This window comes from Myxococcus sp. SDU36 (assembly GCF_030168875.1).
Classification (GTDB): Bacteria; Myxococcota; Myxococcia; order Myxococcales; family Myxococcaceae; genus Myxococcus; species Myxococcus vastator.
The window spans coordinates 1,828,398-1,886,068 of sequence record NZ_CP077414.1 but is presented as its reverse complement, the minus strand read 5'-3'; the positions used below and the strand labels follow the sequence as shown (position 1 = coordinate 1,886,068).

46 protein-coding genes, 2 pseudogenes and 1 riboswitch (2 of these 49 cut by a window edge) are annotated in these 57,671 nt (G+C 68.5%); of the genes and pseudogenes, 31 read left to right on the top strand and 17 right to left on the bottom strand.

Annotation, left to right across the window (positions count from 1 at the left end; genetic code table 11):
* Together KGD87_RS07595 and glgB are read left to right on the top strand one after the other, a co-directional pair.
* Window positions 1-602 carry the end of a phosphotransferase gene (locus KGD87_RS07595; RefSeq protein ID WP_284666808.1) on the top strand. Its footprint begins 733 nt before the window's first position, so the window shows 602 of its 1,335 coding nt (coding positions 734-1,335); the start codon falls outside the window, past its left edge; the stop codon is at window positions 600-602.
* The gene (gene glgB, locus KGD87_RS07590; protein ID WP_284666807.1) at window positions 599-2,803 is read left to right on the top strand and encodes a 1,4-alpha-glucan branching protein GlgB; all 2,205 of its coding nucleotides are present in this window, start codon (window positions 599-601) and stop codon (window positions 2,801-2,803) included. The genes KGD87_RS07595 and glgB overlap by 4 nt, the downstream gene beginning before the upstream one ends.
* Window positions 2,804-2,827: 24 nt before the next feature.
* On the opposite strand, the gene KGD87_RS07585 is transcribed toward glgB, so the two are convergent.
* A complete protein-coding gene (locus tag KGD87_RS07585) occupies window positions 2,828-3,994 on the bottom strand; it encodes a M12 family metallopeptidase (protein ID WP_284666806.1) in 1,167 nt (388 codons plus the stop codon).
* 718 nt (window positions 3,995-4,712) lie between these two features.
* Here KGD87_RS07585 and KGD87_RS07580 point away from each other — a divergent pair.
* Window positions 4,713-4,922 (top strand): hypothetical protein, encoded by a 210-nt coding sequence (locus KGD87_RS07580; protein WP_163782062.1) that lies wholly within the window; start codon window positions 4,713-4,715, stop codon window positions 4,920-4,922.
* A 204-nt stretch (window positions 4,923-5,126) separates the two neighbouring features.
* Here the strand turns inward: KGD87_RS07580 and KGD87_RS07575 are convergent, their stop codons facing one another.
* From KGD87_RS07575 to KGD87_RS07565, 3 genes are read right to left on the bottom strand one after another with little or no spacing between them, the layout of a single operon-like run.
* Window positions 5,127-5,648 carry a gamma-glutamylcyclotransferase gene (locus KGD87_RS07575; protein ID WP_284666805.1) on the bottom strand — a complete coding sequence of 174 codons (522 nt, stop codon included), beginning with the start codon at window positions 5,646-5,648 and terminating at the stop codon, window positions 5,127-5,129.
* 18 nt (window positions 5,649-5,666) lie between these two features.
* Window positions 5,667-6,263: a GbsR/MarR family transcriptional regulator gene (locus tag KGD87_RS07570; protein WP_284666804.1), complete on the bottom strand. Its 597-nt coding sequence runs from the start codon at window positions 6,261-6,263 to the stop codon at window positions 5,667-5,669.
* Window positions 6,260-7,258 carry a polyprenyl synthetase family protein gene (locus KGD87_RS07565; protein WP_284666803.1) on the bottom strand — a complete coding sequence of 333 codons (999 nt, stop codon included), beginning with the start codon at window positions 7,256-7,258 and terminating at the stop codon, window positions 6,260-6,262. The genes KGD87_RS07570 and KGD87_RS07565 overlap by 4 nt, the downstream gene beginning before the upstream one ends.
* 206 nt (window positions 7,259-7,464) lie before the next feature.
* Here KGD87_RS07565 and KGD87_RS07560 point away from each other — a divergent pair, with 206 nt between their 5' ends.
* The 4 genes from KGD87_RS07560 (at window position 7,465) to KGD87_RS07545 (ending at window position 12,251) form a co-directional block, all read left to right on the top strand.
* A complete protein-coding gene (locus KGD87_RS07560) occupies window positions 7,465-8,955 on the top strand; it encodes an MFS transporter (RefSeq protein ID WP_284666802.1) in 1,491 nt (496 codons plus the stop codon).
* Window positions 8,956-9,212: 257 nt separating this feature from the next.
* Window positions 9,213-11,213 (top strand): M36 family metallopeptidase, encoded by a 2,001-nt coding sequence (locus tag KGD87_RS07555; protein WP_284666801.1) that lies wholly within the window; start codon window positions 9,213-9,215, stop codon window positions 11,211-11,213.
* A gap of 72 nt (window positions 11,214-11,285) precedes the next feature.
* Window positions 11,286-11,555 carry a DUF2277 domain-containing protein gene (locus KGD87_RS07550; RefSeq protein ID WP_284666800.1) on the top strand — a complete coding sequence of 90 codons (270 nt, stop codon included), beginning with the start codon at window positions 11,286-11,288 and terminating at the stop codon, window positions 11,553-11,555.
* A gap of 108 nt (window positions 11,556-11,663) precedes the next feature.
* A complete protein-coding gene (locus KGD87_RS07545) occupies window positions 11,664-12,251 on the top strand; it encodes a cysteine hydrolase family protein (protein WP_284666799.1) in 588 nt (195 codons plus the stop codon).
* On the opposite strand, the gene KGD87_RS07540 is transcribed toward KGD87_RS07545, so the two are convergent.
* Window positions 12,239-13,771: a methyl-accepting chemotaxis protein gene (locus tag KGD87_RS07540; protein ID WP_284666798.1), complete on the bottom strand. Its 1,533-nt coding sequence runs from the start codon at window positions 13,769-13,771 to the stop codon at window positions 12,239-12,241. The two genes, KGD87_RS07545 and KGD87_RS07540, sit on opposite strands and share 13 nt — an antisense overlap.
* A 125-nt stretch (window positions 13,772-13,896) precedes the next feature.
* Here KGD87_RS07540 and KGD87_RS07535 point away from each other — a divergent pair, with 125 nt between their 5' ends.
* Both KGD87_RS07535 and KGD87_RS07530 read left to right on the top strand, forming a co-directional pair.
* Complete coding sequence (locus KGD87_RS07535; protein ID WP_284666797.1) at window positions 13,897-14,475, top strand: GNAT family N-acetyltransferase; 579 nt, start codon at window positions 13,897-13,899, stop codon at window positions 14,473-14,475.
* A 933-nt stretch (window positions 14,476-15,408) separates the two neighbouring features.
* Window positions 15,409-17,751, top strand: a complete 2,343-nt coding sequence (locus tag KGD87_RS07530; protein WP_284666796.1) for a tetratricopeptide repeat protein — start codon at window positions 15,409-15,411, stop codon at window positions 17,749-17,751.
* A 6-nt stretch (window positions 17,752-17,757) separates the two neighbouring features.
* Here KGD87_RS07530 and KGD87_RS07525 read toward each other — a convergent pair whose 3' ends face one another.
* Both KGD87_RS07525 and sugE read right to left on the bottom strand, forming a co-directional pair.
* Window positions 17,758-18,957: an MBL fold metallo-hydrolase gene (locus KGD87_RS07525; RefSeq protein WP_284666795.1), complete on the bottom strand. Its 1,200-nt coding sequence runs from the start codon at window positions 18,955-18,957 to the stop codon at window positions 17,758-17,760.
* A 64-nt stretch (window positions 18,958-19,021) separates the two neighbouring features.
* Window positions 19,022-19,342: a quaternary ammonium compound efflux SMR transporter SugE gene (sugE, locus tag KGD87_RS07520; protein ID WP_163782000.1), complete on the bottom strand. Its 321-nt coding sequence runs from the start codon at window positions 19,340-19,342 to the stop codon at window positions 19,022-19,024.
* A gap of 17 nt (window positions 19,343-19,359) precedes the next feature.
* Window positions 19,360-19,423, bottom strand: a riboswitch (guanidine-III (ykkC-III) riboswitch).
* 296 nt (window positions 19,424-19,719) lie between these two features.
* Between sugE and KGD87_RS07515 the strand changes: the two genes are divergently transcribed.
* The gene (locus tag KGD87_RS07515; protein ID WP_284666794.1) at window positions 19,720-20,076 is read left to right on the top strand and encodes a hypothetical protein; all 357 of its coding nucleotides are present in this window, start codon (window positions 19,720-19,722) and stop codon (window positions 20,074-20,076) included.
* Window positions 20,077-20,223: 147 nt separating this feature from the next.
* Window positions 20,224-20,844: a hypothetical protein gene (locus KGD87_RS07510; RefSeq protein ID WP_284666793.1), complete on the top strand. Its 621-nt coding sequence runs from the start codon at window positions 20,224-20,226 to the stop codon at window positions 20,842-20,844.
* Window positions 20,845-20,888: 44 nt separating this feature from the next.
* Here KGD87_RS07510 and KGD87_RS07505 read toward each other — a convergent pair whose 3' ends face one another.
* The gene (locus KGD87_RS07505; protein ID WP_284666792.1) at window positions 20,889-22,031 is read right to left on the bottom strand and encodes a hypothetical protein; all 1,143 of its coding nucleotides are present in this window, start codon (window positions 22,029-22,031) and stop codon (window positions 20,889-20,891) included.
* A 181-nt stretch (window positions 22,032-22,212) separates the two neighbouring features.
* Here KGD87_RS07505 and KGD87_RS07500 point away from each other — a divergent pair, with 181 nt between their 5' ends.
* Window positions 22,213-23,217: a formylglycine-generating enzyme family protein gene (locus tag KGD87_RS07500; protein WP_284666791.1), complete on the top strand. Its 1,005-nt coding sequence runs from the start codon at window positions 22,213-22,215 to the stop codon at window positions 23,215-23,217.
* Between the two features lie 5 nt (window positions 23,218-23,222).
* Here KGD87_RS07500 and KGD87_RS07495 read toward each other — a convergent pair whose 3' ends face one another.
* Genes KGD87_RS07495 through KGD87_RS07480 form a run of 4 tightly spaced genes read right to left on the bottom strand, consistent with a single transcriptional unit; the run spans window position 23,223 to window position 26,858 of the window.
* Window positions 23,223-24,224 (bottom strand): NAD(P)H-quinone oxidoreductase, encoded by a 1,002-nt coding sequence (locus KGD87_RS07495; protein WP_284666790.1) that lies wholly within the window; start codon window positions 24,222-24,224, stop codon window positions 23,223-23,225.
* Complete coding sequence (locus tag KGD87_RS07490; RefSeq protein WP_284666789.1) at window positions 24,211-24,738, bottom strand: MaoC/PaaZ C-terminal domain-containing protein; 528 nt, start codon at window positions 24,736-24,738, stop codon at window positions 24,211-24,213. The genes KGD87_RS07495 and KGD87_RS07490 overlap by 14 nt, the downstream gene beginning before the upstream one ends.
* Entirely contained in the window at window positions 24,735-25,625 is an 891-nt protein-coding gene (locus KGD87_RS07485) for an aldolase/citrate lyase family protein (RefSeq protein WP_284666788.1), read from the bottom strand. Before KGD87_RS07485 ends, KGD87_RS07490 begins: the two co-directional genes overlap by 4 nt.
* Window positions 25,626-25,643: 18 nt before the next feature.
* Window positions 25,644-26,858: an aminotransferase class I/II-fold pyridoxal phosphate-dependent enzyme gene (locus KGD87_RS07480; protein ID WP_284666787.1), complete on the bottom strand. Its 1,215-nt coding sequence runs from the start codon at window positions 26,856-26,858 to the stop codon at window positions 25,644-25,646.
* 338 nt (window positions 26,859-27,196) lie between these two features.
* On the opposite strand from KGD87_RS07480, the gene KGD87_RS07475 reads away from it, so the two are divergent.
* On the top strand, window positions 27,197-28,009 hold the full coding sequence (locus tag KGD87_RS07475) for a GNAT family N-acetyltransferase (RefSeq protein ID WP_284666786.1): 813 nt from the start codon (window positions 27,197-27,199) through the stop codon (window positions 28,007-28,009).
* A gap of 78 nt (window positions 28,010-28,087) precedes the next feature.
* Window positions 28,088-28,798 (top strand): iron-containing redox enzyme family protein, encoded by a 711-nt coding sequence (locus tag KGD87_RS07470; RefSeq protein WP_284666785.1) that lies wholly within the window; start codon window positions 28,088-28,090, stop codon window positions 28,796-28,798.
* Window positions 28,799-28,914: 116 nt separating this feature from the next.
* Here the strand turns inward: KGD87_RS07470 and KGD87_RS07465 are convergent, their stop codons facing one another.
* Window positions 28,915-30,012: a helix-turn-helix transcriptional regulator gene (locus KGD87_RS07465; RefSeq protein WP_284666784.1), complete on the bottom strand. Its 1,098-nt coding sequence runs from the start codon at window positions 30,010-30,012 to the stop codon at window positions 28,915-28,917.
* 213 nt (window positions 30,013-30,225) lie between these two features.
* On the bottom strand, window positions 30,226-30,660 hold the full coding sequence (locus tag KGD87_RS07460; RefSeq protein WP_284666783.1) for an AgmX/PglI C-terminal domain-containing protein: 435 nt from the start codon (window positions 30,658-30,660) through the stop codon (window positions 30,226-30,228).
* 204 nt (window positions 30,661-30,864) lie between these two features.
* Here KGD87_RS07460 and KGD87_RS07455 point away from each other — a divergent pair.
* From KGD87_RS07455 to KGD87_RS07440, 5 genes and pseudogenes are all read left to right on the top strand, one after another.
* Window positions 30,865-31,035, top strand: a pseudogene (locus tag KGD87_RS07455) (DUF3565 domain-containing protein); the annotation flags it as partial.
* 57 nt (window positions 31,036-31,092) lie between these two features.
* Window positions 31,093-31,758: a GNAT family N-acetyltransferase gene (locus tag KGD87_RS07450; RefSeq protein WP_284668596.1), complete on the top strand. Its 666-nt coding sequence runs from the start codon at window positions 31,093-31,095 to the stop codon at window positions 31,756-31,758.
* Window positions 31,759-32,902: 1,144 nt separating this feature from the next.
* The gene (locus KGD87_RS07445; protein WP_350101691.1) at window positions 32,903-33,292 is read left to right on the top strand and encodes a hypothetical protein; all 390 of its coding nucleotides are present in this window, start codon (window positions 32,903-32,905) and stop codon (window positions 33,290-33,292) included.
* A 432-nt stretch (window positions 33,293-33,724) separates the two neighbouring features.
* Window positions 33,725-34,162: pseudogene (locus tag KGD87_RS36870) on the top strand (discoidin domain-containing protein); the annotation flags it as partial.
* Window positions 34,163-34,338: 176 nt separating this feature from the next.
* Window positions 34,339-34,713, top strand: coding sequence for a hypothetical protein (locus KGD87_RS07440; protein WP_284666782.1), 375 nt, complete (start codon window positions 34,339-34,341; stop codon window positions 34,711-34,713).
* 206 nt (window positions 34,714-34,919) lie between these two features.
* On the opposite strand, the gene KGD87_RS07435 is transcribed toward KGD87_RS07440, so the two are convergent.
* The gene (locus KGD87_RS07435; RefSeq protein ID WP_284666781.1) at window positions 34,920-35,573 is read right to left on the bottom strand and encodes a glutathione S-transferase family protein; all 654 of its coding nucleotides are present in this window, start codon (window positions 35,571-35,573) and stop codon (window positions 34,920-34,922) included.
* A gap of 244 nt (window positions 35,574-35,817) precedes the next feature.
* Between KGD87_RS07435 and KGD87_RS07430 the strand changes: the two genes are divergently transcribed.
* Window positions 35,818-36,750, top strand: a complete 933-nt coding sequence (locus KGD87_RS07430; protein ID WP_284666780.1) for a DUF4082 domain-containing protein — start codon at window positions 35,818-35,820, stop codon at window positions 36,748-36,750.
* Window positions 36,751-37,292: 542 nt separating this feature from the next.
* Here the strand turns inward: KGD87_RS07430 and KGD87_RS07425 are convergent.
* A complete protein-coding gene (locus KGD87_RS07425) occupies window positions 37,293-38,471 on the bottom strand; it encodes an IS256 family transposase (RefSeq protein WP_284666779.1) in 1,179 nt (392 codons plus the stop codon).
* Window positions 38,472-38,999: 528 nt separating this feature from the next.
* On the opposite strand from KGD87_RS07425, the gene KGD87_RS07420 reads away from it, so the two are divergent.
* Window positions 39,000-39,329, top strand: a complete 330-nt coding sequence (locus tag KGD87_RS07420; protein ID WP_284666778.1) for a hypothetical protein — start codon at window positions 39,000-39,002, stop codon at window positions 39,327-39,329.
* A gap of 468 nt (window positions 39,330-39,797) precedes the next feature.
* Here KGD87_RS07420 and KGD87_RS07415 read toward each other — a convergent pair whose 3' ends face one another.
* Window positions 39,798-42,185: an ABC transporter permease gene (locus tag KGD87_RS07415; RefSeq protein WP_284666777.1), complete on the bottom strand. Its 2,388-nt coding sequence runs from the start codon at window positions 42,183-42,185 to the stop codon at window positions 39,798-39,800.
* 514 nt (window positions 42,186-42,699) lie between these two features.
* On the opposite strand from KGD87_RS07415, the gene KGD87_RS07410 reads away from it, so the two are divergent.
* The 10 genes from KGD87_RS07410 to mxcL all read left to right on the top strand — a co-directional run.
* Window positions 42,700-44,124 carry a TolC family protein gene (locus KGD87_RS07410; protein WP_284666776.1) on the top strand — a complete coding sequence of 475 codons (1,425 nt, stop codon included), beginning with the start codon at window positions 42,700-42,702 and terminating at the stop codon, window positions 44,122-44,124.
* Window positions 44,121-45,602, top strand: coding sequence for a multicopper oxidase family protein (locus tag KGD87_RS07405; protein WP_284666775.1), 1,482 nt, complete (start codon window positions 44,121-44,123; stop codon window positions 45,600-45,602). Before KGD87_RS07410 ends, KGD87_RS07405 begins: the two co-directional genes overlap by 4 nt.
* Window positions 45,603-45,784: 182 nt before the next feature.
* Window positions 45,785-46,558, top strand: a complete 774-nt coding sequence (locus tag KGD87_RS07400; RefSeq protein WP_284666774.1) for a 2,3-dihydro-2,3-dihydroxybenzoate dehydrogenase — start codon at window positions 45,785-45,787, stop codon at window positions 46,556-46,558.
* 148 nt (window positions 46,559-46,706) lie between these two features.
* Window positions 46,707-47,915 (top strand): isochorismate synthase DhbC, encoded by a 1,209-nt coding sequence (gene dhbC, locus KGD87_RS07395; RefSeq protein ID WP_284666773.1) that lies wholly within the window; start codon window positions 46,707-46,709, stop codon window positions 47,913-47,915.
* Window positions 47,912-49,558 carry a (2,3-dihydroxybenzoyl)adenylate synthase gene (locus tag KGD87_RS07390; RefSeq protein ID WP_284666772.1) on the top strand — a complete coding sequence of 549 codons (1,647 nt, stop codon included), beginning with the start codon at window positions 47,912-47,914 and terminating at the stop codon, window positions 49,556-49,558. The genes dhbC and KGD87_RS07390 overlap by 4 nt, the downstream gene beginning before the upstream one ends.
* A gap of 13 nt (window positions 49,559-49,571) precedes the next feature.
* On the top strand, window positions 49,572-50,471 hold the full coding sequence (locus KGD87_RS07385) for an isochorismatase family protein (protein ID WP_284666771.1): 900 nt from the start codon (window positions 49,572-49,574) through the stop codon (window positions 50,469-50,471).
* 60 nt (window positions 50,472-50,531) lie between these two features.
* On the top strand, window positions 50,532-54,872 hold the full coding sequence (gene mxcG, locus KGD87_RS07380; RefSeq protein WP_284666770.1) for a myxochelin non-ribosomal peptide synthetase MxcG: 4,341 nt from the start codon (window positions 50,532-50,534) through the stop codon (window positions 54,870-54,872).
* The gene (locus KGD87_RS07375; RefSeq protein ID WP_284666769.1) at window positions 54,869-56,221 is read left to right on the top strand and encodes a class II 3-deoxy-7-phosphoheptulonate synthase; all 1,353 of its coding nucleotides are present in this window, start codon (window positions 54,869-54,871) and stop codon (window positions 56,219-56,221) included. The genes mxcG and KGD87_RS07375 overlap by 4 nt, the downstream gene beginning before the upstream one ends.
* A gap of 16 nt (window positions 56,222-56,237) precedes the next feature.
* Window positions 56,238-57,467 carry a myxochelin export MFS transporter MxcK gene (mxcK, locus tag KGD87_RS07370; protein ID WP_284666768.1) on the top strand — a complete coding sequence of 410 codons (1,230 nt, stop codon included), beginning with the start codon at window positions 56,238-56,240 and terminating at the stop codon, window positions 57,465-57,467.
* 12 nt (window positions 57,468-57,479) lie between these two features.
* Window positions 57,480-57,671, top strand: partial view of a myxochelin B biosynthesis transaminase MxcL gene (mxcL, locus tag KGD87_RS07365; RefSeq protein ID WP_284666767.1) — the 5' end (the start) only. It continues 1,083 nt past the right edge of the window; the window shows 192 of its 1,275 coding nt (coding positions 1-192); its start codon is at window positions 57,480-57,482; its stop codon lies beyond the right edge, outside the window.

Below are 57,671 nucleotides of genomic sequence, written 5' to 3'. Positions count from 1 at the left end.
CGGCCTTCACGCCGGAGCCGCTGCTGCAAGAGGACCTCCAGCGCTGGAGCGCCTCCATCGTCGGGGAGCTGGGCGTGACGCTGGCGGACGCCAGCCGGCAGAACCCAGAGCTGGAGAACCGGCGCGAGGACCTCATCGAGTACGCCAGGCGCCTGGCGCAGGTGTCGCCCTCCGGCCAGAAGATTCGCATCCACGGCGACCTCCACCTGGGGCAGGTGCTGCGCGCCAAGGACCAGTGGCTCCTCTTCGACTTCGAGGGCGAGCCCGCGCGCTCCTTCACCGCCCGCCGGGAGAAGTACAGCGCGCTGCGCGACGTGGCGGGGATGATCCGCTCGTTCGACTACGCGGAGGCGACGGTGGCGCTGGAGGGTGGCACGCCCCACGAGCGAATCAACACCATCCGCGACGCCTTCGTGGAGGGCTACCGGCAGGTGACGCGCGGCGCGGCCTTCCTGCCCACGGACGAGGGCGCCTTCGACGTCATGCTGCGCGCGTTCGAGTTGGAGAAGCTCCTCTACGAAGTGCGATACGAAATGCAGAACCGGCCCGACTGGGTGCGCATCCCCGTCCAGGCCCTCTTGCGCATGGAGGCATCCAAGTGAGGAAGCCAGCCGACAAGGCCCAGGTCGACGCGGAGCTTCAGCGCGTCGTGGAGTTGCGGCATCCGGAGCCCCACTCCGTCCTTGGCATCCACCCGGATGGGGATGGCGTGGTGATTCGCGCCTTCCGCCCGGACGCTGTGGCCATCCACGTGCTGCCGGAGTCCGGCGGTCGCGTCGCGATGACGCACCGCCTGGGCGGCGTCCACGAGGCCCGCCTCAACGGCAAGGACCAGACGTTCAACTACCTGCTGGAGGTGGAGTACCCCGGCAAGCGCGTCTTCACGCTCCGAGATCCATACAGCTTCCTCCCCACCCTGGGGGAGATGGACCTGTACTACGCCGGTGAAGGCCGCCACGAGCGCCTCTGGGAGCGCATGGGCGCGCACCTGCTGCACCACAACGGCGTGCGCGGCACCTCGTTCGCGGTGTGGGCCCCCACGGCGGCGGGCGTGTCCGTCGTCGGTGACTTCAACGGCTGGGACGGCCGGCTGCACGCCATGCGCCGCATGGGCTCCTCCGGCATCTGGGAGCTCTTCGTTCCCGAGGTGGGCGAAGGCACCCGGTACAAGTTCGAGATCCGCCCCGGCCAGGGCGGCCCCAACGTCCTCAAGGCGGACCCGTTCGCCTTCCGCACCGAGGTCCCCCCCGCCACGGCCTCCGTGGTGCACGACCTGGCGCGCTACACCTGGGGCGACGCGGCGTGGCTGGAGCAACGCGCGCGGCGGCGGGACGTCCATCACCAGCCGTGGAGCGTGTACGAGGTCCACCTGGGCAGTTGGCGCCGGGTGGTGGAGGACGGCGACCGGCCCATGACGTACCGGGAGCTGGCCCCCGCGCTGGCCGAGTACATCAAGTTCACCGGCTTCACCCACATCGAGCTGCTCCCCGTGGCCGAGCACCCCTACGGGGGCTCCTGGGGCTACCAGGTCGGTGGCTACTACGCCCCCACGGCGCGCTTCGGCCACCCGGATGACTTGCGCTTCTTCATCGACCACATGCACCAGGAAGGCATTGGTGTGCTCGTGGACTGGGTGCCCGGACACTTCCCGCGCGACCTGCACGCGCTGGGACAGTTCGACGGCACGGCGCTGTATGAGCATGCCGACCCGCGCAAGGGCGCGCAGCCGGACTGGGGCACGCTGGTCTTCAACTTCGGCCGCAACGAGGTGCGCAACTTCCTCATCGCCAACGCGCTGTTCTGGATTGAGGAGTACCACATCGACGGACTGCGCGTGGACGCGGTGGCGTCGATGCTCTACCTCGACTACAGCCGCAAGCAGGGCGAATGGATTCCCAACCGCTGGGGCGGCCGGGAGAACGAAGAGGCCATCCAGTTCCTGCGCGAGCTGAACGAAACGGTCCACCGCAAGCACCCGGGCGTCGTCGTCATCGCCGAGGAGTCCACGGCCTGGCCCAAGGTGTCCGCGCCGGTGTCCGAAGGCGGCCTGGGGTTCGACTACAAGTGGAACATGGGGTGGATGCACGACACGCTGTCGTACTTCTCCAAGGACCCCATCTACCGGCAGTACCACCACAACCAGCTCACCTTCGGCCTGCTGTACGCGTTCAGCGAGCAGTTCATGCTGCCGCTGAGCCATGACGAGGTGGTGCACGGCAAGGGCAGCCTGTACGGGCGCATGCCGGGCGACCCGTGGCAGAAGCGCGCCAACCTGCGCTCCCTGTTCGCGTGGATGTGGGCGCACCCGGGCAAGAAGCTCGTCTTCATGGGCGGCGAGTTCGGCCAGCCCGCGGAGTGGAACCACGACAAGAGCCTGGACTGGCACCTGACGCACGACCCGGGACACCACGGCATCCTCCAGCTCGTCTCCGACCTGAACCGCATCTACCGGGACATGCCCGCGCTTCACGACGCGGACGGAGAGCCCGTGGGCTTCCAGTGGCTCCAGCCAGACTCGGCCGCGTACAACGTGTTCGCCTTCGTCCGGCGCGCGCGTCAGCCAGGACGGCACGTGGTATGTATCGCCAACCTGTCTCCGACGGTGCGGGAGGACTACCGCGTGGGCTTCCCGCTGGAAGGCCGCTACGTGGAGCTCATCAACACGGACGCCGAGCAGTACGGCGGCTCCAACCTGGGCAACATGGGGCAGATTCACACCGAGCCCACGGGCTGGGATGGCCAGCCGGCTTCGGCCACCCTCACCCTGCCCCCGTTGTCCGTGTTGTGGTTCACGCCGGGCTGAGCCAGGGCCTTGCCGCGGGGGCGCTCACCACAGCATCACCGCGGACTCCCCTGCCCGCTCCTCGTAGAACATCCGGACGCGAACCACGTACTCGCGTCCCTGAAAGAGCTTGAGCTTCAGGGACGCGTTGACGTCCTGGCCGCTGTCGTCGGCGCCCGTCAGGAACTGGTAGGCGCCTCGGGTGTTGTCGAAGAGCACCATCACCGTGTCCGACGTGCCGAAGGTCCGCAGCTCGAACTCGCGCGTCTCCGGCGCGGTGAAGGTGAAGTTGCGCTGCTGGCCCGGCTTGAGCGCCAGGGCCACGGACTGGAAGGGCTGGAGCGGCGTGAGGTCCTTCTCCGCGATGGGCGGATAGAGGCGCTTCACCCACTCCCCATCCCGGTCGGAGATGCCGCCCTTCGGATGCAGGCCCTTGTCGAAGTAGGGCCTGGGCTCCTTGATGAGGCCGGGGCCGAAGGGATAGTGCATCACGGAGTCTGGATCCCAGGTGGAGCCCTCCACCGAGGTGGGGTCCAACTGCCGGATGATGTTGAAGAAGGTCGTCTGCCGGCTCCAGCGGTTGGGCGGCTTCGCGAGCGCCGCATAGACGGCCTCCTCGTCCCACACGATGCCGGCGTTGGGATTCTGGTGCTCGTGCGGGAAGCCCAGCGAGTGACCTATCTCATGGATGGCGGTGTCGAGCTCCCGGCTGCTCTCGGTCAAGTCCCAACCGAAGTTCATGGTCCGCTCGTCCGGGCCATGCCGGAGGACGTCGCGCCCGACAAAGGACCAGGCACCGTCATCGCGCATGAAGCCGATGCGAAGCTCCGCCTCGCTCCGGGACTTCACCTCTTCGAATTCCAGGCCGATGCCCACCTGTTTCCATCGGCGGAAGGCCTCGCGCACGACGTCCTTCTCCGCATCCGTCGTGGTCCACGGTATCCATTGCGTGCCGCCATCCTGGAGCCGAACGTTCTCCCCATCCGTGGACCGGTCGAAGAAGTAGTAGTGCAGCACGGTGCCGTTGGCCCACTTCTTCTCGTTCACCCGGATCAGATGCACCCGGTGCGGATTGAGGTCCGCGGGCAGCACGCGTTCGGGTTCCTGCTTCAAGGCGCAGTGCGCGAACTCGGGGGCGACGGCGACGGCCGTGCCCCGCCGTCCCGAGGCCGCGGCGCGCCCCACGGACTTGCGGCCCTGCTTGCGATCCACCTCCTGGCTCCGTTGAGGCTCCGCTTCCGTGCGTGCCGTCCGCCCCCTGCTCCGCCCGCCTCGTCGCCTGGTGTCGTTCGTCTTCGCCATGGTTGCCCTCCCAGTGGCATGGGTTCACCCGACAATGTGATTTCCCCCCGCTCCGCGAAGCGACGTTCGGCCGGAGCAGCCACCGCCCCACGCGTGAATCAGCATGCGCTCCAGCGAGCCCCTCAATGCCTTTCAGCATCGAGCAACAACAAACAATGGCGCGCAAAGACAAGCATCAATGACAGACAATAAAATACACATGCACCGCCATTGAGGACAGTGAAAATCACTGAACATCCAGACAGCCCCAGGGTGGCGACGACACTGAACATTATATCATGTAGGCACGAGCGTTTCAGGCAGTGCTCGAACCACTAAACATGAAATCAGTCACAGGCGGAGATCGGCACGAGGTGCGGCAATGAGCGCACAGATGCGGACGAAAACGCCTGATAATTCGTTCATGTAGGCATGGTCCGACCAAGTGCCGCGCGCCAAGCTGAACATCCGGACAGGTGGCCGACTCCGATCAGCAGCGCCGGAGTGCCTGTACATTTGAACATGTAGGCATTGCCCATCAAATCCCGACACGCCGCCCGCACACCAGGCGAGCAGGCAACGCCGCTTGCTCCCTCCTTCATTCGACCCCAGCCTACTCCTGGGCGATCGACGCACCAGGAGGACGGGGATGACGAAGAAGAAGATCAGCGAGGGGTACGGCGGGACCAGTGAGCAGCGTCAGCGCCACCTCCAGAACGACAGCTTCTCGGAGCGGGCGCCTCGAACGCCGGACGAGACGGAGGCGGTGCGCAGCACGCCCGACAAGGACGGGCGCGAGATCACCATCCATCCACTGGACGCCGAGGACTCGGACGACCTGTGGCACGGCAAGCCGTGAGCCGAGCCCAGGGGACCGGCCTCAGCGCATGAACAGGAAGTAGAGCACCGCGCTCAGGGCGACGGACACCAGGATGCTGCCGATACAGCCGAGCCGGTTCGAAAAGAAGAAGAACATACGCGCGGCCCAAGCTGCGCACTCCCGGCGCGGAGGGAAGGCACCCCGCCGCGTTCTGTCCGGGGGCTTACGGAATGCCCGCGTCGGCTACTCGCCGCGCTTCAGCCGCTCCACGTAGTCCGCCGGCAGGCCCGCGGACTGGGCCCCACGCACCAGTGCGTCCACGAAGCGGGGGCTGATGGTGCCCTCCGCCGACGCACGCCTTGGATTCGTGACGAAGGCCGTGGCCGCCAGCTCCTGACCGTCCACCCGCACGCGCACCGGCCGCTCCACGCACATGCTCGTCACGAAGCCTTCCTTGTGCTGGATGATGGGCCAGTCCTGGCCGCGAATCTCGAACAGGCGGCCGTACACCTTCTGGCCCGCGGAGTCCGTCAGCCCCGCGACACGCCCGCCCCACCAGCGCGACGGGAAGTCATAGACCAGGTCCACATCCAGGGCCTCGGCCAGCCGCCCTTCGGGCAGCTCGAAGAAGTCGTAGCTGTGCTGTGAGCGCCACTCCTCGAACGCGGCGCGGTCCAGGATGGTCGAGTACGCGAAGTACAGGCGCGTGGCCGACGGGTCCGCGCCCGCACGCGCCTTCATCACCTGATCGTAGTGCGAATCCATGTCCGAGCCTCCTCCTGGCTACTTCGAGCCCCGGCGCGACCCGGTGGCCTCGTCCCGGAACACGGACAGCACACCGGACACGTCCAGCCGGGACGTCTTGATGAACAGCCGCAGCGCGCGCTCCACGTGCTCGGCCAGCGTGGCCATCTTCTCCAGCCGCTGGAGCCGGTCCGGGGACAGCCCATCCTGCGTCTCGGCCAGCCGCCGGGCCTCCGCCAGGTCGGCGCGGATGCGCGCGACGAAGCCCGCCTCGCGCTCCTCGATGACGTGCGTCACCATCCGGACCAGGTCGTTCTCCGCCCCGTAGCGCCAGACGGTGTCCTGGGGCAGGCGCACGCGCTGGATGACGCCCCAGCGCTCCAGATCGCGCAGCAGCATGGAGACCCCGCCCTTGGACAGGTCCAGCTCCCGCTCGATTTCACCCGCGGTCAGGGGCTCGCCGCGCAGGTACAGCAGGGCCCAGACCCGGCCCTGGTTGCGCTTGAACCCCCAGAACTCAATGACGTTGCCCACCGCGTCCACCGCGATGGCTTCCCAGGGCGCCAGCCGGCCTTCCACTTGCGGCGCCTCCGAGGCAGAGCTACCGGGTCCCCCCGTCCACAGGTAGCCTTTCATGCAGCGCGCCCCTGGACTTGCTCCGCGATGCCGGCCGACAGCCGCCGCGCCCAGCTCACCAGCTCCGCGCCCGCGGGCTCCTTGGCGAAGTGGCCCAGCTTGTCGAGCGCCGCCTCGATTTCGACGTTCATCCGCGCCATGGAGGCGTCCACCGCGCCCGTGGCTTCAATGGCCGCGCCAATCTCCTTCGTGCGCTCCGGCGTGATGGCCGAGAACGCCCACGCGTCCTTCAGCTTGCGCCGCAGCGACTCATCCTTGGACACCGCCAGGAGGATGGGCATGGACGGCGTGCGCGAGTGCACGTCCGCGTAACGCGGCTTGCCCACGTCCGTGCCCAGGATGTCGCGGATGTCGTCGGCGATCTGGAACGCCACGCCCAGGTGACGCCCGAAGCCGTCGAAGCGCTCCACCGCCTCGGGGTGCTCCGCCAGCGTCGCCGCCGCGTTGCCACACCAGCCAAACAGCGAGCCCGTCTTGCCCTCGGCGATGAAGCGCAGCCGGTTGAGCGGCAGGTCCAGGTCGCCGCGGGCCTCCACCTCGGCGATGGCCGCGCGGGTCATCTCGGAGACGATCGACAGCGCGCTGCGCGTCAGCCGCGCGTCCAGCAGGGACAACTGGTGCAGGCCCGTGGACAGGATGAGGTCGCCGCTCATCACCGCGACGATGTTGCCCCAGCGCGCGTTCACCGTGGGCCGGCCTCGGCGGAACATGCCCGCGTCCACCACGTCGTCGTGCAGCAAGCTGGCGGAATGGATCAGCTCCGCGGCCACGGCCACGTCCACCAGCCGCTCCGCCGCGACCCCCACCGCGCCGCCGAACAGCCGCGTCAGCATGGGGCGCGCGCGCTTGCTGCCGCTGCCCAGACAGAGGTGGCGGGCCGCCTCCATCAGCGTGTCGCCCTTCACGTCCGGACCGGCATCGCCATCCACCAGGGTGCTGCCAAGCCGCTGCTCCACCGCCCCCAGAAAGTCCGTCAGCTCCCGAGCCAGATCCATAGTGCGCCGTCTCCTCCTCCGTTCATATAGTTCAAGACCGCTTGAACTGCACCTGATTCCAGCGCCGCTCAGCAGCCGGACGCGAACGGGTGCCGGAGCATGTGGGACAGCCTCGCCGCTCCCGCCTGGAGGGCGGCCGGGCACCCTGGGACTCACCCGGAGTGGATTGAGAGGGCCCGGCGGAGCGTGCGACAGAGAGCGGACCTGTGACTCGCGCAGCCCTCCGCCGGAAGTTCCTCCGCAGCTTCAGCTTCGCCTCCCTTGCCTCCGCGGTTCCGCTGTTCCGGCCCGGTGCGTCCCTGCCCGGCTCGACGGCGCCGCTCCTGGGGGCACCGCCCGCGGACGGGCCCGGGCCACGGGTCCGCCCCCAGCAGGGCCGGCTGCGCCGGACGCTGGGTGTCTCCGTGGTGGAGGGCATGTTCTCGGAGGTCTTCACCGCGTGCGCGGGCGCGACGGTGCTCACCGCGTGGGCCATCGCGCTGAAGCTGGGGCCCTTCCTCGTCGGGGTGATGACGGCCCTGCCCTTCTTCGCGCAGTTCGTGCAGTTCCCCGCGGCCTGGCTGACGGGCCTCTTCGGCCACCGGCGCGTGGCCCTCACCGCCGTGTGCCTGTCCCGCGTGGTGATGTTCCCCCTGGCGGTGCTGCCGTGGCTGGACCTGCCCTTCGAATCCCAGCAGCGCCTGCTGCTGACGGTGGCCGGCGTCTCCGCCGCGCTGAGCGTGGTGGGCAACAACGCCTGGGTGGCGTGGATGGGAGAGCTGGTGCCCCGCGCCGTCCGGGGCCGCTTCTTCGGACGCCGCACCGCGCTCACCACGCTGGCGGGCACGCTGGCTTCCCTGGGCGCGGGACTGCTGATGGACCGGCTGCGCCCCACGGGCGGCGTGGGCGTGGCCCTGCCCCTGCTCGCGTTGGGCGCGTGCGTCATGGGCATCGTCACCACCCTGTTCATGGCCTCGCAGCACGACCCGGCGCCCCCCGGCACCACCCCACCCCTGGAGCTCAAGGGCGCGCTGGTCCCTTTCAAGGATGACAACGCGCGCCGGGTGCTCACCTACCAGGTGACCTGGAACGCGGCGGTGGGGGTGTCCGCGCCCTTCTTCGCGCTGCACAGCCTCCAGAACCTCCAGATGACCTTCGTCGTCATGGCGCTGCACGCCGCGGCGGTGGCGGGCGTGCGCATCCTGGCGGCGCCACTCTGGGGCCGCGCGATTGACCGCTGCGGCGCCCAGCCCGTGTTGATGGCGTGCTCACTGGGCATCGCCGCCATCCCCGTCCTGTGGCTGCTACCCTCCGCGGGGACGCTGTGGCCCTTGCTCTTCGACGTCCTCCTCGCCGGGGCGCTGTGGAGCGGCCACGGCCTGGCCATCTTCGAGCTGCCCCTGGCGGTGGCGCCCCGGAAGAACCGCCCCTTCTACCTGGCCGCCTTCGCCACCGCCGGCGGCCTGGCCTATGCCGCCGCGGCCGCCCTGGGAGGCGCCATCGCCGCCGCGCTGCCCACCCACTTCACCTTGGGCGGCCAGGTCTGGGTGAACCTGCACGTGCTCTTCGTGCTGTCCTCGGTGGCCCGCCTGGGCGCGGCCCTGCTCACGGCGCGCATCCCCGAACCCGGCGCCCACCCCGTGCGCTCCGTGAGCGCGATGCTGTCGCGCCTGCTTCCGCGGCCAATCGCTGCTCATCGCACCGCGTCAGACGACTGACACTCAAAAGACATGACAGCACCATTGCTTGTCATACTGCGGGACTGTGCAAATCCGTTGCGCAAAACCGGAGAATTCCAGACTAGCTGGTGATTTGCTATTTTCACTCAAAGTATGCTTTCTGCCGTGCCAGCACCGCAGCTCCTAGAGAGCGCGGTCAACCCGCAGTGCAGGAGCACGACATGTCCTCAGGTCCTTACCGAAGGCGCCTTTTTCATGCGGTGTTTCTCGTGGGAACCCTCTCGGGTTCTGCCGCAATGGCAGTCCATTCGGAGGAAGGCGTTCGTAATTACGATGCGCGTGATGCCTACAACGCGCAGGCACGGTTTGGCGTCTCGTCTGCCCAGAAGTCCAGCCAGGCCGCGCTGCGGCAGACCGTGCCGGAGCTGATGGTGGAGTTCGACGAGTCCAACGGCCTGGTGCGCTCGCTCACCAATCCAGTGGGTGCGCTCTCCAGTCCGCGCAGCGGCGACCCGATGGCCATTGGCCTGGACTTCGTCCAGAAGCACCGGGACGCGCTTGGGCTGGGGCTCAACGACCTGGCGAACCTCGAGGTGACGGACCGCGTCTATTCGAAGGTGAGCGGCATCACCAACCTGTACCTGCGCCAGACGTACCGGGGCCTGCCCGTCTACAACGGCCAGCTCCAGATCAACGTGGACCGCGATGGCCGCGTGCTCAGCGTGCACAGCGACTTCCTCCCGGCCCTGGAGTCCTCGCTCGCCGGCACCACGCCCCGCCTGAGCGCCGCGGACGCGGTGGTGGGGCTGGCGAAGCACCTGGGCGTCCGCATCTCCGCGGCGCCGGAGTCCCTGAAGGCCGAGCCCGGCGCGCGCCAGCGCACGCGCGTGGCGGTGGAGGGCCTGTCCACCGAGCCCATCGACGCGGAGCTGGCGGTGCTGCCGGTCCGCCGGGGTGAAGCCCGGCTGGTGTGGCGCTTCCAGGTCCACACCCTGGACAGCGACCACGCCTACGACGTCACCGTGGACGCGGCCACGGGCGAGGTCTGGACGCGCTTCGACTGGGTGGCCGCCGATACCTACCGCGTCTACCCCATGCCGGTGGAGAGCCCCAACCACACCACGCCGCTGCCGCCGGCGGACGGGCGCGTGCTGGTCACCAACCCCGCCAACGCCACGGCGTCACCCTACGGCTGGCACGACACCAACGGCGTGGCCGGCGCCGAGTTCACCATCCCCCGCGGCAACAACGTCCACGCCTACGCGGACACCAGCAACACCGGCCAGCCGCCCGCCTCGCAGCCCAACTGCACCGCGGCCCTCGCCTGCGACTTCCCCATCAACCTCACGGGCGCGCCGTCCACGTACATCCCCGCGGCCGTCACCAACCTGTTCTACTGGAACAACATCATCCACGACGTCCAGTACCAGTACGGCTTCGACGAGCGCTCCGGTAACTTCCAGGTCAACAACTACGGCCGGGGTGGCGTGGGCAACGACGACGTGCGCGCGGAGGCCCAGGACGGCGGCGGCATGAACAACGCCAACTTCCTGACCCCGCCGGACGGCCAGCGTCCGCGCATGCAGATGTACCGCTGGAACACGGTGACGCCGAACAAGGACGGAGACCTGGACGCCGGCATCATCGTCCACGAGTTCGGCCACGGCATCTCCAACCGCCTCGTGGGTGGCCCCAGCAACGTGTCCTGCTTGTCGAACCGCCAGCAGCCGGGCGAGGGCATCAGCGACTTCCTGGCGCTCTTCTACACCGCGAAGGCGACGGACACCGGCGCGCAGGGCCGCGGCGTGGGCACCTACGCCCTGAACCAGCCCACCACGGGCGTGGGCATCCGCCCCCAGCGCTACAGCACCAGCCCCTCCGTCAACACCTGGACCTACGCCAGCATCAACGGCATGGCGGTTCCGCACGGCGTGGGCGCGGTGTTCGCCCAGGGCATGTGGGAGGCCTACTGGGCCCTGGTCAACCACCACGGCTTCAGCTCCAACCTGTACAACGCCACGGGCACCGCGGGGAACCAGCGCATGATGCTGTACTTCACCCAGGGCCTGAAGAACACGCCGTGCAGCCCCACCTTCACCCAGGTGCGTGACGGCATCATCACCGCGGCCACCACCCTGCACGGTGGCGAGGACGTCTGCCGCCTGTGGACGGCCTTCGCCGCCTTCGGCCTGGGCAGCAACGCCGTGTCCGGCAGCTCCGGCACCACGGCGCCCACCAACGGCTTCGCGGTGCCCGCCGCCTGCGCTTCCTTCAGCGCGACGGCTGCCACGCTCTAATCGCCGTCTCCCGGGGCAAGGCGCTTCCTCCGGCGCCTTGCCCCGCTTCCGGCACGCTCCTAGCCTGTGGGCATGTGCCGGAACATCAAGCCCCTGTTCAACTTCGCGCCGCCCGCCACGGACGCAGACATCCGCGCGGCGGCGCTTCAATTCGTCCGGAAGATCGCCGGGACGCGGACGCCGTCGAAGCAGAACACCGACGCCTTCGAGGTCGCCGTCGAGGAGATCTTCCAGAGCTCGAAGCGCATGCTCGACGGCCTGGTGGCCACCACGCCGCCCAAGGACAGGGCCCGCTTCGAGGCCATGAAGCGCCTGCGCTACAAGAAGGCCCAGCCTCGCTGACGGAGGAGGCTCGCCGTCCACTGGAGCCGTGCTTACCCTTCCGCTCGGCAGCCTCCTGAAGACGGGGTGGATGTGACGCGGAAGTCCAGAAGCTCGAAGCCACAACGGTTGACGTCAGCGGGGAAACGCTCCGACACGGCCCTGCTCATCATCGACGTCATCAACGACCTGGACTTCCCCGGCGGGGAGAACGTCCTCCCGTGGGCCCTGCGCATGGTGGAGCGCCTGGGCCCCTTCGCGGAGAGGATGCGGCGGGCCGGCGTCCCCGTCATCTACGTCAACGACAACTTCGGGTACTGGCGCAGCAACTTCCGCGACACCTACGCCCACTGCACCCGCAGAGGGAGCCGGGGCCGGAGCGTCGCCCGGGCCCTCAAGCCGGAGCCGGATGACTACTTCATCCTCAAGCCCAAGCACTCGGCGTTCTTCGCCACCTCCCTGGTGCCCTTGCTGGAGCACCTGGGCACCCGGGAGCTCATCCTCGCGGGGCTGGCCACCAACCTGTGCGTCTTCTTCAGCGCCCATGACGCGCACATGCACGAATACCCGCTCACGGTGCTGAGCGACTGCTGCGCGGCGGAGAGCGACAACGACCATGACCTGGCGCTCTCCCAGCTCCAGCGCTTCCTCCACGTGCGCGTCTGCCGGAGCGATGAGGTGCAGCTGCCCACGAAGCGGCGCCGTCAGACGTCGTAGGCGCGGACGACCTGGGAGACGCGCTCGGAGAGCATTTTCAAGGACAGGGCGGAGTCGCTGGTCGTGGAGATGCGGGACACGGTGTCCGTCATCAGGGTGTTCAGCTCGTTGACCGCGGTGAAGATCTGCTCGATGCCCGTGGCCTGTTGGCTGACCGTCCGGGCGATCTGCCGCGCCGCCGCGGTGCTGTCCTCGACGATGGCGGTGAGCTGCTTCAGCGTCTCCCCGGACGTGCGGACCTGCGTCAGCCCCGCCTCCATGAGCTCGGTGCCTTCGACGGTGATCTCCACCGTGCCGATGATGGCCTGATTGATGTCCTGGAGGATGCGTCGGACCTGGTTGGTGGCGCGGATGGACTGGTCCGCCAGCGCGCGAATCTCCTTCGCCACCACGACGAAGCCCTTGCCATGCTCGCCGGAGCGCGCCGCTTCGATGGCGGCGTTGACGGCCAGCAGGTGGGACTGGTCCGCCAGGTCCTTCACCGTCTCGGTGATGCCGCTGATCTGCCGGGTCCGCTCACCCAGGGACGTGACGCGCGCGGCGATCTCCGCCACCTGGTTGCGCACCTCCTCCATGCCGTCGATGCTCGCCGAGACGGCCACTTCGCCGGTGCGGCTCAGCTGCTCGGCGCGCTCGGCCACCTGGATGACGGACTCCGCGGAGCCCGACGCCAGCATCGCCGTCTGGCGAATCTCCTGCGCCGTCACCTGCGTCTCCTGCAGCGCGGCCGCGTGGCGCGTCACCATCTCATTCTGCTGGTCCGCCGACTCCGTCAGCCCCGACACCGAGTCACTGAGCAGCTCCGTGGAGGACTGGAGCTGGTGAAGCAGCTCCTTCAGCTTGCCCACCAGCAAGCCCACGGCCCGCGCGAGCTGCCCCACCTCGTCATCCGAGTCGATGCGAATGGTCTGCCGCAGGTCGCCGCGCTCCGCGATATGGCGGACCGCGGAGGAGAGCTGGACCAGGGGCGACACAATGGCGCGGCTGACCAGGAAGGCCGCCGCGGTGAAGACGAGCAGCGCGACCAGCACGGTGATGCCCACGTTCGCCAGCGCCCCCTCCACGAGCCCCCGCGCATGGGTGCGGTCGAAGCCCACGTGGACCCAGCCGACGTCACCTGGAACCGGCGCCACCAGGTCCTGCAGCTCCGTGTCTCCATCCCGCAGGACGCGCCCACCCTCGGAGGACTTCAACTGCTCGCGAGCATCCCGCAGCACCTGGGCCTTCACACCGGCCACGCCCACCAGCGTCCCGCTCGCGTCGAAAGCGGCGACGTAGGCCAGCCCCCCATGCCGCGCCACGGCCTCCAGCGTCTGCTGGACCTCGTCGTGCGCGCCCCGCTTCATGCCGTCCGCCAGCGCGGAGGCGAGCACCGTGGGCAGCGCACCGCTCAGCTCCCGCCCCTGCGCCTCGAAGGCTTCCTGGAGCCGAGGCACGGTGTAGCCCTGGGAGAGGAGGACGAACAGGAGCGCCACGACGATGGGCGCCAGGGTGATTTTATGGGTGAGTGAGAGTCGCATCCGGCCGTGCCCGCGCAGGGCTCAAAACGGGGAATGATGCTCCATCCGACAATTCAGACGCGTCGCATTGTGTGCGCCTGCGTACGGGGGTGCAATCCCTCGGGAAACCACTACTTCGCGGAGACGTGAGACTGCTTTCTCAGCGTAAATTCACGCCGAGCATGGACTTCGCCTGGCACAGCTCGGCGTTGAAACCCGCTACATCCGTCCGTGCGCTTGATCGCGGCGACACGGAGAACATCATGGAAGCAGTGAGCTATCGGGTGCATCGAATCGGCGATACGGATCTGGCGCTCATGCGGGAGCTGAACGGTGTCTTCGCCGAGGCCTTCGAGGACGCGGCATCGTACTCTAGCCCGCCCGAAGACGACTACCTACGCGCCGTCCTTCGCCGCGAGGAGACAGTGGTCCTGGTGGCGCAAATCGACGGGCGCGTGGTGGGCGGCATTGTCGCCTATGAGCTTCCCAAGCTGGAGGCACGTCGCAGCGAGCTCTACCTGTACGACTTGGCGGTCGCGACGCCGCATCGCCGCAAAGGCATTGCCCGCGCCCTGCTCGCGGAGTTATGCGCCCTCGCCACAGCGCGCGGCATCTCCGCGGTGTTCGTCCAGGCCGTCCCCAGTGACGGGCCGGCCGTCGCGCTCTACGAGAGCCTGGCCACGCGCGAGGTCGTGCTGCACTTCGAACTCACCGAATCCAACTGACGCGTGGTGATGGCAGGGCCTCTGCGAGTCCTCAGGGCGCGTCGTCAGCGATAGCCGCCGTTCGCACCGTGCGCCACCACGTGGTGGCCGGCTGCTCCCGCGCCGGTTCCTGTTGCTGAGCACGGTGGTTGATGGATGGGCTCCCAAAGGGAGGCTCCGAAAATGCCATCAAGGATCCGGACCACTGGAAGTCACGCCCATGATGCGACTCAACTCCTTGGCGCGCCAGCAGTTTCCGCGACCAGCGGGACTGACTGCTCCCATCCTACGGCTCTCCGGTCGGGTCAAGGCTGCCCGAAAGGCACCGCCGAAGGCGGCCAAGGCCTTGACCCGACTGGGAAACCGTAGTCCCGAGGCCATTAATCAGTCGGCTCACTCGGCCATCAACAAACGTGCGCGGAAACATTGGGCCAGACTGGCTCGGCTTGCGCCGGAAAGGGTGCTCACCATGCCGAAGTACGCGCTTGGCGGCACGCTCGCCGACGGGACACGAAAGCCCCCGAAAGATTGGCCGCGACTGATTGCGTTCCGGGAGGGGCAGAGTAAAGGGCCGCGCTCCGGACACACGCACGTGGCGTCAGAGCGGGGCCTCGCATGAGGTTGCTCGACTGATTGCTGACAGCAAGAAAATGAGTGCGCACTTGCCCTTTAAAGGCCAAAGCGACTGACAATGCGCGCTGGTCACGTCATTGGGGTGATTAACATCTCACAACAAGCACCAAACACCAACAAACATCTCACGGAAGCCACGCCATCACAGAACACAGGACCAACCCAACTGGAACTACAGACAACGCCAACAAACCAAAATAACCCGGATTAATAATGAAGCGGCCAAAGCTCTCATGCACACCCCTGAGCACTCTGCACCAACGATTTCCTCGTCTAGCCTCACTGCTCTGGCCGTACATCCCTTGTTTTATTGCTTTCATCATGTTCTGGGGCGCCCTGATCGCATTAGTCGCTGTCGGGACGGCAACATTACTGACGCGATACGAGTCACTGTGGTCAGCCGTCTTCGATGGACATTCGAACAGTCGACTAGCGGGCGGCGCGCTTTTCTGGCTTCTTCTCGCTGGCCTCTTTACATCATTGGTGCTCATTGCTGGGCGACTCCTATCGAGACGCTGGTTTCACTTCGCACTTATCTGCCTCGCACTCTCCATCATCGTCGGCGTCGCTCTATATGAAGAATCGTCTTTGGCGGCGAAAGAAGAATTTCCATGCTCACCAGCAGATGAAGCGTGTGTTCGATCGTTCCTTGAAGCGCGACTGAGTGTTGCACCACATCTCGCGAATGGTAACTCCCCATCAACACATGATGACCTGAACCACGAGGTGGGAGACCAGCCATCGACTTCACTTGGCGCGTCAAGCTCATTGTTGCATGGCCCTGGCGGCTCAGGCGAACTCTCCGACACCCAAGAGTCAGACGCAAACCCATGGACAATGTGGCTTATTTTCGCTGCGTTCTCCCTGGTGATCTATCACTGGGGGCGCCTGGTCCACTCGTCGCGGGCCACGCTTCCAATCGAAGTCGGAGAGATTGTTGAGGAAGGCGTCACCGAAAAGAGGTTGGAAAACCCGACTCAGAAAGCTCCAGACTCCGCGCTGGACAGACGCAATGCTGCGCTGGAACTGCTCTTTCGTCAGACACTCCAGAAAAACGCGCCACACAGCACGTCGCGAATACCCGGCGGCTCTCTTCTCTACTGGAGAGATCTTCTTGAATCACAGACAAATGATCGCTTAGGCTTTTTCACTCAATCAATCTCACTCCTAATGCGTATCGCGGTACCTCTTCATGGACTCCGCGTCTCCGGCATCGTCGTCTCTCGTGGAACCAGCCAGAATCAAGAGGAAGGACTTCGATTTACGGTAAAAAACCTACGCACCCATCGCGTGGAATTAGCGGACACCTACTGGTATTCAAAGAATGCGGGAGGCATTGATCGTGCTGTGATGAGAGCAGCATACGCAACATCCTCACTCAGTCTGGACCTTTGTCCCACCCTGCCGCGATGGACATACTGGAGCGACCGCGATGGCGAGATCGCCATGGACTACTGGGAGGGAGTCGAAGCATTTAGCGCAGTTCCTTTCCATGTCGAAAGAATAAACAACAAAAGACTCATAGAGGCATGCAATCTATTCAAATCTGCCGCAAAAAAAAGCCATGGCAATGCGCTAGCGCAACTCCAATACGGCCAAGCGCACGAGGCTCGTGGACACTACGCGCATGCCGCAAAAATCTACCTAGATCTAAGCGAGCGATACCCACACATGATTCTGGCTCGCCTAAGACTGGCTCTTGTCTGTAGCTACGTCGATCGTTGGATAGGCAGTCACCAAAAAAAGAGAATGCCAGTCAAAAACACAAATCTCGCTTCGGATTTGTCAATCCTGATCGACTCTCTCCGCTCAAGTCACGCATTCGAACATTTCAACAGGACTAGCAAGCACATTCAAAATGAGGAGCAATGGTCTTCGATAGAGAACTGGTTCAGCCCAGACGGCACTCTCGACGCCCACCGTTCGCGCGGGTGGTTCCACCTTTTTTCACTTTATTTGATTGGTGAACTAAAAATCGACTGCGGTGCACGGGTGCTGTGGTGGTGCGCAAGCGACACCTCGGAGCGCAGGCGGTTTACAAGGACATTGCTTTGGCCGCCATCACTGCTCAGGGCAATGCGCACCTCCATTAAGGCACTACAATGTTGCGTCGCACTAAGAGACTGCATGCTTTATGAGCCAAAGAAAACAAAAGAGCTCCTCCTGGCCATGGAGAAACAAGAAAGCCGCTCTTGGCCATGGGAAAAATACAAACTACACAGAGGACATAAAGGGGACACGCGAGACTGGCTCCAAAGAGCACACTCTTGCATCGAGCAAGCTCGAACCCTCTCCTGCGAGGCAAATTCGACTCATCGCAAAAATCCATCTCACTGGGGCACTGCCCATTACAATCTTGCCTGTTTTTATGCACTATGTATGACCATGGAAATGGAGCCATTCGAGGAGTTTTCCGGCACCGCAAGAGCGTCCAACCCTATTTGGCATTTCCACAGAATCAGAGAACCAGAACGCCACTGCGATGCATGGGCGAAACGAGCCCTACATCATCTTTCCCAAGCCATGCGCGATCCTAGCGGTCCTATCGCGCAGGGTAAATGGTGGTGGTTGACGCGGGACCCTGACCTACGGGCACTGAGAAGGCATCCCTATTTCAAGGATTGGAAGCACTGGGTGGAGTTGGAGTACCACAAAAACGACTAATCCTCATCAGGGCGCGTCGCCAGCGACGGCCGCCGTCTGCACCGTGCGCCACCACGCCGTGTCCGCCCGCTCCCGCGTCGGCTCCACGGGGCGTCCCAGGACGGGCGTGAGCAGACTCACGCCCCGCTCGCGGGCCTCGGCCGCCAGCTCGTTCGCGGGCGCGTCCCAGGCGTGCAGCGCCAGGTTGAACGTCCCCCAGTGGATGGGCAGCAAGGCACGCCCCCGCACCATCTCATGCGCCTTCAGCGCCTGATGCGGCCCCAGGTGGATGCTCCCCCAGGACGGATGGAAGGCGCCCACCTCGAACATCGTGACGTCGAACGGACCGAAGCGGCGGCCCACCTCCGCGAACTCCTCCGTCAGCCCCGTGTCCCCGCTGAAGAAGACCCGGTGCCGCGGGCCCAGCAGCGTCCACGACGTCCAGGACGTGCTGTTGCGGTCCGTCAGGCCTCTACCGGAGAAGTGCTGCGCGGGCGTGGCCACCATGCGCAGGCGCCCCTCCCCCTCCCCCAGCGACACTTCCTGCCACCAGTCCAGCTCCACCACGCGCTCCGCCGGAACGCCCCACTTCTCCAGGTGCGCCCCCACGCCCAGCGGCACGTAGAACTTCACCTGACGCGGCACCAGCGCCCGGATGGTGGGCATGTCCAGGTGGTCGTAGTGGTCATGCGACAGCAGCACCGCGTCCACGTCCGGCAGCGACTCCAGCGGCAGCGGAGGCGGATGGAACCGCTTGGGCCCCGCGATGGTGGACGGCGACGCGCGCTCGCCCCAGATGGGGTCGGTGAGGATGCGGAAGCCGTCAAGCTCCACCAGCAGCGTGGAGTGGCCCAGCCACGTCACACGCAGGCCGCTCTCCGGCGGCTTCGCCAGCGCCGCGGCCACGTTCCGTTCCATGGGCAGCGCGGACGGTGGCGTGCGCTGCTGGGTGCCGAAGAGCAGCTCCTTCAACGTGCCCCAGTCCGGTGCATTCCGCGGCAGCGTGGCACCGGCGGTGTTGAGGAAGATGCCGTCCTGGTAGCGCGGCGAGGCCTTCATCCGCTCCAGGCGCGCCCCCTCCGCACGCGCGCCTAGAGACTGGAGGCCGTCCGTCGTCGTCCAGGCGAGGACGGCGCCAATCCCAGCGCCCAGCCCCACCACGCCCAGGGCATAGCGCCACAAGCTCCGCCGCGTCGGACGACCTCCAACCAGGAACACATTGCGCATGGCCCCAACGTGTAGCGCTCCCGTTGGGGCCGCGCCTGCGAAATCAGCAGCGGCGGGCCAACAACTACCGCCCGCTGGTGACCTTCAAGCCCACGATGGAGATAACCAGCAGCGACACGAAGAAGAGCCGCGCGGGCGTGGCGGGCTCATGGAAGAGCACGATGCCCATGATGGCCGCGCCCACCGCGCCAATGCCGACCCACACCCCGTAGGCCGTGCCAATGGGCAGGTTCTTCGTGGCGAGCCCCAGCAGCACCATGCTGGCGACGATGGCACCGCCCGTGAGGACGCTGGGTACCAGCCGAGTGAAGCCCTCGGTGTACTTGAGACCGATGGCCCAACAGACCTCGAGCAATCCCGCGATGACGAGGAGAATCCAGGACATGACGTACGACTCCCGTTGTCGCGTCGTCTTGTCCTGACCGGGTACGGCGCACCTCGTCCGGGCCAGGCGACCTCACCACGAGGGCGCCCGCTGCCCCTGTATAGAGGCCCCCTGTCCCCGGTTCAACTGGATCGCCGTGGCACGAGCCCTGCCGGGCAGCCACGCTCCGCGCCACCGCCCGCGGTGCTGGCGCACGGGCACGCGGCGCTCCGTCCCGCCGCCGCGATGACCATTCCCTCGGACCCGGGCGCCCCCCAGCTTGAAGAAACGCGCATGACTCGGACTGGATGACTGGCGCCCCCTTACCAGGTGGCCGGCCCGCGTGACTGAGTCGTCACCCGCGATGCGTGACATGACAACGAATGGGAGAAAGAGCGATGAAGGGACTATTGCTGGGGACAGCCTCGATGCTGGCCCTGTGGGGCTGCGCGAACAACGACGCCAACGAGCGGTCGGCCGCGTGGCAGGAGGCCCCCGACAGCACGGGTGAGTATTTCGAGCCCGCGGCGGAGAAGGAACGCGAGTCGAGAGCCGCGTCGGATGAGACGGTCTACGATGAGTCCGCCACGGGTGGCAGCGGGCAGTTTGAATCCGTGACGAACGAGTCAGGGACGTGGGACACGATGGAAGAGCCGGGTGGCGATGAGCCTCGAGTTCCGTCGAATCAAGAGCGCAATCTGCCCGAGGCGGACTCAGAGGTCATCGACGTAGGGCCGAACATCCCCTGCCCGTAGGGGTGGTGAGAGCGGGCCGAGTGCGCGCCGCCTCCAACAAGCACCCGAGGGAGGGCTCGCGGCGGAGCACGGCGGGTCCAGGTTGAACGGGGCGGCCCGCGGTCCCAGCTTCTGACGGAACAATTCCAGCCGTCGGAGGCACTCAAGATGAAACGAATCCAGGCACTGGTCGTGGCGGGCGCGGTGTGCGGAGGCGGTGCGGCCCTGGCGCAGGATGCGGCGAACATGCGGGGGCTCACCGTCACCGTGGGTGGCGGCGTGGAGGGCTACAGCGGTGGGCTGGCCCCCCGCCTCGACCCTGGCGCGGCCTACGGCGCCACGGCCACGCTCAAGCCGTCCACCGTGCTGGGCATCGAGGTGGGCTACACCGGCGCCATCAACAAGATCGACTTGCGCGGCCTGGAGGAACTGGCGCGAAACCCGGACATCGTCCGCAACGGTGGGCAGGCGGTGGCCACCATCGGCCTGACGGCGAGCCCCGTGCAGCCCTACCTCCTCGGCGGCATCGGCATGAACTGGTACAACGTCCGCCGGGGCGGCGAAGTGTTGGGCTACCGCGACGACACCGCCGGCGCCGTGCCGCTGGGCGCGGGGCTGCGCTTCTACACGGGCTCCTTCACCGCGGACCTGCGCGCCAACTACAACCTCCTCTTCGACCAGGAGCTCGTCCCCACGCTGCCCCCCGCGGAGAACCAGCCCGTGACAGACGTCACCTTCGCGGGAGGCTCCAGCTACAACGCCACGCTCAACGTCGGCGCCACGTTCTGAGCGCGCATCCGGATGACCGGGCCCGGAGCCACTCCGGGCCCGCGTCACCGCAGACCGTCGTGGATGAACTTGAGGACGGCGAGGAACTGCCGGTCCACCACCAGGAGCAGGACCAGCGGCGCCAGCGCCGAGCCCACCACGGCCTGCAGAGCCAGCAGGTCCCAGGGAAACAGGCGCATCTTCCGCGCCAGGGTGAAGGCCGTGCCGATGTCCGCCAGCGAGGACATCTCCGGCGCGCCCAGCAGCTCCGGCTCCGGTCCGCGCCGGAACCACTTGTGCTCGAACTGCCGCGAGTGCTTCGACGCGACCTTCGAGAAGGCCTCATCACCCAGGCGCTTCGCCCGCACGAGCTGGGGCACGAAGAAGCTCATCGGCGCGAACACCAGCACCACCGCGCCGGCCGCGATGACCACCAGCGGAATCACATAGGCCACGGGGTTGGCCGACAGGCCCTTGGGCTCCACCCGGGACGTGTACGCCGCCACCACCACGGCCAGGGAGAACACCACGGGCGAAAAGCTGGCTTGGCGGAGGGGCAGGAACCCGAGCCCGCCCATCAGGTCCGGATGTGTCGGCACCAGCGTCAATGGCAGTCGTGACACGCGCAGCAGGAAGCCGCTCCACACGACGCCGCGCCACAGCCACCGGAGCGCCAGGAACCGGAACAGGGGCTGGCTCACGGCCAGGTTCCACCAGCCCGCCATCGAATACCCATCACCGCTGAGGGTCCACGACCGGCTGGCGTCGGCGGGGGTGATGAACGTGAGCGCATACGCCAGGATGAGCAGCAGCGCCTCCACGACATAGCTGTCCCGCCACCGCATGGCCCGACGAGCACCTTCTTCGAACGTCTGAAGGCCATCCGCCGCCACCAGGTTTGAATCGAGGAACTGGCGAACCGCGACCGCCAGGCGGCCATCGATGTATGGCTCCGCGGCGAGGAGTACGGGCAGCGCGATCAACAACTGCGCATGGACCTGGAGCTCCTCGAACAGGGAGTTCACGGTCGCACCGCCCGACGGCAGCGTGAAGAGCAGCAGGGGCAGCCATCCAATCGCCGAGAAGGCCAGCGCCCGCCACACCAGGTCGTGGCGCTTGCGCGGGCCCCGCCGGAGCCGGCGCTCGGTCTCGAAGAGCAGCCCGCCCTTCACCAGGGAGAATTCGGCAATCGTCGAATGCGGGTCCATGAGGGCGCCGTCTCCACGGTGGGGATGCGTCCAGAAACGACAAGCGCCCCCGGACCGGGAGGCGCGGGCGCGGACACGAGGCCTACCCCCGAGGGCCGGATTGTTCCGTGCCGCGCGGCCCCCACGTTTCAAGCCGGGGCACGGCGCGCCCCTCCGTTCTCGCAGGGAAGGAGGCACGCACATGAGCATCGACGTCGTCGACGAAGTCGCGGCCCAGGGCGGCCGGCCGCTCGAGGGCGGCACGGCGCAGGAAGCTCGCTCGCTGCCGGGCATGGTCTACATCCCCGGCGGGACGTTCTGGATGGGCTCGGACCACCACTACCCGGAGGAGCGGCCGACGCATCAGGTGACGGTGACGGACTTCTGGATGGACAGCCAGTTGGTGACGAACGCGGACTTCGCGCGCTTCGTGGAGGCCACCGGCTACGTCACCGTGGCCGAGCGCCCCTTGAACCCCGACGACTTTCCCGGCGCGAATCCGGCGCTGCTCGTCCCGGGCTCGCTCGTCTTCAAGAAGACGCTGGCGCGCGTGGACCTGCGGGACTTGACGCAGTGGTGGTTCTACACGGCGGGCGCCTGCTGGAAGCACCCTGAAGGCCCGGACAGCACCTGGCAGGGACGCGAGCAGTACCCGGTGGTGCACGTCTGCTTCGAGGACGCGCTCGCCTATGCGCAATGGGCGGGCAAGGCGCTGCCCACCGAGGCGGAGTGGGAGTACGCCGCGCGCGGAGGCCTGGAGCGGAAGGTGTACGTCTGGGGCGACGAGTTCGCGCCGGGGGGCAAGCTGATGGCCAACACCTGGCAGGGCGAGTTCCCCTGGCGGAACCTGAACACGGACGGCTTCGAGGGCACCTCCCCCGTGGGCAGCTTCCCACCGAACGCCTTCGGCCTCTTCGACATGGCCGGCAACGTGTGGGAGTGGACCGTGGACTGGTACCAGGAGCGGCACGAGAGCCACGGCGGGAAGCCCTGCTGCATCCCCGTCAATCCCCGGGGGCCGTCCACGGCGGATCGCAGCCTGGACCCCTGCCTGCCGAAGGTGAAGATTCCCCGGCGCGTCCTCAAGGGCGGCAGCCACCTGTGCGCGCCGAACTACTGCCTGCGCTACCGCCCGGCGGCACGCTCACCCCAGGCCGTGGACAGCGGCACGTCGCACATCGGGTTCCGCTGCGTCGTCCGTCCCTGAGCCGCCTACAGCTCCAGGACAATCTTCCCGAAGCTGGCATTGGACTCCATGCGCCGGTGCGCGTCCGCCACGCGCTCCAGCGGAAACGTGGAGTCGATGATGGGCCGCACCCGCCCCGCCTCCAGCTCTGGCAGCCACCGCTCGCGGAAGCGGCGCGTGACGGCCACCTTTTCCTCCAGGGGCAGCGGGCGCAGTGACATGCCGCGAAGCTGGAGCCGGCGCAGGATGGCCTGCCGCACGTCCAGCGCGCCCTCCATCCCGTCCAGCACGCCCAGCAGGAGCAGGCAGCCGCCGAACTTCAACACGGACAGGTTCCGCGCCAGCGCCGCGCCGCCCACGACGTCCGCCACCAAGTCCACCCCCGCGCCTCCCGTGAGGACGGGCAGCTCCCGCGCGAAGTCCTGCTCGGTGCGCAGCACGCCCGCCTCACCGCCCAGGGCCAGGCAGCGGCGGCGCTTCTCCTCGGTGCTCACCGTGAAGAACACCCGCGCGCCCACCGCGCGGGCCACCTGGATGCACGCGGTGCCAACGCCGCTGCCCCCCGCATGGATGAGCACCGCCTGTCCCGCGCGCAGGCCGCCCAGCTCCAGCAAGGCTTCGTGCGCGGTGAAGAAGGCCTCCGGCGTCGCCGCCGCCTCCACGAAGCGCCAGCCCGCTGGCATGGGGATGGCCATCCCCGCCTCCATGAGGCATGCGTCCGCGTAGCCGCCGCCATCCACCAATCCGAAGACACGCTGGCCGGGTTCGAAGCCGTGCACCTCCTCGCCGCACGCCTCCACCTCGCCCGCGACCTCCACGCCAATCAACGGACTGGCCACCCCCGGAGGCAGCGGATAGGCCCCGCTGCGCTGGAGGATGTCTCCGCGATTGAGGGCGGCCGCGCGCACCCGGACGCGGAGCTGACGCGGGCCCGGCACCGGACGCGGCAGCTCACACAGCCGGAAGACCTCCGGCCCGCCGGGCCTGTCCTGCGTCACCGCGCGCATCACCGCGTCAGTAGTTCGCATCCACGTCCACGCTGTGCTTCTTGAGCGGCACCAGGAACGAGCGCTCGAACGTCATGAACACGGTGCCGTCCGCCTTCACGCCCTTCGTCTCCACGGAGACGATGCCCTGCGTTCCACGGGAGCGGGACCTGCGCTTGGCCAGCACGCGGCTCTCCGCGTAGATGGTGTCCCCCACGAAGACGGGCGCCGTCAGCCGGACCTTGTCCCAGCCGAGGTTCGCCACGCCCTTCGCGCTGGTGCTGTTGAGGCTCATGCCGCCGACGATGGCCAGCGTCACCAGGCTGGACATCAGCGGCCTCTGCCACTCCGTCTTGCTGGCATACACCGCGTCGATGTGCAGCGGATGCGTGTTGAGGCACAGCAGGGACTGCCACATGTTGTCCACGTCGGTGAGTGTGCGCCCGGGCCGGTGCTCGAACACGTCCCCCACCTCGAAGTCGTCGAAGTAGAGGCCGTGCGTCTCGCGGTAGCGCTGCTTGCCCACCTTCTTGTGGGCGGTGATCATCTTCTTCATGTGTCTCCTGTCCTGGCGCCCTGTCGCCGCGGCGTGGACTCCAGCTCCTCCATCCGGTGTTCGTTGGCCAGGACCCGCCGCGCCGCCGCCACCAGCGGTGGCCCCACCATGCCGTTGCCCAGGCGCCGGATGCCGCCCTTCCCGTCCTCCGCTTGCGCCACCACGCGGCGCGCGTGGTCCACTGAGCGCGCGCACGGACGCAGGGCCCGGTGGACGGCGGCCACCTGGGCCGGGTGGATGACAATCTTCCCGCCGAACCCCAGCGCCCGGGCGCGGCGCGTCTCCTCCTCCGCCGCGTCCAGGTCCGCCAGGTCGAAGTACGGTGAGTCGATGGCGGACAGCCCCGCCGCCCCCGCCGCCATGGCGATGCGCGCGCGCGCGTACAGCATGGGCTCCCACGTCAGCGGGATTCCCAGCTGCGCGGACAGGTCGGCCGCGCCGAACACGAGCCCCTGGAGCCGCGGCGTTGCGCTCGCGATGTCCTCCACCGAGGCCACGCCCCGAGACGTCTCGATGATGGCCAGCAGCGCCACGTCCGGCAGCCGGGGACTCAGCAGCGCGTCGAGTTGTTGCAGCTCGGCGGGTGACTCCACCTTGGGAAGCAGGACGATGTCGGGCCGGGCCCCCGTGTCCAGCAGGGCCAACACGTCCCGGAGCCCGTCCTCCGTGCGCAGGCTGTTGATTCGCAACGCCATGGGGCGCGAGCGGCGGCCTCGCGCCAGGTGCTCGGTGGCCAGGTGGCGTGCCTCGGGCTTGAAGGCCCTGGGCACGCCGTCCTCCAGGTCGAGCAACCCTACATCCGCGCCCACCTCGCCCGCCTTGTCGAAGCGCGTCGGCTCCAGCGCGGGCGTCACCAGCATGGACCTGCAAGCCATGGACAACGGCATGACGCCACCTCCACTCACTCAGGCTGTGGGTTCGGAAATCTCCCGCACGGCGTCGCACAAACGCCGCACGTCCGCCTGCGACAGGTTGGACCGCAACATGATGCGCAGGCCCGCGCGTCCCTTCGGGACGATGGGGAAGAACACCGCCGACGAATAGAACCCGCGCTCCAGCAGCCGCCGCGAGCGCTCCACCGCGACGTCCTCCGGGCCCACGTCGATGACCTTGATGGGGAAGTCCTCGCCCGCGGTCCGCGTCGGGATGTGCTCGTCGAAGCGCCGGATGTTGGCGCGCAGGGCCTGCTGCCGCTTCGCCAGCTCCGGCGTGCCGTGGATGCGCGCGGAGGCCATGCTGGCGCCAATGGCGGGAATGGACAGGCTCTGCGACCAGCCCAGCGGCCCGGCGAAGCGCCCCACCAGGTCCGCGTGCTGGCTCGGCCCGAGCATGACGGCGCCACCCGCGGTGCCGAAGCCCTTCCCCAGCGACGCGATGATGATGGTGCGCGGGTTCAGCTCGCTCCCTGCCAGCGTCCGCACGAAGCCCTCCCCCGCCGCGCCGTAGACGGAGAGCGCGTGGGAGTCATCGAAGTACAGGAACAGGCCGTAGCGGTCCTGGAGCGCGAGCAGCTCCTTCACCACCGCCGCGCCGCCCATCGAATAGAAGCCGTCCGCGACGTAGGCCACGCGCGCGTGCTTGCGGCAGGCGTCCTCGAGGAACTCGAGGTCGTTGTGTGGCGACGTCAGCACCTCCGTCTCGTCCGCGCAGATGGGCTTGATGAGGTTCATGGAGAAGTGCGCGGACTTGTCGAAGACCATGACGGGCCGCTGGCCCTCCGGCAGCAGGTGTCCGGACGCGATGAGCGGCAGCATGCCCGCGCTGGCGTAGCTCGCCGTGGTGGTGACGATGACCTTCGAGCGCCAGAGCGTGGACAGCCTCGCTTCGAGCTCGTCCAGGATGGCCAGCCGGATGCGCAGCCGGGAGATGGCCATGTCCATGGTGCGCTCGCGCTGGAGCACGTCGATGGCGCCCTGGAGCACCTCGGGCTCGGCGTCCAGGCCCAGGTAGGAACACGAGCACATGTTGATGAACTCGCGGCCGTCCGGCAGCGCGAGCGTGCCATGCCCCGTGTTGTGCACCGCCAGGTCCAACAGCCCCGCTTCCTTCGCCGCCTGGAAGGACGGGTTGCCGTGGACAATCATCGACTCGCTGTTGCGGTACCGGTTCTTCCCTTCCATCGACGCCTCCTTCAAGAGCGCGGGTCGACCATGTTCTGACTATTCACGCCTTCCTGGGAAGGCCAGCCCATGAATTGCTCACGAGCCATCGTTCGCGCGCACAACGGCAGTGGAAACTTGGAGCCAGAGCCCGGGTGCCGGTTTGACCCGCCCATGTTGGTGAGCCTGCCTGGCAAGGAACCGGGCATGCGAGCAACGCGGCCCATGAAGGCACACGGGAGTTGTGGCTGTCGCTCGTGGGGCGCTCCAACGCCGAGGTCGAACTCGCGTCACCTGCGACGAAAGAACGTGTGAGGGCGGCGAGACATTCGCCCGCTTCACAACCAGGAGCGTACCCAATGACGTGCAGGCACTGGCGCTGGCGTGTCGCCACCACCCAGCGGGAGCTCGATGACGTGGCTCGCATCCGCTGGGCTGTCTTTGGCGGAGAAATGGGACTGCTGCCCGAGCAGTCCGCGCTGTCTCGGCGGGAGGTGACCTGCGTCGACACGCTCGACACCACGGTGCACGTGCTCGTCTACGCCGGCGACGAGCCGGTGGCGACCATGCGAGTGGCGTTGCCCAACGCGGAGGTGGCGGCGAACCTGGGTGGGAAGGTGGGGCTCGAGATGGAGCAGCAAGTGGACCTCTCGGGCCTGCTCCAGCCGGACAGGCTGTTCGCGGAGCCCTCGCGCTTCTGCGTGTTGCCAAAGTGGCGGCGCTCGGAGGCCGTTACGTGGCTGCAGGCGGGCATGTACACGGAGAGCCGGCGGCGCGGGGTGACGCACTGGATTGCGTCCGCGAACCTGGAGACGGACTCGCCCGAGGACGCCCTCCTCTCATGGAAGGTGGCGGCCCGCCGGGGATGGCTGAGTCCGCACTGGCGTGTGGCCGTGCCCGACCCGAGGCGGGCCCCGGTGCGTCCCCGCAGTCCCTTCTACACGCCGGAGGAGCGGGCGAAGGCGGCGCAGGGGCTGTTGGACGGGCTGCGGCTGCCCAGGGCGCCTACGCTCTTCGCCAGGACGATGGGGGCGCGCTTCATCGCAGAGCCGCTCTACGACACGTATTTCCAGTGGTTCACGTTGCCGCTCGTCATGGCGCTCGCTGAAATCCCGGCGGACTCCGTGGCGCGCTTCCACGCGTTGGAAAACAGCGCGAGTCCCGCCGCCTAGAACGGGGCGGTTCCTCCCTTCCTTTACCTTCAACACGCGGCGACCGGGAGCCCCACGGGCACCGGACAGGAGACGTACGTGCGAACACAGGCGGAGAATCACACCGGAACGAATTGGTTGGCGGCGCTGGACGCGGAGGCGCGAGGACTGGTGGCGGCGGTGGATGCGCAGCCCGACGCCCGCCGCCTCCTCGACGGCACGCTCGATACGGCGGGCTACATCCACTACCTCGTCCAGACGTACCACTACGCCCGCTGGAGCACGCCGATCCTCCGCGAGGCGGGCGAGCGGCTGAAGCGGCTGGGCCGGCACCCGGAGCTGGCGGAGCTACTGATCCAGAAGGCGGAGGAGGAGCGAGGGCACGACCGGTGGCTGCTGTCGGACCTGAAGAACCTGGGGTGCCCGGAGGAGTCCGTGGAGACGGCGGCGCGGAGCCCGGCGGTGGAGGCCTATACGGGGTGGAACTTCTTCACGTCCCGCGCGGGCGTGCCGACGGCCGCGTTGGGGACCTCGTACGTGCTGGAGTACCTGTCGCAGACGCGGGCGGGCATTTGGGCCGAGCGACTGAAGGAGGTGGCCGCCATTCCCAACATCCACAAGTCCGTGACGTTCCTGCGCAGCCATGGGGCCCTGGACGGAGACCACGTGGCGGAGATGGCGCGGCTCCTCGGGCGGCTGACGGAGCCGGAGGACCAGGAGGCAATCCTCTTGTCGGCCCGCGTCGCCCGGAACGTCTACCCGTGCATCTTCCGTGAGGGCGGCGCCTCCGGCCTACCCCTCGGGAGGTAGAGACAACCGCGCGCAAGCTGGGGGAACCTCCCGTTTGAATCCTTGCATTCGGGAGGCGCCTTTCCATGCGGTCCCTCACGACATCTTCCGCTCGACGCGAGGGCGCGCAGGCCGGCTCACACCGGCCTGTTGAGGTGGGCTGCCTGGTAGAGGAAATCGGCACGGCCATCGACGCCCAGCTTGTCGAAGAGGTTTCGCACGTGAGCCTTCACCGTCTGGCCCGAGATATTGAGTTCATCGGCGATCTGTCCGTTGGACCAGTTTCGAAGCACGCCCCTCGCGATGTCGAGCTCGCGGGGCGTGAGCGCGCGCTGCATGTCCAAGGGGAGTGGGATGGAGTGGGGAAGCTCGGACAGCAGGAGGGCCCATTGCCGAGGTCCATCACCAGCGGGCAGCTCAACGAACCGGCACGTGCGGTAGCCATCGGGATGGTTGATGACCCAGAGGTTCTTCCCGACCCGCGAGTCCGCGTCCATTCGAATCAGTGCGTCCAACTGCTCCTTGAGGACGCGAGGCAGCCCGGAGGCGTGGAAGTCCGAAGGGGTGAACCAGCGCTCCAGCAGGGCGGTGGCGTGCGAGGAGCGAGACACCTCGTGCGTGGGAGGCTCCAAGACAAGGAAGGCGGAGTCCTTGCGCTGGTAGCTCTCTTGAAGCACCTGGGTGCGGGCGGTCAGGTCATGGTAGTCGTGGCAGGTGCCCAGGGTGCCCGCCATGTGCCTGGTCAGGCTGGAGAGGGCGGTGATGCTCTGGGAGGAGAAAGGAGACCGCTCGTGCCGGTAGAACGCGAGGGCGCCGACGAGGCCGGGGCGGATGGGCAAGAGGACGGCCAGGATGTGTTCCAGGCACGGCTCCAGTTCCAGGCTGCGTTGGTAGATGAGGGTTCGTTCGTACTCCCCGCGGGAGAGAAGCTGCGTATCGCAGATGGGCACTCCGGGCCGGGCGAGGATGGGGGCCCGGAGGAAGTCATGTTCGACCACGCCGGCATACTCCTCGAGAATGGGGATAGGAGGGCCCGGGACGTGCCATCGGAAGTCGAACGAAGGCCCGACGCGCATGAGGCACAGGGCCACGGAGTCGGCCTGGACGAACTCGAGAAGCGGCGCTCGCGTCTTTTCAAGGACCTTCGAAAGGGATGGCGAGCCGTTACAGAGGGCCTCGGTGACCCTGTCCCGGGCCATGAGTTCGCGAGCGTTGAAGTCCATTGGGTTGAACATCCGCCTCTCCTTGTCAGACAACTCCGTGGGATGTGCGGGGATGTCCTCCGTCCATAGCCCCGGACTGAAAATCTGTCCCTCACCCTGCCGACACGATCGCGGAGTTGTGCGCGGCCCGCGCGCCCATTCCGAAGGCCGAGGAGGGCCGCTGACGAGGCCGGCCGGGTTGTGCCCCGGCCAGTCAAGAGGCCGCGTTAGCGCCCCAAGCCCAGTTTACCCACCCGGCGAGAACATGAAGGGATACACGACCGTCATGGGCCCGCCCTCGGGTTCCGGGAAGCTCAGACCGTAGAAGGCACGAACGGTGCACGAAACGACCCCATGATCCGGCATGTCCGAGCCCGCGTCCTCAGCTTGGTTCACTGCCCCATCGCGACCGATGACGAAACGAACGGACACGCTCCCCTGGAGGTCCGGGTTGTTCCTGAGGCCATTCTCGTAGCAAAGGCGGAAGCGCCCGTAGTTTTGTCTGATGATGCGTTGAATGACCTCCGGCGGGAGCCTTCCGGCGGCATCCATCGACACCTCGGAGCTGATTGACAGACCGGACGGGTGCTCTTCGACGCGAGCGAGCCCCGGCGGGTTGTCTGGAGTTGTTTCGCTTTCGCTGTTTCCTTCAAAACGCGGGGCGTTGTCTTTCGAACTCATGACGAGGAATCCTAGGTTCCGGATGGGACATGCGTCAATCATCAGCCTCGGCTGAAGCGCTCCGCGAGAGTTCCTCCTCGGAGAAGATACACTTCATCCACATGGAATCCTCACGGGGTGACTCACCACCCGGCGGAGAAGGTCTTGCGACGTTGTCGCGGCGCTTCCGCTCGCCGCGACTTCACCCCTATCGTGTCACCCGCGATGAACCAGAGAATCACAGGCTTCCACCTCGACCGGGAAGCCCACTGGGTGGCTGACCTCGAGTGTGGCCACCGGCAGCACATGCGCCATGAACCGCCTTGGATGGTGCGCCCCTGGGTCCTCTCCGAGGACGGGAGGCGCAGCCGCCTCGGTGTCGAGCTCGATTGCAAGCGCTGTGACGAAGCAGGGCGCGCGGTCGCCGAGGCGGTTCGCGAAGCGCTGCGGACGGTGGCCCTGCGGGCCTATGAGGACGGCGGCATGAGCGGGCTCTGCGCCGAGGGCCGATGGGCGCTTGCCCTGGACGCGCTCGGTGCGGCCGACCTGCGCCCTGTCATCCGGCGCGCGCTTGCCCCTGAGCGCGGGGAGGGAGCCCTCGTGAGTGCCCGCATGATTCTCCGTCCCCTCCTCCCTGAAGACGCCAGCGCCATTCAGCGTCTGGCGGGTGACCGCGAGGTGGCGGCGAACGCGGCGGGAATTCCGCATCCGTTCGAAGACGGCATGGCGGAAGCCTGGATTGCCTCGCTGGATGCACGCTCCCATGTCTTCGCGCTCGGCCATTCCGAGTCCGGCGAGTTCATGGGCGTGGCCGGGCTGGTGAAAGCCGACGAGGAGCGCCCTCGCACGGCCGAGCTCTCGTACTGGCTCGGCCGCGCATACTGGGGGCAGGGCTTTGGCACGGAGGCCGCACAGGCCCTGGTCCGCTACGGCTTCGAGACGCTCGGGCTGGAATCCCTCCATGCCAACTGTTTCACCCGCAACCCCGGCTCCCGGCGTGTGCTGGAGAAGGCCGGCTTTCGCCACGCTGGCCACCAGGCGCGCGCGCTCCGCCATCTAGGGCAGGACGAGGACCTCGAGCACTTCATCCAGGAGCGAAGGGACTTCCGGAACGAATAGCGCATTGGCGCCGGAGCCCAGGCTCCACGCGGCCCCCGGGGCAGGCCTGATGCGTTTTCTCGGGGTCGGATTTGAAGAAGGGTCGTCGGGTCGCGGGGTTGCGCGCGGGAGGGGTGAGCGGATTCGTGCACCACCTGACGGGTGCCCTGGATGATCGCCCCCTGGCGGGTGGGTTGTGCTCGAAACTGAGCGCGGCAGCCGGAGGCGGAGGGACGGGGCCGGCGAGCCCCATCCCCCCTATGCCCCGCTCCGCGAGACGCGTGGACCGGGGCGAGAAGGAGTCGAGCATGGGTGGACTTCGAGGACAACAGCGGCGCGTGCTGCGACAGGCGCGCCTGCAGTGGGATGACGCGGTGAGGGACCCGCGAGACGCGCGTGGCACCCGCCATGAGCACCTGGGCCTGTTGGGGCTGGTGGTGGCTGGCTTCGCGGTGGGCAAGAAAGGGTTGAAGCAGGCCGCGCAGCTGGCGGGGGATGTGGGAGCGCGGACGCGCAAGCGACTGGAGTTGCCGCATTCGGTGAGGGGCTCGACGCTCTGGCGTCTGCTGCGCAAGCAGCAGACGGACGGCCTGCGGGAGACGTTGAGGGCCCAGGCGTGCGAGGTGCTGGAGGATTCGAGCGCCCCCCGCCTGCCATTTCCCTTGGGCGTGGTGAGCGTGGACGGCAAGAGCCTGTGGACGACGCACCAGGGCGAGGTGGAGGGGCTGGAGGCCGTCGCCAACGACGAGGAGGGCCGCGCACTGTGGCGACTGGGCGCGCTGCGGGCCGTGCTCACCAGTGCGCTGGCGGCGCCCTGCCTGGACTTGGAATTCATCGGAGCCAAGGAGGGTGAGTCTCCGGCCTTCCGGCAGTTGCTTCCGCGGGTGGTGGAAGCCTTTGGCGAGCACTTTGGGGTGGTGACGGCCGACGCGGGGCTGACGGCCGCGCAGAATGCAGCCTTGGTGCGAGAGCTGGGCAAGCACTACTGTTTCGGGTTGAAGGCCAACCAGCCCACCCTTCACGAGTACGCCATGCGGGCCATCGCCTCCAAGCAGTGCCCAGCCCGCTCGCGCACCGAGGAGCGGGCGCATGGGCAGACAGTGGTGCGCGAGTTGTGGACGCACGCGCTGACGCCCGACGAGGTGGACTTCCTGGAGCGCGCACGTTGCTGCTGGTGCGTCAGCAGCACTGGGACGACGAGGACAACCTCCGGGCGGAGGACTACCGCTACTTCGTCACCTCGCTGGACACCACCGTCTTCAACTTCCACCAACTGCTGCGGCTGGTGCGGGTGCACTGGGGCATTGAGAATCGCCACAACTGGACGCTGGACGTGGTGCTGGGCGAGGACGCGCGCCAGCCCTGCCGCCCAACGCGCACGGCCCTGGAGGTGGTGGCCTGGCTGCGGGCGATGGCCTTCAATCTGCTCGCCTGCTTCAGAACGCGTCTGCCTCCGCAAGGCCGTCACCTCGTGGAGTGGACACGCGCGTGCGAGCTGCTGCGCGACAGCCTCGTCCATGGACGACGACAGACGGCATTGGCCACACCGGACTGAGGGCTCGCCGGCCCTCCCTCCGCTTCTGGCCGCCACTCTCCTCCATGCGCACGGCGCCCCGGCCGAACGGCGAAGCTTTGCCGCACCGCGCCTCACTCTCACGCGGCCTCCTCACGAAATCGCAGACACCCGAGAACGCATCAGGCCTGGCCCCCGGGGCGGCCCGCCCGATGCCCGAAAAGAGAGACGCCAGGACCCCGGCGACCCAAGTCGTCCGGCATCCTGGCTTCTCTTCAACTCAGTGTCCCCGCGAATAGGCCTTCAACCCAAGCCTCCGCCAGGGCTACGGCCGGAGAGGACGCCGGCACCTCTGGGCGGCCCTCCAGGAGCAGCCGCTCACCGACGCGGCGCATCTGCGAATGCGAGACGACAGTCAGCGCGGGGACGAGCCGGGCGCCCCCCGCGGAGAGCGGGCGTCGGGAGGCATCGGCCGTGGAGTGGTCCCACGCCGGGGGACGGGGATGGCTGGGCGCGACCCGGAGCAAAGCAGACTTCCGGCGACGCTTCCACGCGTCAGCCGCCGGGTTCCACGCGTGGAAACGGCCGGCGCCACGCGTGGAAGTGCTGCTCCCCCACGGAAATACCGACGGCGACTTTTGGGGCGGTTCCGTCACCCACACCGCCCTGCAAAGCCAACAAACCCAGCCGTGGTGGCAGGTCGACCTCCAGGCTTCACACCTCATCTCCAACGGGGTCCTCTACAACCGCACCGACTGTTGCTCGGACCGGCTCCAGAACTTCCGGGTGCGCATCTCGGAAGACGGCACGACCTGGCAGGACTACCCCTTCGCCGGCGTGGCGCCGCGGCAGACCTCCTTCAGCATCAACAGCAAGGCTCGCTACGTCCGCGTCCAGCTTGGTACCACCAACAACCCCCTGAGCCTCGCCGAGGTCCAGGTCTTCGGGCCGGACGCCCACATGCACTTCGGAGGCATGTATGGGTTCTTCAATGGGGGCACCTACGTCAACCCCTATACCGGGGCCCCTCCTGCCCTCCGGAGTACACGGCGTACCAGACGCTGGGGACGACCAACGTCGACTACAACATGTACTTCTGTGGCCGCTACGCGGTGGACGGGACCGTGCCCCTGGCGGAGTTCGGCGGGGCGTATGGCTTCGGGAGTATCGGCGCCTACAAGAATGACATCAGCCAGGCCTCCTCATGCCCCAATGGCTACCTGACCGACGCGGCGCTGGGGTCCTCGGGCATCGACTACGACCTCCGCTACTGCCACCGTCCCTACGAGCCCCATCTGCCGTCTCCCTTCCGCTTTGGCGGAATGTACGGTGAAGGCAGCGGCGGCCCGTATGTGAATCCCCTCACCGGAATGGCGTCTTGCCCGGATGGCTTCAAGGCGATCCAGATCCTGGGAACCTCCGGCGTCGATTACCCCGTGTTCTTCTGCTATCGCAAGCAGTAGCCCTGCGCTTCGCGATGTTCGTGCATCGCGAAGCGGCTCATCCACCCAGGGCTTCCTCGGCCTTCGCGCAGGGGGCGACACCGTCCCCCTGCGCCAGAGCTGGCACGCTGTTCGAAAATCATCCGCAGTGCACATTCTTCCCGTGCGACGCGGTGGACGTGATGCCGTTGCTTTCGGGTCCACCCGAGGCGTAAGCCCGTGCGCCGTCACCCGATCGAAAGGGCGGCGTTGAACACCGCCAGTTGCGCAGCGAACGCGCGCTGGTAGGCCGGGCGCGCTTCGGCGCGGGCGATATAGGCGGCGAGGTTCGGATACGCCTCGAGAAGGCCCGTCCCCTGCAGCCTGCGCAGGACCGTCACCATGAGCATGTCGGCCGCGCTGAAGGCGCCGTCGAGCCAGTCGGCGGCGCCAAGACGCGCGGAGAGATCGTCCAACCGTTTCCGGATGATGTCGTCCAGCGCGCGCAGGCGATGCTCGTACCAGGGCTGGTCGCGCTCGAGAATCATCACCAGACTGCGGTCGAAGATCGGCGGCTCGACCGTGTTGAGCGCCGCGAACATCCACGCGATCGCGCGAGCGCGACCATTCGCATCTTCCGGCAGCAGGCCGGCATGGCGCTCCGCGATGTGGAAGACAATCGCGCCGGACTCGAAAAGGGCGAGCTCGCCCTCCTCATAGGTCGGGATCTGACCGAACGGATGCAGCGCCTTGTGCGCGGGCTCCTTCATCGCATCGAACGACAGCAGACGGACGTCGTAGGGCTGGCCCACCTCTTCCAGTGCCCAGCGCACCCGCATGTCCCGCGCCAGTCCCCTGCCGCGATCGGGCGAGCGTTCAAAGGCGGTGATGGTGATGGTCATGTCCTGCTCCTCGTGCGCTCAGGCGTGCACCGTTTCTTCCTGCCGCCCGATAGCGCCGAACTCAACAATTTACACACCCGAGGACCACCGACGCCGGAAACATCCGGCCGCCTGGAAGCCAAAATCGCGTCATGCGGCAATGGCTCACGGACCTACGTCTCGCGTCATTGTCCACGTCAGGGACGGACATCAAGATGCCGCCGCTGCTCTGTCTCGTCGTGCCATCCCCCAAGGAGAAGTCCGAATGACACCCTCGAAGCCGCGGCCCAACTGGGTCGCGAGGCAGCCACGCGCCCATGCGCTGGCGCTGCTCGCGACCGTCCTGCTCGCGCTGCCCACCGCCGCGCGCGCCCAGCCGACGTACACGCTGTTCGCCCCCACCTCCACCCCGGCCGTCCCCTCCGTCACCAATGACTTCGCCCCGGTGGAGTTGGGCGTGAAGTTCCAGTCCGACATCGAGGGAGACATCCTCGGCATCCGCTTCTACAAGGGCACCGCCAACACCGGCACCCACGTGGGCAGTCTCTGGAGCGCCGCTGGCGCGCGCCTCGCCTTCGCCACCTTCACCGGTGAGACGGCCTCCGGTTGGCAGGACTACTATTACTGGCCCGATTACTGGGTGCAGGACCGCCCCGGCCTGTTCACCGGCTCCGGCCTGGCCATGCGCTTCGCGGACCTGGACGGCACGCCGCTGGACGTCTACCAGATCGCCACGCAGATGACGGACGAGTCCGGCCAGTCCTACCCGCTGCACATCGACACGCTGCTGGACAACGCGCTGGGCACCCAGGGCTACTACGGCGCATTCAACGCCAACATGCACGTCGACTCGCAGCCGTCGGCCGGCTCCTCCGGCTCGGCCGCCATCATCGCGTCCGCCCAGCGTGAAGGCGTGCCCGTCATCACCGCGAAGCAGCTGCTGGCGTGGCTCGATGCTCGCGAGGCCACCCAGGTGTCCACCGTGGCCTTCACCGGCACGGTGCTCACCTTCGACCTCGCGAGCCCCGCGCGCAACCTGTCCCTCATGGTGCCCACCCGCACCACGACGGGCCAAACGCTGCTGTCCGTCACCCGCGCGGGCGCCCCCGTGACGACGGTGACGCGCACCATCAAGGGCGTGGACTTCGCCTTCATCGACGGCGCCCTGGCCGGCACCTACACCGCCACCTACAACTGAGTCACTCGCGCCCTCCAAGGCGATTCATTCTCCGGGGCCCGGCGCGATGCATTCGCGTCGGGCCCCGTTTCAGTACTCAACACAGCGACGAAGCTCGAATTTTCGCCACTCGCTGGCGGCAATCCTCGGTGGGGGCGCTTGGGTCGTAGTCAGACATGGCTCGTGCCCGTTCCGGAAAAAAGCGTTGGAGATTCTGAAACCCAATGCTCCTGCGGGGGACCGAGTCAGACCGCATCATCTGAAACACCTCCCCCTCGAGTGACTCCCAATCCTCCCCCCGCCTGTTCAACTCATCCAGGATCAGGCCCGAAATGTAATATTCGTCGATTAGCCGCTGCTTTAAGGCGGCCGAATCGGCCCCGCTGAGGTCTTTCCTCAAGGCTCGCAGGGAGAGCGTGTATGGGAGACCGCCCAGCCACCATCCAAGCGCCATCCCCGCCAATGCCCCTCCCACTCCACCTCCCACCACCGCGAGGGTCAAGTCCCGAATCCTGTGTAGTTGGTTCGGAGGGGGGTCGGGGGAGGAAGGCTCCTCGGCGGCGTCATGCAGCGGAAGTGTCAGGGGTTGATTTCAGCAGAGACATGTCAAGGTAGCGGCGGTCATCCCAGACACCGGTGACTTCAAGTGCGACGGCGATGATGAGGCGCAGGGCGCTGGCGCGGTCCGGGAAGGCGCCGACAGCGCGGATGCGGCGCTTCACCTCACCGTGGAGGCGCTCCAGGCCGTTGGTGCTGCGTAGGCGCTTCCAGTGGGCCTGGGGGAAGGCGAAGAAGCAGGTGGCGGCGGCGAAGCCCTCGCGCAGGCACTCCATGGCCTCTGGCAGGTGACGTCCCAGCCCCTCCTCAAGGGCCGCCAGCCGCTTCCTGGCGTCCTGGAGGTTGGGGGCCTCGAAGATGGCCGACGTCTCCTTGCCCAGGCGCCCACGCAGCTTCCAGGGCGCCTTGGCGAGCACGTTCCGGGTGAGGTGCACGGTGCAGCGCTGCAACCGCGCCTCGGGCAGGGCCTGGCGGGCCGCGGCGGCCAGGCCCACGTGCCCGTCGGCGATGACGAGCCGCACGCCCTTCAGCCCTCGCTCCAGCAACTGGCGCAGCAAGTCCAGCCAGGACTCCGCCGACTCGCTGCCACCCAGGGTGACGGCGAGCAGGTGCCGGTGCCCATCCTCGCCCACGCCGTAGGCCACCAGGGCCGAGACGTTCTGCACCGTGCGCGCCCACCTGGCGTCCAGGAAGGTGGCATCCAGGTAGAGGTAGGGGAAGGCCTGGGTGAGGGGCTGGTTGCGCAGCCCCTCCACCTTCTCCTCCAGCGTCCTCGTCACCCGGCTTACCGTCGAGCGCGAGACGGCCTCGCCCATGAGAGCGCGCGTCACCTTGCCCATCTTCCTCGTGGAGACGCCCTGCACGTACGCGCTGGTAATCGCCTCGTCGAGCTCCGCGCTGCGACGCTTGTAGCGGCCCAGCACCTCTCCCGCGCTGCCGCTGTGCCGGGTGCGCGGCACCGTCATCTCCACAGCCCCCGCCGACGTCACCAACGTGCGCAGGTAGCTGCCGCTCTGCACGTCCGCCCGGCCCACCATCCGCTGCCACCGGCCAGCCCCCACCAGCTCCCGTACCTCTTCCTCCAGCAGGGCCGCCAGTGTCATCCGAATGGCGCCTCGGAACAGCGCCCGCAGGTCGGCCTGCACCTCTTCGTGCGCGGGGGATTCAAACTCGGTATCGTCCACGTCAGGGAACTCCTCGGCTCCCCTGCCAGGGGGAGACCGTCTCGGTTGGTTTCACCGAGGAGCTTCCCTCTTTCCCGCTCGTCCCGCCTCGCCATCTACACACTTATAGGGACACGACCACCGCGAGCCGGATGCCGGCCAGCCCTCCAACCAAGGCACCAGCGGCAACTGACACCCATCGTATCAGCCCAAAGAGGGTGAACACCCGCGGTCTCCTTCCTGAAAATCACTGACACAAATGCCGCTCAACGAATTCGCCTTGAGTGGCACTCAAAAGACCTCAATGACGCGACTGATTCGGCGCGGGAGCGGTTTCCCAGCAAGTATCCTGCCAAACCGCCTCCTCCCATGGCAAGACCTTGGTGGAGGAGAAACCGAGCCGCAGGCCCCACCCACTATCGTCTGGATAAACGACCCCGCGCGGCGCTCCACCTCACTGGAGGCTGCTCCGGAAGCTCTCGAACTCACTGTCTCACTTGCGTTGACAGGTTCCGGTCAAGCCCATGACCCACGTAAGGAGGTTTCAAGATGTCTCTGGGTAAGGAATTTCAAGAGCAGCTCGTGATGGCCGCCACGGACCCGCACGTTCCCGCGCGGGTACGGTCCGCCCTTGAGGCCTGGCGTGCTGTGGACCAGCGCTTCAATGAGTGGGTCCTGAGGGAGGCCAAGGTACGGCTGACCCAGGAGCAGCTCATCAATGACGTGGTGGAGCAGGACGCCGACGGCTTCGACGCCACCGGTGCGGCCTGGCTGAACTATCAGGCGCAGCCGACGCCCGAGAACGAGGCCGTGCTACTGCGCGCGCTCTCCGATTGGAGCGAGACGCAGACCTGCTTGATGCAGAAGTACACCGGGTGAGCTAACGGTCTGGCTCCTACCGGGGTGAAGGGCCTGGTCGATGTGTGCTTCGAGAACAACAACCAGGCCCACCTCATGTGATGCGCCGGGAGCATCCCCTGGACGGGTCGGGCGCGCAGCCCGGTGGATCGCTGTTCGGAAATGTCGGGACTTTTGTGGCGTCAAAACCCCCGACATTTCCGAACAGCGAGCTACGGGAGTGACTCCGGTCCACCGCCGCGAGGAGGCCCCTGGGGTGGCCGCGTGGTCCGTTCAGCATGAAGTCCGGCACGGAGGTGATGGCAGGGCATCCGCGCGCGCGTCGGGCGCTGACGAGGTGTCCCGCGCGCATGCACTCCCACGCGAACCGCTTCGTCCTGCTGTCGCTCCTCCTGCCCTGCCTGGCGCTCGCGCAGCCCATGGACGACACGCCGCGGAGGACACGTCCACTGCGGCGGCGCCGTCGCTCAGTTCATCTGCGCTGCGCGATCAGTCGTCCGAGCGCAGCGCCTCGTACAGCGGCACACGGGTAACACGGCGCGCGGGCAGCCAGCTGGCCAGCAACGCCACTGCCGCGAGCAGCGCGGGGACGGCCGTGAAGGTGACGACGTCGAACGCACCCACGCCATACAGGACACTGGACAGGCTGCGCGCGAGCACGGCGGCGCCGCCAAGCCCCAGGAGGACGCCAGCCACGGCCATCCAAAGCCCCTGCCCCACCACCCGCCACACCAGGTGTTGCCCGGTCGCGCCCAGCGCCATGCGGATGCCCAGCTCGCGCGTCCGCTGACTGACCGAATAGGACAACACGCCGTAGAGCCCCACGCCCGCGAGCACCAGCCCCAGCACCGCCAGGGCCACCAGCAGCGAACCCAGCACCTTCGTGTGGCCCAGGCTGGCGTCCACGACGGACTCCAGCGAGCGCACGGAGGCCCTCGGGAGCGCGGGGGCCACGGCGCGAAGCTGCTCGCGCAGCACCGGAGCCAGCACCGCAGCGTCCTGCGAGGCACGCACGGTGAGCAGCATGTGCAGCCCCCAGAGCTGCCCCATGGGGACGAAGGCCTCGCTGGCCGGGGGCGCGTCCAGGCTGTCGTGCTGGACGTCCCCCACCACGCCCACGATTTCGCGGAAGGGCTCACCGTCGAGCACCAGCTGCACGCGCTGCCCCACCGCGCTCCGCCCGGGGAAGTAGCGGCGAGCGAACGTCTCGTTCACCACGACCACCGGCGCGGTGCCCGGCCCATCCCAGGCTTCGATGGCGCGCCCTTCCTTCAACGGGATGCCCAGGGTGTTGAAATAGCCGTCGCTGGTGGTGCGGAAGAGGACCCGCTCCCGAGAGTCCGCCTGCGCTGCCGATTCGCCCGGCAGCAGCACCGGCGCCAGGCCATTGCGCCCCCACAGGGGCACGGTGCTCGACATGCCCGCGGACGTCACGCCCGGAAGCGCGCGCACCCGCTCCAGCACGCTGGAGAAGAGGGCGCGCTGGGCAGCCTCCTCCCGGTACTTCGACGAAGGCAGGGAGAGGTCCACCACCGTGACGCCCTGGGGGTTGAAGCCCAGCGGCACCGCGCTCAAGGCCTGGAGGGTGCGGAGCATCAGGCCCGCGCCCACCAGCGGAATCAGCGCCAGGGCCACCTGCGCGACCACCAGCACCACGCGCCCGCCTTCACGCCGCGTGGCCCCCGCGCCGCCTCGCAGCCCGCCCAGCACGCCCCGCGCATCCGCGCGCGACACCCGCAGCGCGGGGACCAGGCCGAAGAGCAGGCTGGTCACCACCGAGAGCAACAGCGCGATGCCCAGGACATGCGGCTGCAGGCGGAGGGCCTCGGCGTCCACGAACTGAGGTGGCATGAGCGCGCGCAGCAGCTCCATGCCCCACATCGCCAGGAGCAGGCCGGCGGCGCCCCCCATGAGCGCCAGCATCCCGCTCTCCACCAGGAACTGCCGCACCAGCCGCGCGCGGCCCGCGCCCAGGGCGACGCACACCGACACCTCGCGCTCCCGCGCGGAGGCCCGGGCCAGCAACAGGTTGGCCACGTTGGCGCAGGCCACCAGCAGCACCAACGCCACGACGCCGGCCAGGAGCCACAGCCGCTCCTGGGAGCCCTCCACCACCTGCATGTGCAAGGGCACCAACCGCACTCCGGCGGGCTCCTCCGCGAAGCCCGGCTCGCGCACCAGCGCGGCGCCCAGGTCCGTCAACTCCGTGCGTGCCTGCTCCGCGGACACACCTTCACGCAGGCGCCCCACCACGCGCAGCCACACCCCTCCGGCCGACTCCTCCGCGGACAGCACCAACGGCTTCCACGCCTCCACGTCCGGTGCGAAGCGGAAGCCCGCGGGCAACACCCCCACCACCGTGTGGAGCTGGTCATCCACCATCAACGTCTGTCCCACCACGTCCGGGCGGCCACCGAAGCGCCGCTGCCACAGCGCATGCGACAGGAGCAGGCCGTTGGCGTCCGTCTCCGCTCGGAAGTCCTGTCCCAACAACGGTCGCACGCCCAGGAGCGAGAACAGGCCCGCCGTTGCCCGCCCCGCGCGCACCCGCTCCAGCTCGCCGTCACCCGCCAAGGTGATGTCGCGTAGCGACAGCCCCTCCAGTCCCTGGAATGAGAATGCACGCTCGCGCCAGGCCTGGAGCGACCGCAGCGACACGCCCAGCCGCTCGCGCTGAGGCGTCGACTGGTACAGCGTCACCAACTGCTCCGGCGCCCGGTACGGCAACGGCCGCAGCAGCACCTGGTACACCGCGCTGAAGACGGCGGTGGTGGCGCCAATGGCCAACGCGAGCGTGGTGACGAGAATCAGCGTGAAGGCGGCCTCACGCCGCATGCGGCGCAGGGCCAGGCGAACGTCCAGAAGGAGCTGGGACATGAAGGACCGGCTCCGCTGCAACTTCAACGCCATCAAGCGTCGCGTCGGACAGGGCCCGTTGTACACCCGGTCGGGGCGTGCCTCGCGTTCGCCTGTGGCACGCGAAATCCCACCATCGGACAAGCGCCCGGACCACGAGCAAGACGCGCTGGGCCCAAGCTGCGGATTCCTGACAGCTTCAATGTTCCGGAGCGTCAGTGCGCCATCGGTGACTTTCGGCGAGCGGAGGCAGGTGGTACTGCCCCCCCATCGAGGTCCCCATGTTCCGAAACCTCTTGGTGCTGGCGAGCATCGCCTCCTGCGCTGCCTGTGTCTCCGAGCCGAAGAGGTGGCCCGCTTCAATGGACCCATCGAATCCGGATGCGCCAGAGGCCCCTCATGCGCCCGGGTTGACCGCATTCACGGCCTCCACTCCGGAGGTGCCTGCACCTGGTGGCACGGAGGCACGGGACGCGGGGCCCCCGGGTGCTGCGTCGCCCGACCCTGACCACGCCCCCGGACACGGCGGACCTCCGTGAGGCGGTCCTTGCGCGTGGGCGCGGCGCTGCTCGCAGGAGGTTGCGCGTCCATCCAGAAAGAGCGGGGCCATGCGGAGGTAGCGGCGATCGTCGAGGAGCGGTTGGGCCGCAAGACGCGCTGGAACCAGGGCACTCCGGAGGACGCCGAGGTCGCGCGCCATCTCGACGCGCTCCTGAAGGAGGACCTCACCTCGGACCGTGCGGTGGAGGTGGCCCTGCTCAACAATCCGGCGCTCCAAGCCACCTACGAGGACCTGGGCGTCTCGCAAGCCGACATGGTTCAGGCCGGCCTGCTCTCCAACCCGACGTTGGACGGGAGCATCGGCTTCCCCATCGCCGGGCGTGGCGTGTCAGAGCACGAAGTCTCATTGGTGCAGGACTTCGTGGACCTCTTCACGCTGCCCCTGCGCAAGCGCGTCGCCCGGGAGCAGTTCATGGCCGACACGCTCCGGGTGGCGCACGAAGCGCTGGCCACCGCGGCCGAGGTGCGCAAGGCCTTCCGGCAGGTACAGTCCCTCCAGCAGTTCGTGGAGCTGCGCCGCATGGCGCTCCAGGTGGCCGAGGCGGCGGCGGACCTCTCCGTCCGGCTGCGCACCGCGGGCAACATCACCGAGCTGGACCTTGCGAGTGCACAAGCAGCCGCCGAGGGCGCTCGACTCGAGCTGGCGGAGGGTGAGCTCGCCTTGGTGGAGGCCCGCGAGCACCTCAACCGCCTCATGGGGCTGTGGGGGCCACGCACGCAGTGGACCCTCTCCGAGAAGCTCCCGCCGTTGCCTGACCAGGAGGCCTCACTGGAGCACCTGGAGTCGCTCGCCATCCGTCAACGGCTGGACATCGACGCGGCCCGAAAGCAAACCCTGCTGCTCTGGAATGCGCTGGAGCTCGCGCGGAGTACACGCTTCTTCGGGCGCGTGGACGTGGGCGTTCACGAGCACCAGGACGCGAACGGCCCCAGGCTCTTTGGCCCGACCCTGTCTTTGGAGTTGCCCATCTTCGACCAGCGCCAGGCCCTCATCGCCCGGCTGGAAGCGCAGCACCGCCAGGGCGAGCGGCGACTGATGGCGCTGTCCGTCAACGCCCGCTCGGAGGTTCGCGCCGCCCGCGCCCGGCTGGTGTCGCTGCGCCTGATGGCCGACCGCTACCGGCGGGTGGTGCTGCCCCTTCGTGAGAAGGTCGTCGCGCAGTCGCAGCTCCAGTACAACGCCATGCAGATAGGCCTCTTTCAACTGCTCACGGCCAGGCGTGAGCAGGTGGAGGCATATCAAGGCTACATCGAGTCCGTCCGCGACTACTGGATGGCGCGGGCCGACCTGGAGCAGCTCGTGGGCGGCCAGCTGCGAGCGGGCAGCGACGCACCCACGCCCTCGCCCACGCAGCCAGCACAGCCCGGGACGCACACCGGGCACGGAGAGGCCCCATGAGCACCCGCGCGACTGAAACCGAACACGCCTCGGGCCGTGAGGACGACGCCCCCGGAGCGCCGGAGCGCAGGGGGACTCCTGGAGACCTTCCGGAGGCTGGCTCCGAGGGCGCGCTGACGCGGCGGACCCTGCTGGTCACCACGGGGGCCACGCTCACCGGAGGCGCGCTGCTGCTGAGCGGCTCCGCGGCTCGCGCCCAGTCAGCCGTCCCAAAGACGAACGTGCCTCGCGAGGGCTCCCCCGCTGACACCGGCCAGCGGCACGCACAGCAGCCCAACCGGAACTACCGACCCGTGGTGGTGCCCAATGGCTCCAAGCTGCCGTGGAAGGTCGTGGACAACGTGAAGGTCTTCCACCTGGTGGCAGAGGAGGTGGAGCATGAGTTTGCCCCGGGACTGAACGCGTGCTGCTGGGGCTACAACGGCCGGGTCCACGGGCCCACCATCGAAGCGGTGGAGGGTGACCGGGTGCGCATCTACGTCACGAACCGGCTCCCCGCGGCCACCACCGTCCACTGGCACGGCATCCTGCTTCCCAGCGGCATGGACGGCGTGGGCGGCCTCAGTCACAAGCCCATCGCCCCAGGTGAGACGTTCCGGTACGAGTTCACCCTGCGCCAGGCGAGCACGAACATGTACCACTCGCACCATGACGAGATGACGCAGATTGGCCTCGGCATGACGGGCATGTTCATCATCCACCCGCGCCGACCCGTGGGGCCTCGCGTCGACCGGGACTTCGTCATCCTGCTGCATGAGTGGCGCATCGACGTCGGCACGGGACGGCCCAATCCGAATGAGATGACGGACTTCAACGTGCTCACCATGAACGCGAAGGCGTTCCCGGGGACGGAGCCGCTCGTGGTGCGCCAGGGCGAGCGGGTGCGCATCCGGCTGGGCAACCTGAGCCCGCAGAACCACCACCCCATCCACCTGCACGGCTTTCACTTCCGCATCACCGAGACGGATGGCGGGCGCGTTCCCGAGTCCGCGCAACAACCGGAGGGGACGGTGCTCGTCCCCGTGGGCAGCACACGCGTCATCGAGTTCGTGGCGGACGTGCCAGGGGACTGGGCCCTGCACTGTCACATGACGCACCACATGATGAACCAGATGGGCCATGAGTTCCCCAATATGATTGGCGTGAAGCCGGGGGACCTGGACGCGAAGGTCCGCCCGCTGTTGCCGGGCTACATGACGATGGGCCAGACGGGGATGGCGGAGATGGGCGAGATGGGGATGCCCGTCCCACCCAACTCGATTCCCATGCTGGGGGCCCAGGGCAAGCATGGCGAAATGACCGTGGGAGGCATGTTCACCGTGCTCAAGGTTCGCGAACGGTTGGAGCGCTACGCGGACCCAGGCTGGTACGACAACCCACCCGGCACCCTGGCCGTGGCGGCCAGCCCTGACGAGCTGCGCCGGGACGGTATCGACGTGAATGCCCCGGCCCCGGTCGAGCCCGGCGCACCGGCCTGAGCCTTTCGACAGCCCGACCGGGCGGTCATTGCAATTTTCGTTACCGGCAATTCCTTACTTCCCTTCTTGACACCCCTGACGCTGCGTGGCACATATCTGCGCCACGTCAATAATGAGAATCATTCTCATTATCCAATTTACCCAACCATCGGGCGCAGGCATCCAGAAGGAGGAACAGGGACATGGGAACGCCCACCCGGGTGGCGCTCGTCACAGGTGCCGCACAAGGTATTGGCGCGGCGGTGGCGCGTGCGCTCGCGGGCGATGCCCTCATCGCCGCGGTCGACACCAACGCGGACGGTCTGGGCTCCCTCGTCGCCGAGCTCCGGCAGAAGAATCAACACGCGGTGGCCTATCCGGCCAGTGTGAGTGATGTCGCCGCGGTCGACGCCGTGGTGGAGCGCATCGAGCGGGAGCTGGGCCCCATTGAAGTGCTGGCCAACGTGGCGGGCGTCCTGCGCACGGGGCCCGTCCTGTCCTACAGCGACGAGGACTGGGCGTTCACCTTCTCCGTCAACACCGTGGGCGTGTTCCAGGTGTCCCGCGCCGTGGCCCGGCGCATGGTGCCCCGGCGCGGCGGTGTCATCGTCACCGTGGGCTCCAACGCCGCCGCCGTGCCCCGGACGCAGATGGCCGCGTACGCCGCCTCCAAGGCCGCCTCCAGCATGTTCACCAAGTGCCTGGGCCTGGAGCTGGCCCCGCACGGCATCCGCTGCAACGTCGTGTCCCCTGGCTCCACGGACACCGCCATGCAGCGCGCGCTCTGGGCGGATGACTCCGGCGCGCAGGCGGTGATCGCCGGCTCGCCCGAGGCCTACCGACTGGGCATCCCCTTGCAACGCATCGCCACCCCCGAGGACATCGCCAACGCGGTGCGGTTCCTCGTCTCGGACGCGGCACGCCACATCACCCTGCACGACCTCCGCGTCGACGGGGGCGCGACGCTCGACGCCTGACCCCGCCCTCGCGCGGCCCCGCTCAGGCCCACGTCCGTCAAGTTATTGAGAATGATTATTAGGATCCACTTCACCACTTGTCGCCGAGGCGCCGCCGAGTGGCGCCCTGTGCGCGACGCCCGCTGAGCCGAAGGAACAGGAACACCCCATGGGACCGCAGACACTCGCCGCGCAGTTGCTCGAGAGCTACGAGGCTGGCTCTTCGTTCTTCTTCGCCACGCCCCGCCGCACGTTGCTGGCGCGCGGCACCTTCGCCACGGTGCCGCACCTGGGCGGCGCGGATGCCCTGGCGCGGCTCCCCGAGCGCGTGACGGCGGTGCTGAATGACGCCCGTCAGGCCGACCACGACATCCCGGTGGCGGTGGGCGCGGTGCCCTTCGACGGCTCGGTGCCCGCGCAGCTCGTGGTGCCGCTGACGCTCCAGCGCGCCGGTCCGCTGGTGTTCGACCAGGACGTTCCGGTGCAGCGGCCCATCAGCGCCAGCTACACCGTCCAGCCGGTGCCGGAGCCCGCCGCGTACCTGAGCGGCGTCGCGCAGGCGCTGAAGCTGATGCAGAGCGGGCCGCTCCAGAAGGTGGTGCTGTCGCGTTCGCTGCACCTCAACGCCACCGCCCCCATCGACCTGCGGCGACTGCTGCGCAACCTCGCGCAGCGCAACCCGTCGGGCTACACCTTCGCCGCCGACCTCCCCCACCAGGACGGGGCCAGCGGCGCGGGGCTCCGCACGCTCATTGGCGCCAGCCCCGAGCTGCTCGTGTCCCGCTCCGGGTTCCAGGTGGTCGCCAATCCCCTGGCTGGCTCCGCGGCCCGCAGCGCGGATCCGCTGGAGGACCAGGAGCGCGCCGCCGCGCTGCTGAAGTCCCCCAAGGATTTGCACGAGCACGCGGTCGTCATTGACGCCGTCGCGGAGGCGCTGCGGCCGTACTGCAAGACGCTGAACGTGCCCGCGGCGCCATCGCTCGTGAACACCGCCACCATGTGGCACCTGTCCAGCCGCATCACCGGCGAGCTGGCCGACCCCTCCATCTCCTCGCTGACGCTGGCGGCGGCCATGCACCCGACGCCGGCGGTGTGCGGCTACCCCACGCGGCTGGCGCACGAAGCGATTGGCTCCATCGAGCCCTTCGAGCGCGGCTACTACACCGGCACGGTGGGCTGGTGCGACGCCACGGGTGACGGCCAGTGGGCGGTGACCATCCGCTGCGCGGAGGCCAGTGAGCGCACCCTGCGTCTCTTCGCGGGCGCGGGCATCGTGGTGGGCTCCACGCCCGAGTCCGAGCTGGCGGAGACCGAGGCCAAGTTCCGCACCATGCTCCACGCCATGGGCCTGGGCCAGGGCGCCGGGGTGCAGTCATGACGTCCCCCCTCCTCCCTGGCTGCCCCACGTGGCCGGAGGACTACGCCGCCCGCTACCGCGAGGCCGGCTACTGGCGCGGCGAGACGTTCGGCCAGCTCCTCCACGAGCGCGCGCAGCGTCACGGCGAGCGGACCGCGCTGGTGGCCGGTGAGCGCCGCCTCACCTACGCCGACCTGGACGCCCACGTCAGCCAGCTGGCCGCCGGCTTTCATGCGCTGGGCATCCAGGCCCGGGACCGCGTGGTGGTGCAGCTGCCCAACGTGGCCGAGTTCTTCGAGGTCATCTTCGCGCTCTTCCGCCTGGGCGCGCTCCCGGTGTTCGCGCTGCCCGCGCACCGCGCGTCGGAGATTGGCTACTTCTGCGCCTTCACGGAGGCGGTGGCCTACGTCATCGCGGACAAGCAGGCCAACTTCGACTACCGCACGCTGGCCGAGCAGGTGCGCACCACCTGCCCCACGCTGAAGCACGTCATCGTCGCCGGTGACGCGGGCCCCTTCACGGCGCTGAGCGGCCTGTACGGCACGCCCACGGCGCTACCGCCCGGGCCCGCGCCTAGCGACGTGGCCTTCTTCCAGCTCTCCGGCGGGAGCACAGGCGTGCCCAAGCTCATCCCGCGCACGCACGACGACTACATCTACAGCCTGCGCGGCAGCGTGGACGTCTGCCAGCTCGACGAGGCGAGCGTGTACCTGTGCGCGCTGCCCGCGGCGCACAACTTCCCGCTCAGCTCGCCGGGCGTGCTGGGCACCTTCTACGCGGGCGGCACGGCGGTGCTGGCGCCCAACCCCAGCCCGGACACGGTGTTCCCGCTCATCGAGCGCGAGCGCGTCACCATCACCGCGGTGGTGCCGCCGCTGGCCATGGTCTGGATGGACGCGGCCAGGACGCGCCGGCACCAGCTCGCCAGTCTGCGCGTGCTCCAGGTCGGCGGCGCGCGCCTCAGCACCGAGGCGGCCCAGCGCGTGAAGCCCACGTTGGGCTGCACGCTGCAGCAGGTGTTCGGCATGGCCGAGGGACTGGTCAACTACACGCGCCTGGATGACCCCGAGGAGCTCATCGTCAGCACCCAGGGCCGGCCCATCTCCCCGGACGACGAGCTTCGGGTGGTGGACGAGGACGGCGAAGACGTGGCGCCGGGCGAGACGGGCCAGTTGCTGACGCGCGGGCCGTACACCATCCGCGGCTACTACAAGGCGGAGGCCCACAACGCGAAGGCCTTCAGCGACGACGGCTTCTACCACACCGGTGACGTGGTCCGCGTGACACCCCAGGGCTACCTGGTGGTGGAGGGCCGCGCCAAGGATCAGATCAACCGGGGCGGAGACAAGATCGCGGCCGAGGAGGTGGAGAACCACCTGCTGGCCCACCCCGACGTGCACGACGCCGCGGTGGTCGCCGTTCCGGACGCGTTCCTGGGCGAGCGTACCTGCGCCTTCGTCATCGCGCGCGGCACGCCGCCGGCGCCCCATGTGCTCACGGCCTTCCTGCGCCAGCGGGGACTGGCCGCCTTCAAGATTCCCGACCGGGTCGAGTTCGTCGAGGCGTTCCCCAAGACGGGCGTCGGCAAGGTCAGCAAGAAGGCGCTGCGCGACGTGCTCGCCGGCGCCCCCTCCCCCACTCCGGTTTCGCGCGCGACGCGCTGAAAGGAACTCCCCCATGGCGCTCCCCGCCATCGCTCCCTATCCCATGCCCGGCGCCGCCGACCTGCCGAAGAACAAGGTCTCCTGGACGCCGGACCCGAGCCGCGCCGTGCTGCTCATCCACGACATGCAGCGCTACTTCGTGGAGGCCTTCGCGCAGGGCCAGTCGCCCGTGACGGAGCTGGTCGCCAACATCCAGCGGCTGCGCCAGCACTGCGCGGCGCTGGGCATCCCCGTCGTGTACTCGGCCCAGCCGGGGGGCCAGACGCCCGAGCAGCGCGGGCTGCTGCTGGACTTCTGGGGCGGCGGCATCAACGGCGGCCCAGACCAGAAGCGCATCATCGACGCGCTGACGCCCGCCGAAGGTGACATCCAGCTCACCAAGTGGCGCTACAGCGCGTTCCGCAAGACGGACCTGATGGACCAGATGAAGAAGCTGGGCCGCGATCAAATCCTCATCTCCGGCATCTACGCGCACATCGGCTGCCTGCAGACGGCCAGCGACGCCTTCATGAGCGACGTGCGGCCCTTCCTGATCGCCGACGCACTGGGTGACTTCTCCCTGGCGCACCACCAGCTCGCGTTGAGCTACGCGTCCCAGCTTTGCGCCGTCACCACCACCACGCAGTCGGTGCTCGACGCGCTGGGCCCCGTCGCCACGTCCAGCACGCTGACCCGCGAGCAGGTCCGCGCGGACGTGGCGGAGCTGCTCCAGGAGTCACCGGAGGCGCTGGGTGACGACGACAACCTGCTCGAGCGCGGAATGGACTCCATCCGGCTGATGACGCTGGTGGAGAAGTGGCGGGCCGCTGGCGCGGAGACCACCTTCGTGGAGCTGGCCGAACGGCCGACGCTCTCCGACTGGTTCACGCTGCTCTCCCTGGGCAGCACGCCCGCTTCCCGGAACGCCGCGTAGCTCCGCGGTGCGCGAGGCACCTCGCGCCCCTGACGCATGAACACACGGGAGTCCCTGGCGATGGGCGAAACACACGAAGCAGGTTGGCCGCTGTCCGCGGCCCAGCATGGAATCTGGGTCGGCCAGCAGTTCGACCTCACGAGCGCCGTCTACAACGCGGGGGAGTGCATCGAAATCCGCGGGCCGCTCGTCGTGGAGCACTTCGAGTCCGCCCTGCGTCAGGCCATCGACGAGGCGGAGGCGCTCCACGCGCGCTTCGTCCCTGGCGCCTCCGGCCCCGTGCAGCTCGTGCAGCCCCGCGCGTCGTGGCGGCTGCACGTCGCCGACGTCAGCCACACGCCCGACCCCTGGGCCGCGGCGCAGGCCTGGATGCACGAGGACCTGACGCGCACGGTGGACCTGGGCCAGGGCCCGCTGTTCGCGGAGGCGCTGTTCAAGGCGGCGCCGGACCGCTTCTTCTGGTTCCAGCGGGCGCACCACATCGCCCTGGACGGCTTCGGCTTCTCGCTGGTGGCCCGCCGCGTGGCGGACCTCTACACGGCCCGGGTGACGGGCAAGCCCGCCACGAACGGGTTCGGCTCGCTCCGTGCCGTCATCGACGAAGACGCCGCCTACCAGGGTGGCGCGCAGCACGCCGCGGACCGCGCCTTCTGGGTGGAGCGCTTCGCCCATGGCCCCACGCCGGTGACGCTCGCGGAGCCCGCGCCCATGTCGCCGCGGTTCGCGCGCCAGACGCGGCACCTGTCGCCCGCGGACCTGGAGCGGCTGCAGGCCGCCGCGAAGCAGGCCGGGCTCACGTGGCCGGACCTGGTGCTCGCGGCGACGGCGGCCTGGCTGCACCAGCACACCGGTGTGCCCGAAGTCGTGTTGGGCCTGCCGGTGATGTCCCGCCTGGGCTCGGCCGCCATCCGCGTGCCGTGCATGGCCATGAACATCGTGCCGCTGCGCGTGCCGGTCCGCCCGGACGCGGGCTTGTTCGCCATGGCCCGCGACGTGGCGGCGGAGCTGCGCGCCATGAGGCCGCACCTGCGCTACCGCTACGAGCAGCTTCGCCGCGACTTGAAGCGCGTGGGCGGCCAGCGGCGGCTCTTTGGCCCTGTGGTCAACATCATGCCGTTCGACTACGCCCTGCGCTTCGCGGGCATGCCGGCCTTCGCCCACAACCTCTCCGCGGGCCCCGTCGAGGACCTGTCCATCGGCATGTACGCCCGCTCCGACGGCAGCGGGCTGCGCGTGGACTTCGACGCGAACCCCGCCTGCTACAGCCCCGACGTCCTGGACGCCCACCAGCGCGGCTTCCTCCAGTTGCTGGAGTCCTTGGTGGCCTCACCCCAGCAGGCCGTGCGCGCGGCGCCTGCCCCCGCGCGGCCCTCCGTCGTGGATGGCGGTCCCCTGCCGATTCCGCGGCGGCTCGTGCTGGAGCTCTTCAAGGAGCAGGCGCGCGCGCGGCCGGAGGCCATCGCCGTGGAGCATGGCGAGCACCGCCTCACCTACGCGGCCCTGCTCCAGTCCGCACAGGCGCTCGCGGAGCGGCTGCGGACCGACGGCGCGCGGCCCGACACGCTGGTGGCCGTCTCCCTGCCCCGGAGCATCGACGCCATCGTGGCCACGCTGGGTGTCCTCCTCTCCGGCGCGGGCTACCTCCCCGTGGACCCCTTCGGCCCCGAATCCCGGACGAAGGCCATCCTGGATGACGCCGCGCCTCGCCTGACGGTGGGCAGCGCCGTGAAGGACCTCACGGCCGGCATGCCTCCGCAGTCCCCCGGGCAGCTCGCAGTGCACCGGCGCGCTGGCCCGGAGCTGCCGGCCATGGCGCCCCAGCAGGGCGCGCCGCTGGCCTACGTCATCTACACGTCCGGTTCCACCGGCCAGCCCAACGGCGTGCAGGTTGACCACGACGCCCTGGCCCACTTCGTGGCGGGCGCGACGTTCCGCTACGAGGTGACGTCCGAGGACCGGGTGCTGCAGTTCGCGCCGCTGCACTTCGATGCCAGCGTGGAGGAGCTCTTCGTCTCCCTGTGCGCCGGCGCCACGCTGGTGCTGCGCACGGACGAGATGCTCCAGTCGGTGCCCCGGCTGCTGGAAGCCTGCGCCACGCATGGCATCACCTTGCTGGACCTGCCCACGGCCTTCTGGCACGAGCTGGCCTACAGCGTGTCCACGGGCGCGGCCCGGCTGCCACCCTCGCTGCGCACCGTCATCATCGGCGGTGAGGCCGCGCTGCCCGAGCGCGTCGCGCGCTGGCGCGCCTCCGCCGGGCCCCACGTCCGACTGCTCAACACCTACGGCCCCACCGAGGCCACCGTGGTGGCCACCGTCGCCACGCTCAGCGGCGGCCCCGACGTGACGTCCGCCGGGGACGACGTGCCCATTGGCCGCCCCCTGCCGGGCGTGCGCGCGGTGATTGCCGACGCGCAGGGCCGCATCGTCCCCACGGGTGAGGAAGGCGAGCTCCACCTGCTGGGCGGCGCGCTCGCTCGGGGCTACCTGGGCCGCGAGGCGCTGACCGCCACGCGCTTCATCACGCTCGACGCCCTGCCGGGAAGCCCCCGCGCCTACCGCACGGGCGACAAGGCCCGGCTGCGCGAGGACGGCCAGCTTGTCTTCGTGGGCCGCGTCGACGACGAGTTCAAGATCAGCGGCCACCGCATCGACCCGTCCGAGGTCGAAACGGCGCTGCTCGGCCACCCGGGCGTGCGCGAGGCGGCCGTCGTCGGGCAGGTGCTCCCCAGCGGCTCGCGCCGGCTGTGCGCGCACGTCGTCACCACGCAGCCCGCGCCCACCGTGGCGGAGCTGCGGCAGCACCTGCTGGACGGCCTGCCCGCCCCCATGGTGCCCGGCATCTTCGTCTTCACGGAGCGACTGCCGCGCACCAGCACCGGCAAGCTGGACCGCGCCGAGCTGCGCCGCCTGCTGCCCACCGAGGAGGCCGCGGCCACGACGGCGGGCACCACGGCCCTGGAGCGCGTGGTTTTGCAGGTCTGGGAAGAGGTGCTGGGCGTGACGACGACGTCCGCGCAGGATGACTTCTTCGACCTGGGTGGCCAGTCGCTCCAGAGCATCCAGGTCGCCAACCGGCTCAGCATCGAGCTGGGCCGCGAGATTCCCGTCGCCACCGTCTTCCGCCACCCGACGGCGGCCGGGCTGGCCCAGGCACTGGAGCAAGGCAGCGACGGCGCCTCCAACGCCGGGGGCCTCACCGAGAGCATGCTCGCCGACGCCGTGCTGTCCGAGGACATCGTCCCCCCGCTCACGGTGGAGGCCGCCGGGTCCCCGCGGCTGCGGCAGGTCGTCCTCACCGGCGCCACCGGCTTCGTCGGGGCGCACCTGCTCCACCAGCTCCTGCGCCAGACGGACGCGCGCGTGGTGTGCCTGGTCCGAGCTCGCGACGAGGCCCACGCCCTGGAGCGCATCCAGGCCGCGCTGGCGTCCCAGCAGCTCGCCCCCAAGCAGCTGACGGAGCGCGTGGTGGCGCTGCCCTCGGACCTCACCCAGCCCTGGCTGGGCCTGAGCCAGGCGCGCTTCAATGGGCTGGCCTCGGAGTGTGACGCCGTCATCCACAACGCCGCCGTGGTCAGCGTGGTGCGCGAATACGGCAGCCTCCAGGCTGTGAATGTGCGCGGCACGCGCGAGCTGCTGCGCCTGGCCGCCGCGGTCCGCGCCAAGCCCTTCCACTACGTCTCCACCCTGGCCGTGGCGCCGCAGACGGACCTCAGCCCCGACGTCCCGGAGGCCTTCGTTCCCGCGCACCCGGGCCTGCGCGACGGCTACCAGCAGAGCAAGTGGATCGCCGAACGGCTCGTTGAACAGGCCGGAGCGCGCGGCCTCCCCGTGGCCGTGTACCGGCTGGGCCGCGTGGTGGGTGCGCCCGACAGCGCCATCGTCAACCCGCAGGATTTGGTGTGGCGCATCCTGCTGGCCGGCATCCCCGTGGGCGCGCTGCCCCAGCTCGACGTCGCCGAGGTGTGGACGCCCGTGGACTACGTGGCGGGAGCCATTGTCCGCATGGCGCGCGACACCCGCCCGCCCACGGTGTTCAACCTCTGTCCCACGCCCGAGGTGAAGCTCCGGGAGCTGTTCGCCTGGGTCCGTGACTACGGCTACCCCGTGGAGCACTGCTCCGTGGGTGAGTGGCGCGACCGCGTGGCCGAGCGCGCCGGCACCGGGGAGAACCAGTCCACGCTCGCCTTCTTCGACCTGCGCTCGGGCACGGACGTGCCCGCGTTCGGGCTAGGCCCCATCCGCTGTGAGCGGGTCCATCAAGCGCTCGAGGGAACGGGCATCACCTGCCCGCCCACGGACCGTGCGCTGCTGTACCGATACCTCGACTCCTGCGTCGCGCGCGGCCTGCTGCCGCCCGTGCCCGCACCCCGCCCTCCTACTGAAACGGCACTCCCGTGACGAACCCCACCTGGACGCCAGACTCCTGGCGGCACAAGCCCGTCAAGTACATGCCGGAGGACTATCCGGACGCGCAGGCCCTGGCCCAGACGGAGGCCGAGCTGTCCCGCCTGCCCCCACTCGTCTTCGCGGAGGAGACGCGCCGGCTCACCTCCCGGCTCGCCCTGGTCGCCGAAGGCAAGGCCATCCTGCTGCAAGGCGGCGACTGCGCGGAGAGCTTCAAGGAGTTCACCACCGACAACATCCGGGACACCTACCGGCTGCTGCTGCAGATGGCCATGGTGCTGACCTTCGCCGGCAACCGTCCGGTGGTGAAGGTGGGCCGCATCGCCGGGCAGTTCGCCAAGCCGCGCTCCAACCCCACGGAGACGCTGGACGGCGTCACCCTGCCCAGCTACCGCGGGGACATCATCAACGGCATGGAGTTCGACGCCCAGGCGCGAACGCCCGACCCGGGCCGGCTGCTCAAGGCCTATCACCAGTCCTCCGCCACGCTGAACCTGCTGCGCGCCTTCGCCCAGCGCGGCTACGAGGAGCTCGCCGAGCCCCAGCGCTGGCCGCAGGGCGGCATCAACCGCTTGCTGGCGGACCGCATCCTCGAATCCCTGTCGTTCATGCGGGCGCTGGGCGTCAGCCCGGAGCCTCGCGGCGGCGCCAGCGCCATTGACTTCTTCACCAGCCATGAGGCCCTGCTCCTCAACGTGGAGGAGGCCATGACGCGCGCCGAGCCCGACGGCAGCGGCTGGTACGACACGTCCGCGCACATGCTGTGGATTGGCGAGCGCACCCGCCAGCTCGACGGCGGCCACGTGGAGTTCATGCGCGGCCTCCAGAACCCCATTGGCATCAAGTGTGGCCCCACCATGGAGCCCGACGAGGTGCTCCGGTTGATGGACGTCCTCAATCCCCAGGGCATCCCGGGCCGCATCACCCTCATCGGGCGGTTTGGCGCGGACCTGGTCGCGGAGCGGCTGCCCCGGCTCATGGCCGCCACCCGCCGGGACGGCCGCCCCGTCATCTGGTCCATCGACCCGATGCATGGCAACACCCACAAGGCCGGCAATGGCTACAAGACGCGCTCCTTCGACCGCATCCTCACGGAGGTGTGTGGCTTCATGGACGCGGCCGCCGCGGAGGGCGTCCACCCGGGGGGCCTGCACCTGGAGATGACCGGACAGAACGTCACCGAGTGCCTGGGCGGCCCCCAGCCCGTGACGGAAGACGACCTCTCCAGCCGCTACCACACCCACTGCGATCCGCGGCTCAACGCGGACCAGGCCCTGCAACTGGCCTTCCTGGTCGCCGAGTCCATGCCGTCCCTTCGCGCGCACGAAGCCCGTGCGGCCTGAATCGCCGGAGCCTTTCGTGACAGCCACCTTCTCACCGCGTCAGGAGCGGCTGCTCATCCTGCTGCTGGCGGGCGTGCAGTTCACCCACCTGCTGGACTTCATGATCGTCCTGCCGCTGGGTCCGGAGTTCATGCGGCTGTTCAGTCTGTCAGCCGCGCAGTTCGGAACGTTGGTGTCCTCCTACACGTTGGCCTCCGCCGCCATGGGCGTGCTGGGGCTCGCGTGGGTCGACAGGTTTGGCCGCAGAAGCACGTTGCTGGTCATCCTGGGGGGGTTCATCACAGCCACGCTGGCCTGCGGCGCGGCGCAGAGCCACGCGTGGCTGCTGGTGGCCCGGAGCCTCGCGGGAGGCTGCGCGGGCCTCATGGGCGCGGTCATCATGTCCATCATCGCGGATACCGTCCCCGGTGAGCGCCGGGGCCAGGCCATTGGCACGGTGATGTCCTCGCTCGGGTTGTCCGCGGTGGCGGGGGTTCCGCTGAGCCTGGGCCTGGCCAACCTGCTCGGCTGGCGCGCGCCCTTCTGGGCCATTGGCGTCCTCGGGGCCCTCCTCTGGTTCGGGCTGCTCGCCGTGCTTCCGCGGATGGACGCACACGTCACCCCGGGCACGGACCGTCAGGCACCTTCCGTCAAGGCGCTCTTCACGCCGGGCTTCGCGCTGGGCTGGCTGCTGACGTTCAGCGTCGCCTTCTCCAGCTTCTTGCTGATTCCGTACCTGAGCGCGTTCATGGTCGGGAACCTCGGGCTGGAGCAGACCGACCTGCCCTGGGTGTACCTGGCCGGCGGCGCCGCCACGCTGCTCGCGGCCCGTCAGGTGGGCCGCTGGGTGGACCGGTTCGGCCCCGCCCGGGTGCTCGGGTTGTTGCTGGTGGGCACCATGGTGCCGCACCTGGGCTTCACGCACCTCCCCGCCTCGCCGCTGCCGGTGGTGATGGTCGCCTTCGTCCTCTTCATGTCGCTGACGTCCACGCGCCCCATCCCCACCATCGCGCTCATCTCCGCGCGGGTGCCGCCGCCGCTGCGCGGGCGCTACATGGCCATGAACATGGCCGCCAGCGACGGCGCCTCCGGGCTCGCGGCGTGGGCCAGCGGCCTGATGCTGGCCACCGCGCCGGGCGGTGAGCTGGTGGGCTTCGGGCTGGCCGGATGGCTCGCCGTGGGCGTCACCACCGTCTCGCTCTTCATCCTCTGGACCTTTGGCCGTAGCGCCGTCCCAGTGAATCGCAGTCTCCATCTCGCCCCATAGAAGGAAACGTCCATGGACACTCCCGTCAAGAAGCACCCTTCCCTGCCTCGTCCCATCCAGGGCGAGCTGAAGCTCGACCGCTCCAACCAGCTCCTCGCCGAAGCGCGGCGGCTGGTCCCCGGCGTCACGCAGTCCATGATGAAGCGCCCGGAGATGTTCGCGCCTGGCGCCTTCCCCGTGTTCCTGGCCAAGGGCAAGGGCGCG

Bases quoted from the DNA above. Each gene is read 5' to 3' on its own strand.
- KGD87_RS07580 (WP_163782062.1), top strand. From the start codon at position 4,713: ATGACGAAGAAGAAGATCAGCGAGGGGTACGGCGGGACCAGTGAGCAG.
- KGD87_RS07575 (WP_284666805.1), bottom strand. From the start codon at position 5,648: ATGGATTCGCACTACGATCAGGTGATGAAGGCGCGTGCGGGCGCGGAC.
- KGD87_RS07570 (WP_284666804.1), bottom strand. From the start codon at position 6,263: ATGAAAGGCTACCTGTGGACGGGGGGACCCGGTAGCTCTGCCTCGGAG.
- KGD87_RS07565 (WP_284666803.1), bottom strand. From the start codon at position 7,258: ATGGATCTGGCTCGGGAGCTGACGGACTTTCTGGGGGCGGTGGAGCAG.
- KGD87_RS07555 (WP_284666801.1), top strand. From the start codon at position 9,213: ATGGCAGTCCATTCGGAGGAAGGCGTTCGTAATTACGATGCGCGTGAT.
- KGD87_RS07550 (WP_284666800.1), top strand. From the start codon at position 11,286: ATGTGCCGGAACATCAAGCCCCTGTTCAACTTCGCGCCGCCCGCCACG.
- KGD87_RS07540 (WP_284666798.1), bottom strand. From the start codon at position 13,771: ATGCGACTCTCACTCACCCATAAAATCACCCTGGCGCCCATCGTCGTG.
- KGD87_RS07530 (WP_284666796.1), top strand. From the start codon at position 15,409: ATGTTCTGGGGCGCCCTGATCGCATTAGTCGCTGTCGGGACGGCAACA.
- KGD87_RS07525 (WP_284666795.1), bottom strand. From the start codon at position 18,957: ATGCGCAATGTGTTCCTGGTTGGAGGTCGTCCGACGCGGCGGAGCTTG.
- sugE (WP_163782000.1), bottom strand. From the start codon at position 19,342: ATGTCCTGGATTCTCCTCGTCATCGCGGGATTGCTCGAGGTCTGTTGG.
- KGD87_RS07515 (WP_284666794.1), top strand. From the start codon at position 19,720: ATGAAGGGACTATTGCTGGGGACAGCCTCGATGCTGGCCCTGTGGGGC.
- KGD87_RS07510 (WP_284666793.1), top strand. From the start codon at position 20,224: ATGAAACGAATCCAGGCACTGGTCGTGGCGGGCGCGGTGTGCGGAGGC.
- KGD87_RS07505 (WP_284666792.1), bottom strand. From the start codon at position 22,031: ATGGACCCGCATTCGACGATTGCCGAATTCTCCCTGGTGAAGGGCGGG.
- KGD87_RS07500 (WP_284666791.1), top strand. From the start codon at position 22,213: ATGAGCATCGACGTCGTCGACGAAGTCGCGGCCCAGGGCGGCCGGCCG.
- KGD87_RS07495 (WP_284666790.1), bottom strand. From the start codon at position 24,224: ATGCGAACTACTGACGCGGTGATGCGCGCGGTGACGCAGGACAGGCCC.
- KGD87_RS07490 (WP_284666789.1), bottom strand. From the start codon at position 24,738: ATGAAGAAGATGATCACCGCCCACAAGAAGGTGGGCAAGCAGCGCTAC.
- KGD87_RS07485 (WP_284666788.1), bottom strand. From the start codon at position 25,625: ATGCCGTTGTCCATGGCTTGCAGGTCCATGCTGGTGACGCCCGCGCTG.
- KGD87_RS07480 (WP_284666787.1), bottom strand. From the start codon at position 26,858: ATGGAAGGGAAGAACCGGTACCGCAACAGCGAGTCGATGATTGTCCAC.
- KGD87_RS07475 (WP_284666786.1), top strand. From the start codon at position 27,197: ATGACGTGCAGGCACTGGCGCTGGCGTGTCGCCACCACCCAGCGGGAG.
- KGD87_RS07465 (WP_284666784.1), bottom strand. From the start codon at position 30,012: ATGTTCAACCCAATGGACTTCAACGCTCGCGAACTCATGGCCCGGGAC.
- KGD87_RS07460 (WP_284666783.1), bottom strand. From the start codon at position 30,660: ATGAGTTCGAAAGACAACGCCCCGCGTTTTGAAGGAAACAGCGAAAGC.
- KGD87_RS07440 (WP_284666782.1), top strand. From the start codon at position 34,339: ATGTACTTCTGTGGCCGCTACGCGGTGGACGGGACCGTGCCCCTGGCG.
- KGD87_RS07435 (WP_284666781.1), bottom strand. From the start codon at position 35,573: ATGACCATCACCATCACCGCCTTTGAACGCTCGCCCGATCGCGGCAGG.
- KGD87_RS07430 (WP_284666780.1), top strand. From the start codon at position 35,818: ATGACACCCTCGAAGCCGCGGCCCAACTGGGTCGCGAGGCAGCCACGC.
- KGD87_RS07420 (WP_284666778.1), top strand. From the start codon at position 39,000: ATGTCTCTGGGTAAGGAATTTCAAGAGCAGCTCGTGATGGCCGCCACG.
- KGD87_RS07415 (WP_284666777.1), bottom strand. From the start codon at position 42,185: ATGTCCCAGCTCCTTCTGGACGTTCGCCTGGCCCTGCGCCGCATGCGG.
- KGD87_RS07405 (WP_284666775.1), top strand. From the start codon at position 44,121: ATGAGCACCCGCGCGACTGAAACCGAACACGCCTCGGGCCGTGAGGAC.
- KGD87_RS07400 (WP_284666774.1), top strand. From the start codon at position 45,785: ATGGGAACGCCCACCCGGGTGGCGCTCGTCACAGGTGCCGCACAAGGT.
- dhbC (WP_284666773.1), top strand. From the start codon at position 46,707: ATGGGACCGCAGACACTCGCCGCGCAGTTGCTCGAGAGCTACGAGGCT.
- KGD87_RS07390 (WP_284666772.1), top strand. From the start codon at position 47,912: ATGACGTCCCCCCTCCTCCCTGGCTGCCCCACGTGGCCGGAGGACTAC.
- KGD87_RS07385 (WP_284666771.1), top strand. From the start codon at position 49,572: ATGGCGCTCCCCGCCATCGCTCCCTATCCCATGCCCGGCGCCGCCGAC.
- mxcG (WP_284666770.1), top strand. From the start codon at position 50,532: ATGGGCGAAACACACGAAGCAGGTTGGCCGCTGTCCGCGGCCCAGCAT.